Source organism: Caballeronia sp. LZ033 (assembly GCF_031451265.1).
GTDB lineage: Bacteria > Pseudomonadota > Gammaproteobacteria > Burkholderiales > Burkholderiaceae > Caballeronia.
Map to the genome: position 1 here is coordinate 2,063,784 of NZ_JARUXQ010000001.1, position 57,671 is coordinate 2,121,454.

50 protein-coding genes (1 of these 50 only partly in view) are annotated in these 57,671 nt (G+C 62.8%); 21 read left to right on the forward strand and 29 right to left on the reverse strand.

Translation table 11 applies throughout. The features are described from left to right. The first annotated feature begins 243 nt into the window (after positions 1 to 243). Positions 244 to 3,210 carry a hypothetical protein gene (locus tag QCE62_RS09640; protein ID WP_309917037.1) on the forward strand — a complete coding sequence of 989 codons (2,967 nt, stop codon included), beginning with the start codon at positions 244 to 246 and terminating at the stop codon, positions 3,208 to 3,210. A 25-nt stretch (positions 3,211 to 3,235) separates the two neighbouring features. Here the strand turns inward: QCE62_RS09640 and QCE62_RS09645 are convergent, their stop codons facing one another. After that, positions 3,236 to 4,267: a hypothetical protein gene (locus QCE62_RS09645; RefSeq protein WP_309917042.1), complete on the reverse strand. Its 1,032-nt coding sequence runs from the start codon at positions 4,265 to 4,267 to the stop codon at positions 3,236 to 3,238. 742 nt (positions 4,268 to 5,009) lie between these two features. On the opposite strand from QCE62_RS09645, the gene QCE62_RS09650 reads away from it, so the two are divergent. Further along, complete coding sequence (locus QCE62_RS09650) at positions 5,010 to 5,348, forward strand: hypothetical protein (RefSeq protein ID WP_309917043.1); 339 nt, start codon at positions 5,010 to 5,012, stop codon at positions 5,346 to 5,348. Between the two features lie 127 nt (positions 5,349 to 5,475). Further along, positions 5,476 to 5,928: a hypothetical protein gene (locus tag QCE62_RS09655; RefSeq protein WP_309917046.1), complete on the forward strand. Its 453-nt coding sequence runs from the start codon at positions 5,476 to 5,478 to the stop codon at positions 5,926 to 5,928. 346 nt (positions 5,929 to 6,274) lie between these two features. On the opposite strand, the gene QCE62_RS09660 is transcribed toward QCE62_RS09655, so the two are convergent. After that, positions 6,275 to 7,474: a hypothetical protein gene (locus QCE62_RS09660; protein ID WP_309917049.1), complete on the reverse strand. Its 1,200-nt coding sequence runs from the start codon at positions 7,472 to 7,474 to the stop codon at positions 6,275 to 6,277. A 209-nt stretch (positions 7,475 to 7,683) separates the two neighbouring features. Here QCE62_RS09660 and trfA point away from each other — a divergent pair, with 209 nt between their 5' ends. Next, positions 7,684 to 9,177 (forward strand): plasmid replication initiator TrfA, encoded by a 1,494-nt coding sequence (gene trfA / locus QCE62_RS09665; RefSeq protein WP_309917052.1) that lies wholly within the window; start codon positions 7,684 to 7,686, stop codon positions 9,175 to 9,177. An 823-nt stretch (positions 9,178 to 10,000) separates the two neighbouring features. Then, positions 10,001 to 10,423 (forward strand): M15 family metallopeptidase, encoded by a 423-nt coding sequence (locus QCE62_RS09670; protein ID WP_309917055.1) that lies wholly within the window; start codon positions 10,001 to 10,003, stop codon positions 10,421 to 10,423. A 30-nt stretch (positions 10,424 to 10,453) separates the two neighbouring features. Here the strand turns inward: QCE62_RS09670 and QCE62_RS09675 are convergent, their stop codons facing one another. Further along, complete coding sequence (locus QCE62_RS09675; protein ID WP_309917057.1) at positions 10,454 to 11,371, reverse strand: replication-relaxation family protein; 918 nt, start codon at positions 11,369 to 11,371, stop codon at positions 10,454 to 10,456. A 678-nt stretch (positions 11,372 to 12,049) separates the two neighbouring features. On the opposite strand from QCE62_RS09675, the gene QCE62_RS09680 reads away from it, so the two are divergent. Beyond that, complete coding sequence (locus QCE62_RS09680; protein WP_309917060.1) at positions 12,050 to 12,241, forward strand: hypothetical protein; 192 nt, start codon at positions 12,050 to 12,052, stop codon at positions 12,239 to 12,241. Positions 12,242 to 13,209: 968 nt separating this feature from the next. Further along, positions 13,210 to 13,533 (forward strand): hypothetical protein, encoded by a 324-nt coding sequence (locus QCE62_RS09685; protein WP_309917063.1) that lies wholly within the window; start codon positions 13,210 to 13,212, stop codon positions 13,531 to 13,533. Positions 13,534 to 13,591: 58 nt separating this feature from the next. Here the strand turns inward: QCE62_RS09685 and QCE62_RS09690 are convergent, their stop codons facing one another. After that, positions 13,592 to 15,028 carry a tyrosine-type recombinase/integrase gene (locus QCE62_RS09690; protein WP_309917066.1) on the reverse strand — a complete coding sequence of 479 codons (1,437 nt, stop codon included), beginning with the start codon at positions 15,026 to 15,028 and terminating at the stop codon, positions 13,592 to 13,594. Between the two features lie 107 nt (positions 15,029 to 15,135). Here QCE62_RS09690 and mutS point away from each other — a divergent pair, with 107 nt between their 5' ends. Together mutS and QCE62_RS09700 are read left to right on the forward strand one after the other, a co-directional pair. After that, positions 15,136 to 17,823 (forward strand): DNA mismatch repair protein MutS, encoded by a 2,688-nt coding sequence (gene mutS, locus QCE62_RS09695; protein WP_309917068.1) that lies wholly within the window; start codon positions 15,136 to 15,138, stop codon positions 17,821 to 17,823. Continuing rightward, a complete protein-coding gene (locus tag QCE62_RS09700; RefSeq protein WP_309917071.1) occupies positions 17,810 to 19,120 on the forward strand; it encodes a hypothetical protein in 1,311 nt (436 codons plus the stop codon). Before mutS ends, QCE62_RS09700 begins: the two co-directional genes overlap by 14 nt. Positions 19,121 to 19,177: 57 nt before the next feature. On the opposite strand, the gene QCE62_RS09705 is transcribed toward QCE62_RS09700, so the two are convergent. Further along, positions 19,178 to 19,729, reverse strand: coding sequence for a peptidylprolyl isomerase (locus tag QCE62_RS09705; RefSeq protein WP_309808810.1), 552 nt, complete (start codon positions 19,727 to 19,729; stop codon positions 19,178 to 19,180). Between the two features lie 33 nt (positions 19,730 to 19,762). On the opposite strand from QCE62_RS09705, the gene QCE62_RS09710 reads away from it, so the two are divergent. Both QCE62_RS09710 and QCE62_RS09715 read left to right on the forward strand, forming a co-directional pair. Then, entirely contained in the window at positions 19,763 to 21,001 is a 1,239-nt protein-coding gene (locus tag QCE62_RS09710) for a cupin domain-containing protein (RefSeq protein WP_309917072.1), read from the forward strand. Positions 21,002 to 21,281: 280 nt separating this feature from the next. Beyond that, the gene (locus QCE62_RS09715; RefSeq protein ID WP_244825575.1) at positions 21,282 to 21,536 is read left to right on the forward strand and encodes a hypothetical protein; all 255 of its coding nucleotides are present in this window, start codon (positions 21,282 to 21,284) and stop codon (positions 21,534 to 21,536) included. A 119-nt stretch (positions 21,537 to 21,655) separates the two neighbouring features. Here the strand turns inward: QCE62_RS09715 and QCE62_RS09720 are convergent, their stop codons facing one another. From QCE62_RS09720 to QCE62_RS09765, 10 genes are all read right to left on the reverse strand, one after another. After that, on the reverse strand, positions 21,656 to 22,429 hold the full coding sequence (locus QCE62_RS09720) for an MBL fold metallo-hydrolase (protein WP_309917075.1): 774 nt from the start codon (positions 22,427 to 22,429) through the stop codon (positions 21,656 to 21,658). 37 nt (positions 22,430 to 22,466) lie between these two features. Continuing rightward, a complete protein-coding gene (bamC, locus tag QCE62_RS09725) occupies positions 22,467 to 23,609 on the reverse strand; it encodes an outer membrane protein assembly factor BamC (protein ID WP_309808819.1) in 1,143 nt (380 codons plus the stop codon). A 188-nt stretch (positions 23,610 to 23,797) separates the two neighbouring features. Beyond that, on the reverse strand, positions 23,798 to 24,724 hold the full coding sequence (dapA, locus tag QCE62_RS09730; RefSeq protein ID WP_309917078.1) for a 4-hydroxy-tetrahydrodipicolinate synthase: 927 nt from the start codon (positions 24,722 to 24,724) through the stop codon (positions 23,798 to 23,800). Positions 24,725 to 24,787: 63 nt separating this feature from the next. Next, positions 24,788 to 25,360, reverse strand: coding sequence for a class I SAM-dependent methyltransferase (locus tag QCE62_RS09735; protein WP_309917082.1), 573 nt, complete (start codon positions 25,358 to 25,360; stop codon positions 24,788 to 24,790). Further along, entirely contained in the window at positions 25,360 to 26,562 is a 1,203-nt protein-coding gene (locus tag QCE62_RS09740; protein ID WP_309808826.1) for a tryptophan--tRNA ligase, read from the reverse strand. The genes QCE62_RS09735 and QCE62_RS09740 overlap by 1 nt, the downstream gene beginning before the upstream one ends. 4 nt (positions 26,563 to 26,566) lie before the next feature. Beyond that, positions 26,567 to 27,232, reverse strand: coding sequence for a site-2 protease family protein (locus QCE62_RS09745; RefSeq protein ID WP_309808827.1), 666 nt, complete (start codon positions 27,230 to 27,232; stop codon positions 26,567 to 26,569). Between the two features lie 142 nt (positions 27,233 to 27,374). Continuing rightward, positions 27,375 to 28,004: an L-threonylcarbamoyladenylate synthase gene (locus QCE62_RS09750; RefSeq protein ID WP_309808829.1), complete on the reverse strand. Its 630-nt coding sequence runs from the start codon at positions 28,002 to 28,004 to the stop codon at positions 27,375 to 27,377. Positions 28,005 to 28,193: 189 nt separating this feature from the next. Then, the gene (locus QCE62_RS09755; protein WP_309808832.1) at positions 28,194 to 29,024 is read right to left on the reverse strand and encodes a 3',5'-nucleoside bisphosphate phosphatase; all 831 of its coding nucleotides are present in this window, start codon (positions 29,022 to 29,024) and stop codon (positions 28,194 to 28,196) included. An 84-nt stretch (positions 29,025 to 29,108) separates the two neighbouring features. Further along, entirely contained in the window at positions 29,109 to 29,993 is an 885-nt protein-coding gene (locus tag QCE62_RS09760) for an alpha/beta hydrolase (protein ID WP_309917084.1), read from the reverse strand. A gap of 40 nt (positions 29,994 to 30,033) precedes the next feature. Further along, on the reverse strand, positions 30,034 to 30,876 hold the full coding sequence (locus QCE62_RS09765; RefSeq protein ID WP_309917086.1) for a ferritin-like domain-containing protein: 843 nt from the start codon (positions 30,874 to 30,876) through the stop codon (positions 30,034 to 30,036). 213 nt (positions 30,877 to 31,089) lie between these two features. Here QCE62_RS09765 and QCE62_RS09770 point away from each other — a divergent pair, with 213 nt between their 5' ends. The 3 genes from QCE62_RS09770 (at position 31,090) to QCE62_RS09780 (ending at position 33,088) form a co-directional block, all read left to right on the forward strand. Then, positions 31,090 to 31,614, forward strand: a complete 525-nt coding sequence (locus QCE62_RS09770; RefSeq protein ID WP_309808838.1) for a gamma carbonic anhydrase family protein — start codon at positions 31,090 to 31,092, stop codon at positions 31,612 to 31,614. A 42-nt stretch (positions 31,615 to 31,656) separates the two neighbouring features. Next, positions 31,657 to 32,607: an Hsp33 family molecular chaperone HslO gene (gene hslO, locus QCE62_RS09775; RefSeq protein ID WP_309808840.1), complete on the forward strand. Its 951-nt coding sequence runs from the start codon at positions 31,657 to 31,659 to the stop codon at positions 32,605 to 32,607. A gap of 112 nt (positions 32,608 to 32,719) precedes the next feature. Further along, positions 32,720 to 33,088: a hypothetical protein gene (locus QCE62_RS09780; protein ID WP_309917089.1), complete on the forward strand. Its 369-nt coding sequence runs from the start codon at positions 32,720 to 32,722 to the stop codon at positions 33,086 to 33,088. Between the two features lie 93 nt (positions 33,089 to 33,181). Here the strand turns inward: QCE62_RS09780 and ftsB are convergent, their stop codons facing one another. The 9 genes from ftsB to QCE62_RS09825 form a co-directional block, all read right to left on the reverse strand. Further along, a complete protein-coding gene (ftsB, locus tag QCE62_RS09785) occupies positions 33,182 to 33,643 on the reverse strand; it encodes a cell division protein FtsB (protein WP_309917091.1) in 462 nt (153 codons plus the stop codon). A gap of 106 nt (positions 33,644 to 33,749) precedes the next feature. After that, a complete protein-coding gene (eno, locus tag QCE62_RS09790) occupies positions 33,750 to 35,033 on the reverse strand; it encodes a phosphopyruvate hydratase (RefSeq protein ID WP_309917094.1) in 1,284 nt (427 codons plus the stop codon). Between the two features lie 442 nt (positions 35,034 to 35,475). Then, positions 35,476 to 36,330: a 3-deoxy-8-phosphooctulonate synthase gene (gene kdsA / locus QCE62_RS09795; protein ID WP_309917097.1), complete on the reverse strand. Its 855-nt coding sequence runs from the start codon at positions 36,328 to 36,330 to the stop codon at positions 35,476 to 35,478. Continuing rightward, positions 36,327 to 38,015 (reverse strand): CTP synthase, encoded by a 1,689-nt coding sequence (locus QCE62_RS09800; protein ID WP_309917099.1) that lies wholly within the window; start codon positions 38,013 to 38,015, stop codon positions 36,327 to 36,329. Before QCE62_RS09800 ends, kdsA begins: the two co-directional genes overlap by 4 nt. A 173-nt stretch (positions 38,016 to 38,188) precedes the next feature. After that, complete coding sequence (locus tag QCE62_RS09805; RefSeq protein WP_309917102.1) at positions 38,189 to 39,010, reverse strand: alpha/beta hydrolase; 822 nt, start codon at positions 39,008 to 39,010, stop codon at positions 38,189 to 38,191. Between the two features lie 65 nt (positions 39,011 to 39,075). Further along, the gene (locus QCE62_RS09810; protein ID WP_309919764.1) at positions 39,076 to 41,583 is read right to left on the reverse strand and encodes a ComEC/Rec2 family competence protein; all 2,508 of its coding nucleotides are present in this window, start codon (positions 41,581 to 41,583) and stop codon (positions 39,076 to 39,078) included. 58 nt (positions 41,584 to 41,641) lie between these two features. Further along, the gene (locus tag QCE62_RS09815) at positions 41,642 to 42,430 is read right to left on the reverse strand and encodes a TatD family hydrolase (RefSeq protein ID WP_309917104.1); all 789 of its coding nucleotides are present in this window, start codon (positions 42,428 to 42,430) and stop codon (positions 41,642 to 41,644) included. Between the two features lie 24 nt (positions 42,431 to 42,454). Then, positions 42,455 to 43,168, reverse strand: a complete 714-nt coding sequence (gene lolD, locus QCE62_RS09820) for a lipoprotein-releasing ABC transporter ATP-binding protein LolD (protein WP_309808859.1) — start codon at positions 43,166 to 43,168, stop codon at positions 42,455 to 42,457. Next, positions 43,161 to 44,414 (reverse strand): lipoprotein-releasing ABC transporter permease subunit, encoded by a 1,254-nt coding sequence (locus tag QCE62_RS09825; RefSeq protein WP_309917108.1) that lies wholly within the window; start codon positions 44,412 to 44,414, stop codon positions 43,161 to 43,163. Before QCE62_RS09825 ends, lolD begins: the two co-directional genes overlap by 8 nt. A 261-nt stretch (positions 44,415 to 44,675) precedes the next feature. Between QCE62_RS09825 and QCE62_RS09830 the strand changes: the two genes are divergently transcribed. From QCE62_RS09830 to QCE62_RS09850, 5 genes are all read left to right on the forward strand, one after another. Beyond that, the gene (locus QCE62_RS09830) at positions 44,676 to 45,785 is read left to right on the forward strand and encodes a regulator (RefSeq protein ID WP_309917110.1); all 1,110 of its coding nucleotides are present in this window, start codon (positions 44,676 to 44,678) and stop codon (positions 45,783 to 45,785) included. Positions 45,786 to 45,796: 11 nt separating this feature from the next. Beyond that, positions 45,797 to 47,503: a single-stranded-DNA-specific exonuclease RecJ gene (gene recJ, locus QCE62_RS09835; protein WP_309917112.1), complete on the forward strand. Its 1,707-nt coding sequence runs from the start codon at positions 45,797 to 45,799 to the stop codon at positions 47,501 to 47,503. Between the two features lie 84 nt (positions 47,504 to 47,587). Next, positions 47,588 to 48,692, forward strand: a protein-coding gene (gene prfB / locus QCE62_RS09840; protein ID WP_309917114.1) for a peptide chain release factor 2 whose coding sequence is annotated in 2 segments (ribosomal slippage) — positions 47,588 to 47,659 and positions 47,661 to 48,692 — 1,104 coding nt in all. Because the reading frame shifts where the segments join, the coding sequence is not laid out codon by codon here. An 80-nt stretch (positions 48,693 to 48,772) separates the two neighbouring features. Continuing rightward, a complete protein-coding gene (gene lysS / locus QCE62_RS09845) occupies positions 48,773 to 50,299 on the forward strand; it encodes a lysine--tRNA ligase (RefSeq protein ID WP_309917116.1) in 1,527 nt (508 codons plus the stop codon). A 281-nt stretch (positions 50,300 to 50,580) separates the two neighbouring features. Beyond that, positions 50,581 to 51,324 (forward strand): glycine zipper 2TM domain-containing protein, encoded by a 744-nt coding sequence (locus tag QCE62_RS09850; protein ID WP_309919767.1) that lies wholly within the window; start codon positions 50,581 to 50,583, stop codon positions 51,322 to 51,324. Between the two features lie 90 nt (positions 51,325 to 51,414). Here the strand turns inward: QCE62_RS09850 and pssA are convergent, their stop codons facing one another. From pssA to QCE62_RS09875, 5 genes are all read right to left on the reverse strand, one after another. Continuing rightward, positions 51,415 to 52,281, reverse strand: a complete 867-nt coding sequence (pssA, locus tag QCE62_RS09855; protein ID WP_309808874.1) for a CDP-diacylglycerol--serine O-phosphatidyltransferase — start codon at positions 52,279 to 52,281, stop codon at positions 51,415 to 51,417. A 12-nt stretch (positions 52,282 to 52,293) separates the two neighbouring features. Next, entirely contained in the window at positions 52,294 to 52,938 is a 645-nt protein-coding gene (locus QCE62_RS09860) for a phosphatidylserine decarboxylase (RefSeq protein WP_309808878.1), read from the reverse strand. Positions 52,939 to 53,044: 106 nt separating this feature from the next. Beyond that, a complete protein-coding gene (ilvC, locus tag QCE62_RS09865) occupies positions 53,045 to 54,061 on the reverse strand; it encodes a ketol-acid reductoisomerase (protein WP_309808880.1) in 1,017 nt (338 codons plus the stop codon). A gap of 87 nt (positions 54,062 to 54,148) precedes the next feature. After that, positions 54,149 to 54,640: an acetolactate synthase small subunit gene (ilvN, locus tag QCE62_RS09870; protein ID WP_008341906.1), complete on the reverse strand. Its 492-nt coding sequence runs from the start codon at positions 54,638 to 54,640 to the stop codon at positions 54,149 to 54,151. 110 nt (positions 54,641 to 54,750) lie between these two features. After that, positions 54,751 to 56,514, reverse strand: a complete 1,764-nt coding sequence (locus tag QCE62_RS09875) for an acetolactate synthase 3 catalytic subunit (RefSeq protein ID WP_309917120.1) — start codon at positions 56,512 to 56,514, stop codon at positions 54,751 to 54,753. A gap of 437 nt (positions 56,515 to 56,951) precedes the next feature. Between QCE62_RS09875 and QCE62_RS09880 the strand changes: the two genes are divergently transcribed. Next, a complete protein-coding gene (locus tag QCE62_RS09880; protein ID WP_309901837.1) occupies positions 56,952 to 57,515 on the forward strand; it encodes an RNA polymerase sigma factor in 564 nt (187 codons plus the stop codon). Then, positions 57,512 to 57,671: the start of a DUF3619 family protein gene (locus QCE62_RS09885; protein ID WP_309917123.1), read on the forward strand. It continues 293 nt past the right edge of the window; the window shows 160 of its 453 coding nt (coding positions 1–160); the start codon lies at positions 57,512 to 57,514; the stop codon falls past the right edge of the window. The genes QCE62_RS09880 and QCE62_RS09885 overlap by 4 nt, the downstream gene beginning before the upstream one ends.

Genomic DNA, 57,671 nt, shown 5'->3' on the forward strand with positions numbered 1-57,671 from the left:
AGAACTCTGACAAAGTGGTGTCCATCAATCGAAAGTGATGGACATCATTGTGCTGCGTACTGAGGTCACCCCCTACAACGGTCGAGACGAGCCGCTTACTTCGAGAATGCGATTGCTGACGCAGGTCCCGTCGATGCTGACCTACCTATACCGACAGTTGGTGCCCGATTGCACTTTAGCGCTGGCACCATTTGCGCCATCGCCTTCAAGTGCCCATTGTCGAAGGTCCTAAAGACCTTTGACGTGCTCATTGACAGCGATTTCGCGACCATTGTGGTCGAAAACGTCCGAGCCGCCAAGGAACGCAATGGGGCAAAAAAAGTAGTCAACGACCTTCGAGCACACATTGCGAAGCAGCTTCTGAGTGCAAAATACAAAGGAGTGGAAGTCCACGCACGGCGGGCCAAGCGGGACAAAACATCATCCGACATCAACCCAATCCAGCTTCGGGGGTTGTTTGAGTTTCTGCAAAGTGAACCTGTAAGCAATGGAGTGTTCGCTTGCGATGACAGATTTGTTACTGGGTACCCGAGCTTCGGCAGCGCCCCTGTGGTCGGAATATACGAACTGCTACGCGCTCTAAGAATCTCGCATGCGCTGTCAGATGAAGGCTACTTCGAGAAATTGCTTCAACTTCGAAGCGCCAACGTGATGTTCCTGCCGGTTGAAGCGGACGAAGTTCTTTTTCATCTCAAGCGCGCGCCTATCGTCGAAGAAGAGGTAGTCGAGACGCAAGCTTTGGCAGTCCTACGACGTTACCTTGCTCGCGTTGGGCTCCAAGAGCGGCGCCTGAAGGTTGGTGAATTCCCGGCAATCAAAAGCGACCGTCCAGACGAAATCAATGTTTTTATCTCGACGCGGCGCCTCACGGACGAATGTCTCACGAAGGTGTGGTCGTCAAAGTCGCACAGCGAGGAGCAAAGCGTCGCTTGGGCTACTTGGATTTGGTCGCAGCTGCGGATGGAGCGTCCGATGGGCGAACACCCCTCAATCAAAAGAGACCATGATTCTCTGGCGACTTTCACTGCAGTTACCTTCAGTGCCGCGTTGAGCATAATCGTAAATCTTGCTGTCGGACATTCAGACGCGCGAAGGGATGCTTACGCCAAATGGCTTGGCGACCGAGTAATAAAAAACAGATTCCACGCCGACCACCTGCTGGCAGAACATCTCGTAGCACAGTTCGCCATGCTTCTGGATGGCGTTGTTGCTCCTGAAGCGCCTCGACGCGACGAGCAATACTCCAATGATATCGTTGCCGCTTATTTGGTCGAAGCTCTCGACCTCGTTCCTGCAGACCTGCGTGAACGACTTTTTCAAGACTCCAAGTTGCGGCTGAGCTTGGTGAATAGGGTCATCCAGGTTATCGAAATAGGGGGAATCCAGCTACCCCGAGACCGTTTTATCCCCGCAATTTCACGCGCCATTCAACGTGGAACATCACGTGTCAATGCACGCGATTCAATTGCTACCGTCTCGTTCCGGCGTATTGCGCCCGCTGGGTCAATTGAAATCAAGCACAAGGGAAAATCCGCTCAAATCCACGACCGTGCCTTCTTGCTCTTTGAATGTGAAACAGAAGGTGAGTCGCGTCAGTTCTTAAACGACCAGGCCGAATGGTTCGACTGCAGCCAGACCGAACGAGAATCCTGCATAGAATCGATTGTTGCGCTCAAATCGGAAACTGAACGGTACGAGGCGGTTGACGAAGTCAGACGGCAAACCCTTCCCTTCCGATTTCAGGACATCGAGAATCAACTTGATTCGAAACATAGCGTGCCGCTTGAACAGTGCACCCCCGCCACGCCAGAGCAAGTTTTCAGACACCTGCGGCTCGACGCTGGGAGCAGTCCATTTTCTGAAAGATGGGACCGTGCAGCAGAGGCGTTGTTGACGGAGTATGACTTAAGTGAAACGTTCCTTCGTTTGGGCGGACTTCCCGTACCGCTGCCGCGGGTTTTTGTAGACCAATTTCTCGCAAGTCCACCAGAAGTCCAGCGAACGCTTTACGCGCGATTTGCAGAACTTGGAGCGCGCTCGCCCCTACACTTTCTTCATGCACTCTCGCTAGTGAAATCCGAGAAGCTGCCGTCGTACATTAGAGAGCTTGGCATGCGTATGACGGACGACGTGTTATCGCGGTGGAACGGGCTTGCCGACTCACTGGGCACGTTGATGATGTGGTCTGATTCTCACGCTCACGAGTTGGAGAATTGGCGAGATAATACGTTTGAAGAACAGTTGGTTACAAACTGGTACCACGCTTCGCGCCTGATGTGCACCCTCAACCGCAATCTAGGCATGGAAACTCAAATTCGCGAGCATTTTGCGAAAGCGCGCGGCGTCACGCCAGCGGACGCAGGATTCGGCGGACTAACACGCTCCATGGATTGTGCGGCCCCGAGCAATTTTGTAGGTGTAGTGCTGCTGTACAGCGGCATGACATACGCGCTTCGAGGTCCAGAAGGCAAGTCCTTGCTTTCCGCGGCGCAACAAGACCAAGTCACAGCCCTCACCAAGGTCAATAATCAAGTCAATCCATGGCTCTTTGCATCACGGGAACTGGCTCCGAATTGCCTTGATTCATTTCTGCGTGTCGATTCAGCTCTCGAACCAGGACCTATCTCCCTGCCCCTCACCCTTTCGAACGACTTCGAAATTGAGTTAATTCAAGCATTTGAGGTCGACCCAGATAATCCGATGTTGTGGGTTCACCTTCACACATTAGCTCGGATGGGCCTGAGTGCGGCCAATCATCAACGCTTCACCGAGATTGTGTCGAAGGCACGCATCACTTCACTTGTGGGTATTGGGACAGAGGTAATTATGGCCTGGCGCTGCATTGCGGGTTGCGTGAGGCTTTTTGGTGACGCCGATAATCAAAAGTCTTTCCGCGAGCAACTGCTACAACTTGCTGGGGCACTTAATGACCGTTACAAAACAAAGGAGACGCCCATCAACTTAGACAAGGAAGACGAACGAGCAATTAGGCTCAACGAATTGCTGGTGACATGCATGACTATCAGCCGTAGTGACGATGTCGCCCAAGCGTTTAGCGATGTAACGGACCTGTTTGTTGAGGTGGCGGTGGCTTGGAGGGCAGCCAGGACAACGATTTTCAAGACACTTGAAGCCGTCTATGAGCAGTCGCGAATTATCGACAGCGGAGCGGCATGGAACGCGTTGGTAAAGCTTCGGTCGATGATTTAGGCATCGGCCAGTCAAAAATTTCTGCCTATCTCAGGTGGGCACTCATCTGACGGCTGGTATTGCGCTCCTCCTTGGAGCGTTCGACTGCTTCTTCCACCTGCTGGTCGATAACCCCGGCTGCGTCCATCATGAAAGAGTCGTAGAAAGCAATTTCATCGTAGAGGCGGTCGTACGAGCCGAGGGCTTTGCGGCCGTCTTTCTCTTGTCGCATGCGTTGCGTACGTTTCCGCCACCCCGGGATAGGGATTGCATCGTATTTCGGCCGCCACTCCGCGGACATTTTCGAATGCTTTTCGCTCAGATGCTGGGACAGCGGCTCGCCGTGTTCGATATGCGGCGGAATGTTAGTGAAGAGGTCTTTCCACCACTGCGCCTCGGCCAAAACTCGCTCGACAGGCTTACCGAAGCCGCTGACCGTGTAGTTGGTGACCCTCTCGAGGTGCGCAATCCACTCATCAAGCGCGTCGGCGTAACTTTCTCCGGGCAGCCTTGACAGTTCGGGCCGGGCTGCATTCAACGATGCGGCAATTGGCGCCGTGTCGAACAAGTCGATATGGCGCTTCCCTTCGCTCCACGATGGCGGTGCATGTTTCGCGACTCTCTCCGGGACAATGATTTCTGCATCGTGGGCCCGCATCTTGGTGTCAAGCCGCAAAAACAGCTCACATGTGAGTTGGTGATAGAGCCACGAAACCGGAAGAAGCACGTTCTCTCGTGAAAGACCGAGGTGGTACGCTTCATTCCGGTATTTGTGACAAAGACCGATGAAGTTCGCTTCCACTTCCGACAGTTGGTCCTCAGCCTTCACAAACTTCAACTTTTCATCAAAGCGAGTGCCAAGCACGCGCGCCTTTGCCAAGCCGTTGTACCGCGGGTCTTTTTGATTGAGCGAAAACGCATTCGCGCTCTTGAAACGACTTTCGCACCAGCGATGCAGCATTAGCTCGACGACGTTGTCGACAAGAATCAGTGCGAGCCGGTTGCCCACATCGGTACCCCCGCGCAGCTCCTCGGCGGCACGGTCTAGTTGCTCGATATAGGTTGTCAGCGTTTTCATGACGCGGGCGGTTTCTCGAAGATGGCGATATGGTACTCGGACTGCACTCCCGAAAACTCCTTCTTTCGAGGAAGTCCAAGGCGCTTGATTCGACCGCCGATGCGGCGGCCGTCTCTCAATGCTCTACACGTCGGAAACGGAGGTGCTCATGCAAGACATCTTTTTTCCGCCCGACGACGCCGGCCCCCTATCACTGAATGCACACTCGGCTCTGTTTGTTGCCGGCTTTGTGTTGTGCGCGCGGGTATTGGTCTTTGCAGGTAGCTCGCGACCTGCGCATCGGCGGCAGGATAAAGTGAGGCTGCTATATGAAGTGCTTGTAAACGTCAAACCAGCCTCGTATACTTATGGCCATGACTTTCGCCCTCACCTTCGCTTTCATCGTCGGCCTCCTTTCTCTTGTGTTCCCGGAGACTTTCGGCAACGGCCACGAGCAAGCATAGAACCCCGCAGCAGCCCAAAAGCTGCGCACAAGGCCTCGCCTTCGGCGAGGCTTTTTGTCGTCCATCTTTCGCCAGTGCTAGCAGCGTGCACGCTAATGAAAGATAAATTTAAGCAGTCGAGGCTGATTGCTCGCAATAGGGTCATTGACAGCCACCCTGCTTAATTGCCCTCTCTAAACGCTGTATGAGGCAACAACCTAGCCTCATCGTGTGACGACACGTAACTCACCCTGTGGCCTCCGCTCTCGGTCACAGCCCGAAGGTGGAAAGTCGCCAAGACATTCTCGAGAGTGAAAAACATGCTGAATCTGGAACCCCTCACTGCTGCAATTGCTGCACTTTATCCTGCCGTCCAAGTCGCTCTGCTGCTTGCTGTCATCTTCATTGTGCGCAACGCAACTGAGCACACGCTCCGGCTGCATCGCGAGGGTTACCTGCGAGCAGTTCCCACCGTAGCAGTCTTGTTGGGCGGAGCCGTTGCGGGCTACTTTGTCGGCGGCGAAGTCATCGCACTTGCTACCGTGATTTCAACTGCAAACGTCCTCATCGTGTTTGCGGGCTTGCGCAAAGGTCTGAAAGCATATGCTCGAGCGAAGCAGCGCCTGGATGCAGCACGTAAGAGTCTGGCCAACCTGTAACCCCTGAATTCTTGATTTCAACGCCCTCATCGAGGGCGTTTTTCTTTGGCAGCGGCCCTAAAGATATTCTGACGACTGACGTTAACCGAAAAGCTGGACCCTTTCACATTGCATTGAAGAGTCATTGATGTCATCTGTACTGGAATTCAAGCGCAAATCCGCACCGCTGCATAGCAGCGTCGATGCCCTAGCTCGCGAAGAGTCCTCCCTCGATTTCATGCCTGAAGCCTGGAGCGTCGATGAGCACGGCTTTTACGTAGCCTCGGACGATGACTGGACGGCAATGGAGGCTCACTTTGCACGCTATGGCTTTCGAATCAATCGGAGCGCCCCACTCGACAGCTATCAAGAAGGCCTGAAGTATCTGAGCGGCTTGCTTTCAAACGTAGGCTACCTGCGCGAGTATCCCGACCACTATCGTCTCTTCACGAAAGATTGGACAGATGAAGAGCACGCTTACCTTCGAGCGGTATCTGACGGCGGCATCGAGAGCGTGTTCGAGTTGGTGTCAAAAACTCGTTTTCTTGCGGAAATCGGCAGGAAGATGCGACTGCCGGCGGGTTGCGCGCTGACAAACTAAGCTGTTTCCAAAGCCCACCGCAGTAGGCTTTTCTTTATTATGGTGGCTCCGTTCCTTTCGTAGAGGCCGATATGAATATTCCTGCAGGGGCGCAACCACAGGTTGACAAAGTCGCACGCTTTCACGCTCAGGGGTTTTTGGTGGCCAAGTGACCGCGTCGCAGAAACGATTGTGCGATAACTACGCGCATAATGCATTTCGAGACCACTATCATAAACATGGGAAGCTACCCTGCTGACAGCGGGACCGTGCACGCGTTTTGGTAACCGAAAACGGCTGTCGCCAAAGGGGCCCTATTGACGCGTCGCGTGACGCGGGCCGGACCAAACAGTCCCGCCTCTATCGGCTATTTTTCCCAGCCCGCTCTAGTGCCGCAATATGCGTTCGCAAGTCCCTGCCGATGGTCTGCAGACATAGTTCCTTCTAACTCGTCGAACCATGTCATCAGTTCGTCCCAGTTCGACAGGCTGAAGACCTTGATACCAAAGCGGCGCTCGAGGTCGACGCCGGGATGCGAGACCAACTCGTGCATCGGCCTGTCCAGAATGAACGCATCGACGTACGGGGCATACGTCGATATATGTGAAATATCGTAAAACACGCCCGACAGCTTCCCGAGCGCCCTTTCCTTGTTCTGGTATGCACCGGCCTTCACCAGGGCCTTGAGTGTCGCGTACATATGTGCCTGAAGCCACTGGTGTGGCGCCTCTTTGAAGTGGTCTGAGCCAAGAAAATGGGCGCACTGCCGCAGTTGCTCGTCCGGCGGCATGTCCTCGGGAAGCATGCTGAGCATGCTTTGCACGACCATTGACATTACAGGTGAGTCGAGCAGTGCGTCCATGTCGCCTTGCCCAATGCGCACCATGTACTCGAGGTACGATTTCATGTATCCGTGTCCTGCGGCGTTGTATTCGGCAGCGACATCCTGCTCAAAGCTGTTGGTCGACTTCCGCCAGTCCGGAAACAGGTCCACCAGGCCCTCTACGGACAATGCCTTGAGATAAGCAATCAGCTTCGGGTCGCCGAGGTAGCGACCGACCTCGATTCGAAAATATCCATCCCAGCGGTCGATGTACTCGGTCTTTAGCGCATCTCGTGCCTCAAGCACATGGTCTGCGGGTTCGCCGGCTTGCCATTTGCCGAACGCGCGCAGGATTTGCATGCGGTCGACTTCCGAGGCCTGTGCGAATTCGGCGCCGCGACTTGCGGACTTGATAAATGGGTACAACTCCGCGAAACGCGGCCATAGGTGCGTCTCGTCTTCGTGAATCGATGAAAACGGCGCAACTAGGAGCTGGTCAGCGGCCAGTTGCTTGATGCGCTCGGCCGCCTGAACGAAACGGTCGTCTCCACCGCGGAAAGCGCCTGAAAAGAAGAATTGGTCGAGGTAGATGACCTTCTTGCTAATCGGCGGCAGATAAACACGTTCCGAGTACTTGCAGTGCTTGCATCCGCGCAACACATGGGTGCCGTAAACGTCCACATTGCCGAAGCACTGTGCTTTTTTGCAGCCGGGGCAGTCGCCCAAGACATAAGTTACCCACATGACCCGGACCTTGTCGAGATTATCTACAGATGATACTTCGACAAAAGGCTAACACGGCGGCACTATGGTTCGAGTAGCTGCCGGCTTTTAGACCTGAGGGTGATTTTTTCGAGGGTGCTACACGCGTTATCGACACAGTCCGCGAAGCAAGCGATAACCGATATAGCTCGCCGCGCTACACGTCCCACACTCTCACGAAAGCACCTGCAATGAACACGAATCGCCCGATTCTCGTCCACAAGTCCGAATTCACTTGTCTCGCCACGCGGGAGTTGCGCGAAGTGCTGGACCTCGACCCCGAATTTGCCTTCGCGTGGACGCCAGAAGACGTACGCGACCTCGGCTTCGAGCGAAATGCCACTGCCGATTTGCTTGCCGAGATGTTCTCCACGGCCGCGGATGAAGCCGACAGTGCAAGGCTGTATACGTTCTCGGGCTTCGTGCGCCCGATGACCGATGCCGAGTGGTTCACTCGTATGGCTCGAATTGCGGATGGCGCTCGCCGCTACCGGAAGGTGATTGACGACAATGAGGAAGGCTACGTCGACGAGGAAGCCGCTCGCGCAGCACGCGCTGAGAAAATCGCGAAGATGGTAACGGCTGCCCAGACAAAAATTGACGCCATCCGTGCGAAACAGGCTGCGGCCGAGGTCGTAGAAGTAGGCGAAGCACCGACCGTGCGTCAGCCCGTAGCGGCAGCGCAGTGGGAAGAATTCTCAGAGGAAGACTTTGACCTCGACACCGATGAACTGGTGGATGAAGGCGACGAACACCTGAGCGCACAAGTTGAAGGCGTAGAGCGCGACCTGTACCTGCCGTCTATCCGCCCCGGCTTCATGCATCTGCCCAATATGATTGTCGGCAGCGGTATCGTGAAAATTGGTACGAAGAACAAGGCACGTCAGCGTTGGAATGAGCAGCAACCGAAAGTCATCGGCAGAGTGTCTGGCTACAAAGCAGGCGAGGTCGTCATTTCCTACTCAGGCGAAGAGCTGCACCCTGGCGACATCGAGACTTGGTCCAAGCTGTTGATTGCAGCTGTGCACCACCCCCTCGGTACCGACGTGCATATCGCCAAGCGCGAGCTTCTCACGAGCCTGCAAGGCCGCGGCACAGGCGGCACCGCGTATGACAAGCTGCGCGAGGAAGTAACCCGCTTACAGGCCGCGATGCTGCACATCCGCGCCGCTGACGCTGACTTCATTGCTCAGATGGCTGAATTGTTCCCGGATGACCCGTCGGTCAAGAAGGCCAAGAAGACTGGTTTTGTCGAAATCCGCGTTCAGTTGCTGGGCGCTAGCACGACCAACGGCTCGACTTGGACTATCGAAGTGCCCCGGAAGATTCGAACGCTCTTCGGCAAAAAGCTGAGCAGCTGGTTTGACGAGGGGATGTACTACTCGCTCAAAAGCGACACCGCGCGGCGTCTGTATCTGCTGTACGGCTCGCACGTCAACTGCTGGCCCTTGAAACTGGCGGAGCTGCGCGAGTACATCGGCTCGAGCATGGCGCAGGACAGCAAGTTCCGGGACTTGCTCGACTTCGCTCATGACGAGCTGAAGGCCAAGGGCGCTATCAAAGGCTGGCGTTTCGAGCAGTCGCACCGTCGACTCGACACGCTGTGCTATGTCATCGACCGGAAGGTCAAGCCACGCCGCAAGGTCGACAGCAAGACCGTGCATCGCGCTGTCGCCGCTGTATAAAAAGCCTCGTTCGGTCCTCTTGAACCTGTAGCCCGTCTCGCGCGGGCATTTTCCCGCACGCGTCGTTTGGTCCTTTCGGGCGAAATACATCGCGTCCGTTGGTCCGCCAACAGCGCCACAGTTGCGCTGAACTCGCGCCGAACTCCGCGTCATTTGGTCCCGCCCAAATCGCTGTGAGCCTTACCCAGCAAGGCTTTGCCGAACCCCATATCTAGTACCTAGTAGCTTATAGCTGCGCGGGGCATCCCCCGCGCTCAAGCAGCGCTACGCGCTGCCATCTCTCCCCTTTCACCAAAGACGTTCTTCTCCAGTTCATCAAATAAGCCCTTTGCGTAGCACCTGGAGAGTTCAGACCGCTCCGCGGTCCCTGCAGCAGGGGAGCGCATAGCGCTCCTGGAAGAGGGTGTTCATCAAAAGCACTTGCCTAGGGGAAGGGTAGGCAGGGAGCGCGATGCGCTCCCGGGCCGGGGCGGGAGCCCCGGCTGTTGTCAGCAGCGCAGCCTCGTCGGGCTGCGTCAGCTGCCTCGTGCCCCGGGTCAGTTTTCGCTGCCCCCCCGGAAGCGCGGCGTTTGGTCTTTTCACGCGGAGAAACGCACACAAATCCGGGAACGCTCAAGTCGCTTCCGACGACCTACAACGCAACCAGTGGCAGCTTCTCGATTACCGATACGCTACCCGCCGGGCGACTGGTGATTCAAGTCAGCTAGCAGGTCGTATCGCCGACTGGAGGCTCTGCGTTCTACTCGTTCGCGTGGGTGCGACCGGCATCGACCACCTGACGCGGCATTCGATGGCTGGACATAGGACACCCTACGGAGCGCATATGCCCAGCCGTCAAATCTCGGACTGTCATCCAGCTCTTCAACCGCTCGCCACACAGTTCCTTGCTCAATGCAAGGCCGCCGGCCTCGACGTCATTCTGACCTGCACGTACCGCTCGGGCGCTGAGCAGAACGCGCTCTGCGCTCAAGGACGCGCTGCCTCGGAACACATCGTGACCAACGCAAAAGCAGGTCAGAGCCGCCACAACACGACGCTCAACGGCAAGCCAGCGTCGACCGCATTTGACTTCGTGCCGCTCGACGCTGCGGGGCAATGCATCTGGAATGCCAGCAACGCGGATTTCAAAAAGGCCGTCGCAATCGGCAAATCACTTGGGCTCGAATGGGCCGGAGACTGGCGCTCGTTCGTCGAGTACGTCCATTTTTCACTGCCCACGCTGCCTGCCAGCGTGAGTGCCAGCTAAAGAAAAGCCCCGGTCTCCCGGGGCCTCTTCTTATGCTCGCTTGACCAGTTGCCTGTCGTAGGCCACGAGTCCCGGCATTCGTGTGACGAGGTCCTCGATAGCTTCCACGGTGCCGTCGGGTCGCCAGACGACGACATGCTTCCGGATATATGCAGTGTCGTAGTCGTTCATGACTGAGGGTTTTCGCAGAAAAGCAAGAAGGGTCCGAGCCAAGCGCTCCTCGTGCCCAACTGTCGGACAGACGACGAATGCTTCGACGACAGTGTAGGTCCGCACGATGCCGTCTCGCCCTCTCCGGCGCTCGGTCATTTGAGTACCATACCGCCCAAGAATATAAGCCAGCTCCGCTACCATGTGCTCCTGCTTGCCGAGATTCTTATGACCGCATTCAGCTTCTACCCACACCGACCAGTAGTCGGAATCGGGCACGCCGGCAGGAACTGGCACGTGCAATAGCGCATCTGGAATCTTGCCGCTGGCGCTCGCAAAATGTGCGTCCTTGGAATTTATGGTCGCTTTTCGCCTCTGGATTTCATGCTCGGTATCGACAAAGCCACCCCGATGCCGTTGCTGTGTGAGCCACCAAATCGCAATGTCGTTCGCGAGGCATCGATGCTGATACTGACGCTCAATGTAGCGGAGCGGCTCGCGGCTGATTAGAGCGGTTTCGCCGTAAACGCGCTCGACCCTACGAGCGCCAGCGGCAGACAGTGCATAGACGGTGGCACCATCCGCTCCCTTCTTCCACAACACCTCCCCGGCGTCGCGAAGGCGGCTGAGCGTACGCTGCGCGACACGCGGCGAGGCTGCATCAGGCCAGACGAGCGCGGCTAGCTGTCGCGTCGCCAACCAGCTGAACTGGTACACAGCGATAAGAACGGCTTCTTCATTCTCGACAGCAAGTAGCCGTCCGTCGAGGGGTTTCTTTTGATTTGTGTCGAGGGACATTCGCGGTCTCCGCAAGCTCTATGGAATAACGCGTATAGCGCTCTCCTACAAACAGCCCGCGTCGTTTGGTCCTCTTCACTAATCGCCGCTTTCCTGCACCCCGGTACGTCTCCCTCGGCGCGCGTCGTTTGGTCCTTTTCTGTACGGGCCCTTGCCTTCTCGACCTTGCTCAGCTTCGGTTTCATAGGCTTCTGCCCGCGCTTCGCGACGTCAGGCTAAACCGGAGTTCTTCGCACGACGAAGGATATAGCACGACCTCTCTACACGAGGCCTAAACCGCATCCGCCGAGGCAGTTGAAACGTCGGCGCTATACGAGTTATCAGCGGCCCAAGCATCCGCTGCTGCGCCCAATTGCCCGCATGACGTTACACCGACCGAGACACACCATGACGCCCTTGAATGTCACCGAATCCGCACAGCTCAACACGCAAGTGCGACTTCCTGTTGTTACAAAAGAAGGACACAAGACTTCTGTGTCTATCCCGCGCTCACTGCTTGTCACTCTTGTGACGCAGTTCGGCTCCCGCAAAGTCTTTCGCAAGCACTTGAACGCTGCTGTCAAAGCTGTTGAGCCTGTGCCGGGTTACTCACGCTCACAGCGCGTTCGCATGCACCTCGAGCGACAACTCGCTTCAGGTCTCCGCGCCTAACAAAACCCACAACAGGACTCTCTCACAATGAACACGAAACCGACCTACATCGACCTGCTAACAGTCAAAGTCGGCAAACGCGCCGGTGTGTACCTCGAAGGGCAAGTCAAGGGCGACAAGGTGTACATGCCGCTCACGCCAGACGGCGCTCGCCAGATTGCGGCCGACCTCGAACGCGCAGCACAAGCACTGGACGCCGAGAAACAAGTTACACACTAACGCGCTCACGCGCTTTGAACATGGCCCGCTCTTCGAGCGGGTTTTTGTTTGCAGCGAGCAGGGCTCGCTGTGGATTGCGGCGGGTGGATATGCGCAGGCGGAGTGCGCGGCGACGCCGCAAACCGCCGCTCGCCATTCGGATAGCCCACGAGTCCCCGAAAACTCGTTTTACGTACCCCGTCGCGACGTATCCCGCCGGGATGCGGGCACAAGTCAAGAGCCTTTGACGCGCAGGCTTCCGTTCAAAACCGACCCAACACCTTGCGAAAGTCTCTGACGCGCAGGCTTTCGTCGAGCACCCCCGCTTGAGCCCCGGCACTCCCTCAGGTGTTCACCATTCTTGCAATCAAAAGGTTGGCAAAACTCTCGCCTGCGCACGCGGGACTTACTTCTCCTTGCTCACAAACTTATTGATATCAAGACCTGGGGCTGAGCCTTGCCTGCGCACGGAGGACTCTGTTGCTTCGCGCCTAAAGCGCTTCGCTGTGAACAGATGCGGCGCACGTCTAGTGCGCAGTCAAGAGTCTTGCGAGAGCGTGGAGACGCAGGCTAAGTGGCTGCTCATTGCATGCAAGTTTGTTGTCTTGAAACGCGCTGGCATGCCTCGGTCAAAAGCTGCCAGATGAACGCGGCCGGTGGGCCGCCCATGATAACAGATGGAAACCCGGCACTCCCGCGCTAGCCGCGCGCTCGCGCCCCAAGCTGTGAAACAGCTCGAACCTGCCCTAGACGATGGGATGCAATGAAATGCGTGGAGCGTGTGCAGGTCGAGAGCAAAGTCTATGTGGACCCTGAACGACGAGCGCGCAGAATTTGATTTAGAGCCATCCCTCTAAAGAGCACTGAAAAGGCTCGATTCCGCTCAAACCGCCGGGGGCAGTTTTTTCGAGGTGCTTATACGTTGTACACCCGAAGCGAACAACGAACGTCGTGAGGGTGACAACCAAAACACTCTCACGGAGGCCTCGATGCCTGCTCTCAAGAAATTCACTGTTGTCGACCCCAAAGAACGCCTGAACCTGCCGCTCCGCTTGTCGACGCTCACTGCTGTTGAACAGTACCGCGTCTTCTACAGCCAAAACTATGAGACGCCGGTGGACCGCAATGAACTGATTGAAGAAGTGCTTCGCACCTTTTTCGACGCAGATGCTGACTTCGCGAAGTTTCAAAAACGGATGACGCCGGCGGACAAAGCCGCGGTCGACAAAGCGCTCGGAAGTGACGCGGGCAACTTCACGTCGCGTCGCTTGCCCGGCGGCATCAGCGACACGCTCATCGAAGAGCACGTGTAAGCCGAGTCCTTCACATACCGAACAGCCCCGCCGCCCGGCGGGGTTTGTCTTTTACTCTTCAACTGACTTCGTCGACAGCCTTCGACTCTCGGATTTTGAGCAACTCCGTGTTACGGGCCACACGCTGCTTGCGATACGCGACAGCTTCCGCCTTGCGCTTCTCTTTTTCCCGCTCGTGACGGGAAAGCGGTCGGTCGGCCGACGGTCTGTCCACAGGCTGCGTAGCGTGCTTAAGGATGACAGCAGCGGTCCGATTCATGTCCTCGCGGAGCTGCTCGTCGGTCGTGCTGATGTACCCCGAGGTTACTGCGAAATCTTCAACAGCTGCCGCAGTGTTATGTGCAAGAAGTCGAGCAACACGCAAAACGCTGCCGCATGCTGCTTCAGCTGCCGTACCAAACGTTCGCCGATAATCGTGCGGCGAAGTCTGAATGCCTGTGTGTGCAGCCATCGTCAACAGACTCCCCTTGACGCTACGCAGCGGCTCACCTTCGCGCTTCGTGCTCGGGATGACCCATGGCGAATCGTCCGCACGTGCAGCCCAACGAGGGCGGAAAACGTGTTCCATCAGGTAGTCCGGAATCGGCACAACCAAGTCTGTTTTGGCTTTATTTCCCGGTTCGTCGTCAGGCAGAAACAAAGTTGCATGCACAAGGTCCACGTTGTCCCAGCGCAGGCGCTGCACCACGCTATCGCGCAGGCCCATAAACAACTCGACCAACATGAAGTCGCGCACCGCCGTGTGCGCTCGTGTGTGCATCCACTGCCAAACCTCCGGGAGGTCGCTCGGCAGGATAGCGGTCATCTTTGGCTTCGGACGCTTTGAGATGCCGAGTTTGTTCAGCGCAACGACCGGATTACGTGTCAACACCCCGTTGTCCACAAGTCTCGCATAGACAAACTTGATGATGACGCAGACTCGATTTGCCATCACCGGGCCATAGCCCTCCCGGATGCGTATGTGTATTTGCTCCCAAAACTCAGAGTCGAGTTCATCTACGCGCAAGTCAGCAACTGAGATGTCTCTCGGACCGTGTGTTAAAGACGCCAGCCTCTTCATCTTGTTTTTGTAATCAAGCTTCGTCATCGGCGAGTGCCTGGTCGCTCGCGCCTTCATATAGTCGTCGAAAGCTTCCTGCACGGTCGGCTTGCGCTTTGTACCAGGTCCATCGCGCTTCGCTTCTGCACGCTTTTCGCGTACTTGGTCCCACGCTTCGTCGAACGCCAGTTCGCCGACGAGCCCCAGATTGTCCTTGTCTTTCTCAGAACCCTCGGGAAGTCGGACGATGTACGTTCGCTTCACTGCGCCCGTGCGAAAATGCGCTTTTGCGACACGGACTCCGAACCCCTTCTGTGTTTCATGCCAATACTCGACGGTCGGCTTCTCAGTCGGTACGGGCAATCGAGTGATATCGGACTCAGTCCGAAACGTGGGTTTAACTGTCTTTGACATTCGCAGACCTTTGCCGGAAAATTTCCAGAGATTTTCCAGCAATGATACTGGAAACTGGAAATTTTCCAGCAAATTTGCCAGATAAACTCACTCCCTAGCGCAGCGCCAAATCAAGGGAACACGGTGCAAGTAATTGATTTAAAAAGACAATGAGCCTTAACATGGACGTTACAGAGGAGTTGTCTAAGCACACTCCCATGATGCAGCAGTATCTGCGCATCAAGGCGCAGCATCCCGGCACGCTGGTGTTCTACCGCATGGGCGACTTCTACGAGCTGTTCTTCGAGGACGCCGAGAAGGCCGCGCGCCTGCTCGATCTCACGCTCACCCAGCGCGGCGCGTCCGGCGGCAACCCCATTCGCATGGCGGGCGTGCCGCATCACGCGTGCGAGCAGTATCTCGCCAAGCTCGTGAAGCTCGGCGAGTCGGTGGCGATCTGCGAACAGATCGGCGATCCGGCTACCTCGAAAGGGCCCGTCGAACGCAAGGTCATGCGCGTGGTCACGCCGGGCACGCTGACCGACGCCGCCCTGCTCTCCGACAAAAGCGACGTCTACCTGCTCGCGCTCTGCCCCATCCATAACCGGCGCGGCGTGGTCACGAGCGTCGGGCTCGCGTGGCTCAATCTGGCGAGCGGCGCGCTGCGCCTCGCGGAAGTCGCCCCCGCTCAAGTGGGCGCGGCGCTGGAACGCATCCGCCCCGCGGAAACGCTGGTCGCGGATTCGATCACGGACCTGCAAAGCTCGCTCGGCGTGACGAATCTCGGCGCGAATCACGTCGCCATCACCCGGGTGCCAGCCTGGCATTTCGATGTCGGCTCGGGCACGCAACGCCTGCGCGAGCAACTGGATGTCGCGAGCCTCGACGGCTTCGGCGCGCAGACCCTCACCTGCGCGTGCGGGGCGGCGGGCGCGTTGCTGCTCTATGCGGCCGCGACCCAGGGCCAGCAGTTGCGCCACGTGCGCAGCCTGAAGGTGGAATACGAGTCGGAATACATCGGGCTGGATCCGGCCACGCGGCGCAATCTCGAACTGACCGAGACGCTGCGCGGCACCGAATCGCCCACCCTGTTCTCCCTGCTCGACACCTGCTGCACGACCATGGGCAGCCGTCTGCTGCGCCACTGGCTGCATCATCCGCCGCGCGATGCCGCCATCGCGCAGGCACGCCAGCAGGCCATCGGCGCACTCCTCGAAGCGCCCGCCGCCAGCAGCCTGGACACGTTGCGCACGGCGCTGCGCCGGGTGTCGGACATCGAACGTATTACCGGGCGCCTCGCGCTGCTCTCGGCACGACCGCGAGACCTGTCGAGCCTGCGCGACACCTTCGCCGCGCTGCCGGAACTGCGCGCGCAGGTGGCGGGCGTATCGGCGCATGCGAGCGCGCTGGAACGCGTCTCCGCCGCGCTCGAACCGCCGCACGAATGTCTCGACCTGCTGACCAGCGCCATCGCGCCCGAACCGGCCGCGCTGATCCGCGACGGCGGCGTCATCGCGCGCGGCTACGACCCCGATCTCGACGAACTGCGCGACATCTCGGAGAACTGCGACCAGTTCCTGATTGATCTGGAAGCACGCGAGCGCGAGCGCACCGGCATTGCCAATCTGCGGGTCGAATACAACAAGGTGCATGGCTTCTATATCGAAGTGACGCGCGGCCAGACGGACAAGGTGCCGGACGACTATCGCCGCCGCCAGACGTTGAAGAACGCCGAGCGCTATATCACGCCCGAGCTGAAGACCTTCGAGGACAAGGCGCTGTCCGCGCAGGAACGCGCGCTCGCCCGCGAACGCGCGTTATACGATGCGTTGCTGCAGAACCTCCTGCCCTTCATCGCGGACTGCCAGCGCGTGGCCGGCGCGCTCGCCGAGCTGGACCTGCTGTGTGCGTTTGCCGAACGCGCCCGTGCGCTCGACTGGGTCGCGCCGCAGTTTTCAGCGGAAGCGGGCATCGATATCGAACAGGGACGGCACCCGGTGGTCGAGGCGCAGGTCGAGCAGTTCATTGCCAATGATTGCTGCCTGAGCCAGGATCGCAAGCTCCTGCTGATCACCGGGCCGAACATGGGCGGCAAGTCCACGTTCATGCGCCAGACCGCGCTGATCGCGCTGATGGCCTATGTAGGCAGCTACGTGCCCGCGAAACGCGCGCGCTTCGGCGCGCTGGACCGCATCTTCACGCGCATCGGCGCCGCCGACGACCTCGCCGGCGGCCGCTCCACCTTCATGGTCGAGATGACCGAAGCCGCCGCGATCCTCAACGATGCCAGCGCATCGAGTCTCGTGCTGATGGACGAGATCGGCCGCGGCACCTCGACCTTCGACGGTCTCGCGCTGGCGTGGGCCATCGCGCGGCATCTGCTCACGCACAACGCCTGCTACACGCTGTTCGCCACGCACTACTTCGAACTCACGCAACTGCCGAGCGAATTCGCGCAGGCGGCGAACGTCCATCTCTCGGCGGTCGAGCACGACCACGGCATCGTGTTCCTGCATGCCGTCAGCGAAGGACCGGCCAACCAGAGTTACGGCCTGCAGGTGGCGCAACTCGCGGGCGTACCGTCGGCGGTGATCCGCGCGGCGCGCAAGCATCTGGTGCTGCTCGAACAGCAGTCCATCAACCAGCCCACCCCACAGTTCGATCTCTTCGCGAGCCAGCCCTATGCGCCGTATGAAGACGAAGCAGACGCGCCGCCGGAACCCGTCGAAGCCCCCGAGCATCCGGTGATCGCGAAGCTGCGCGGATTCGATCCGAACGACCTGCGTCCGCGCGACGCGCTCGATCTGCTCTACGAACTGCACGAGCTGGCGAATGCGCCGCCGGATGACGCGCGTTGAGCGTGCCGGATTCTCGCGCCTCTCTCACGCGCCTCGTCTGACCGGCGCGGCCGTGCTGCTGGCCGCGCTCATGTGGAGCGTCGGCGGGCATGCGCAGGCCAGTGGGCCGCTCGGTTTCGCGGTGCTCGCCGACGCCCTCTCGCGCCCCGCCGACGAAGCCCCGGTGCGCCGCATGCTCGATGTCATCGGGCGCGACAGCAACATCGCGTTCATCGTCTACGACGGCAACTTCAAGGGCAGCGCCGAAGCGTGCCGCGACAGCATCTACCAGTCGCGCCATGATCTGCTGGATGCGTCGCACACGCCGGTGATCGTCCTGCTGGGCCAGCACGACTGGGCCGATTGCGGTCAGGCTCACGCGGGCGGCTATGACCCCGTCGAACGGCTGGACTTCGTGCGCCAGCTGTTCTTCGCCGATGCCAACGCGCTCGGCCAGACACCGCTCACGCTGTCGCGCCAAAGCGATGTCGCGCGCTTTCGCACCTTCCGGGAGATCGTGCGCTGGCAGTCGCAGGGCGTCGCGTTCATCGGCCTGAATGTGCCGAGTCCGAACAATCACTATCTGACCGCGGGCGGACGCAACGGCGAGTTCGAAGACCGCGCCGTCGCCACCAGCTTCTGGCTCGAACACGCGGCGGAGACCGCCCGGCGCACGGACATGCGTGCGCTCGTCATCCTGCTGCAGGGCGATCCGGATTTCTCGCGCTATGAACGGCGTGAACGTTTTGCATGGCTGCGCTTTTCGCGTGCGAACCAGCCGCGCGACGGCTTCCTCGAACTCAAGCGCAGTCTCGTCAAGGCCGCCGAAACGTTTCGCGGGCCGGTCATCGTGATCCACACTAAGGATGCGTCCGAGCCTACCGGCTTTCATATCGACCAGCCGCTGCGCAACGACAAAGGGCTGATCGTCACGAATCTGACGCGCGTGGCCATTGCGTTCGCCAGGCCGCAATCGCAATGGCTCGACGTGCAGACCGATGCGCAATGGCATCCGCCGTTCCGTCTGCGCATGCGTACCGTGAACGGTGCGGCCAACGCGGAGACCGGTGCGCCATCGGGCCCGTCGGATCTGGCGTATCCAGCGCCGCCATCGCAACTACAACCACAACCGACGCTGCCCGCGCTGCCGCGCGACGACTTGCCCGAAGCCCTGCCCGCGCCGCCGACCATGCCCTTGCCCGCTTCCGATCTTCCACCCATCCTGACGTCGCCGCAGTCGCTGCCGCCCATCTATCCGATGCCGGCTTCGAACGTCCAGAACGGCACGGCGCCGACCTCGCCAACGCCGAACAAATAAAAAAAGCGCAGCCGAAGCTGCGCTTTCTTCATCAATGAGTGGTCTGGCGCGGCGCGCTCAATGCAGCGTCGGGCCCGCGTCCTTGCGCGGTTCGTTATCGTCTTCTTCGTCGTCTTCATCGACGACTTGCAGTCCATCCGCGCCATGCGCGTGCTGATGCTCGATCTCGTCATCCGTGGCGTCGCGCACTTCCTGCACCGACAGTGCAAAACGCAAGGCCATGCCCGCGAGCGGATGATTGCCGTCCAGCACGACCTTGTCTTCGGCGACGTCGGTGACGGTATAGATCAGCGAGTCCAGTTCGTCGTCTGCATCCTCCGGCGTGCCTTCGAACTGCATGCCCACTTCCAGCGGCTCGGGAAAGCGGCTGCGCTCCTCGATCTTCACGAGCTCGGGATCGTACTCTCCGAATGCATCCTGCGGCTCGAGCTGGATGAGCGTTTCGAAGCCGGCTTCATGCCCGGCCAGCGCTTCCTCGATCTTGGGGAACGTGCCATCATAGCCGCCGTGCAGATAGACCATCGGCTCGTCGCTTTCCTCGATCAGATTGCCTTGCGCATCCGATAGCTTGTACGCGACCGAAACGACTTTGTCTTTCGCAATTTTCATTGGATCCTCCAAGATACAAGACTCGATTATACGATGCCCAAGCGGCCCCACCACGCCAGTCCATCCCCCCGTTCCACCCCGCCCGGGCACACCCGTGCGCCCTTGCCGGACGAGCTCACACCCCTGTTGGGCAACCGCACGCCGCGGCAGTTCATGCGTCGCTACTGGCAGAAAAAGCCGCTGCTGATCCGCCAGGCGTTCCCCGGTCTTGCCGCTCCGCTGCCGCGCGGCGAACTGTTCGCCCTCGCCGATCTCGACGACGTCGAGTCACGTCTCATCACCCATTTTCGCGACAAATGGGACATGGAGCATGGGCCGTTCGCGCCTGACGAACTGCCATCGGTGAAAAAGCGTGAATGGACGCTGCTCGTGCAAGGCGCGAACCTGCACGACGACCGCGCCCATGCCCTGATGAATCAGTTCCGTTTCATTCCGGACGCGCGTCTGGATGATCTGATGATCTCTTACGCCACCGATGGCGGCGGTGTCGGTCCTCACTTCGACTCCTACGATGTGTTCCTGTTGCAAGTGCATGGCAAGCGCCGCTGGCGCATCGGCAAACAGCGCGATCTTTCGCTAAAACCCGGACTGCCGTTGAAAGTTTTACAGCACTTCGAGCCTGAGGAGGAATGGCTGCTGGAGCCCGGCGACATGCTCTATCTGCCGCCGCACGTCGCGCACGATGGCATTGCGGAAGGCGAATGCATGACGGCGTCCATCGGCTTTCGCGCGCCTTCGGAGCATGAGCTCACGGCGCAGTTCCTCTATCACTTGGCTGAACGTGCAGGCGAAGCAGCCGAAGGCGCCCGCGCGAGCGCACGTTATCGCGACCCTGCTCAAGAGCCCGTGGCGAACCCGGCCGCGCTGCCTGGACTGTTGAAGGAGCGTGTAGGCGCGATCCTTGCGAACATCGACTGGAATGAAAAGGACATCGCTGCGTTTCTGGGCACTTATTTGAGCGAGCCGAAGGCGAATGTCGTGTTCGATTCGCCGGAACGCGCGTTGAATGAAGAACGCTTTGTTGAACGCGCAAAAAAGACGGGCGTAAAGCTGGATAGAAAGGCCATTTTGCTCTATGACCAGAAGTCATATTTCGTAAATGGCGAGGCGGCATCGTTATCGTCGAAGCTGAAAAAGTGGCTCCCTGAATTGGCTGATTCGAGGCATCTGGAGGCGAAACGCTTTGTAACACTTACAGACGATTCGACAATGACAGCGTTGCTGCACGAATGGTATCGTGCGGGCTGGATTCAACTAGGCGCTTGGGCTTGACAGGCTTGGCTCGACGAGGCTTCCAAACACGCTGTGAAACACGCTGCGAATGCTAGAATACGGCGTTCCGCAATATGAAAGTTTGTATGAGAAAGACAACGTATCGGCCCCCGATTTATCGACGGTCGTTGCGAAAGTGCCTATAATTTCCGGCCAAGCCGTAGGAAGTCTCACACCAAAAAAGAATTGTGAGTCTCCACAGCGGCCCAGGTCGGTGTTGGAGCACACATTACCGGTACTTTGCGCTGTTGCTTACCTTTAACCATAAAAGGACGTGATCATGAAGAAATCCCTCCTCGTAGCATCCCTGTTGGCTGCTGTTGCTCTTGCTGCATGCAACAAGTCTAGCGATTCGGCTGCTCCGAGCGCTGCAAGCGATACGTCGGCTGCTTCGGCACCGGCTGCTGCCGCTTCGGACGCAAACGCTGCAGCATCGAGCGCTTCGGCCGCTGCAAGCGACGCAGCTTCGGCTGCTGGCGCTGCTTCGGACGCTGCGGCTTCGTCGGCTGCTCCGGCATCGGGCGCAAGCCAGTAAGGCTTCAGGCGCTATGCCCCCGCAGGTCGCTCGATGCGGCCTGCAAACGAAAAAACCGGCTTTCGAGCCGGTTTTTTTATGCTTGCTTCATGCGTATGTATTGCCAATCTCGACGCGACCTATAACGTCAACCAGTCAAAGCCTTCCGTCTGCGTGGCCACCACCACCTCGAGCGCCGACGCTCCCAGCACCGCGGCAAGCGCCGCCTGCGCCAGATGCGGCTGATTGTTCTGCTGACTCAAATGAGCAGCCACGAGATGACGCAGCTTCGATCGATCCAGCGAAGCGAGAATGGCCGCGGCCGCGTCGTTATTCAGGTGTCCGTGCGTTCCGCCGATGCGCGCCTTCAGCGAAGGCGGATAACGGCTCGCCGCGAGCATCGCGAGATCGTGATTGGATTCGAGCACGAGTGCGTCGCACCCGCTCAGCATGTTCGTGATATGCGGCGTTGAAACGCCCACGTCGGTGAGCACGCCCAGGCGGCTGGCGCCATCGGAGAATACGTATTGCAGCGGCTCGCGGGCATCGTGCGGCACGGTGTACGGCAACACGCTCAGATCGCCGATGGTCACCCGCTCGTCGCCCCACAGCACGTTCAGCTCGACCTTGCCTTCATCGGCGCCGATCGCGCGCGCCGTGCCCCAGCTCATGTGCAACGGAATGGAGAACTTGCGCGCCAGCGTCATCGCGCTGCCGATGTGATCCGTATGCTCGTGCGTGATGACGATGGCATCGAGATCTTCGGCGCGGCAATCGAGCCGCGCGAGACGCCGCTCGATCTCCTTCGCGGAGAAGCCGCAGTCGAGCAGCACGCGCGTCGTCGTGGTGCCGCACGACGCCTCGACAAGCAATGCATTGCCTTCGCTGCCGCTGCCCAGACTGGCGAATCTCACGATGCAACCTTGATCAACTGAAGTCCTGCACGTATGGCTAGTTCAACTGTGCGTGAAGCAGCGAGACGATGCGCTGCGCATCGGACGATGTGTCCGGCTGCCCGTTCGCATCGACGACGCCAATCTGCGTGACCGCGTCCGCCTTCGGCTTCACGTTGACGAGGAACTGGCGCGTCGGCTTCGGCGTGTTGCTCGAGAAGAACTTGCCGAACAGGCCGTCTTTCTTGAGCTCGGCCATCGAGTCCGAGTAATGCACGTAGTAGATGCCCTTTTCGCGATCGCGATTGTCGACCGTGAAGTTCGTGCGATCGAGTGCCAGGCCCACGCGCAGCCACGCGCGATCGAAGGGCTCGGCGAGATCGAGCGACGTGCCGCCCGCGCCCGGATCCACGGCCACCTTCGCGCCGGCCGGCCGTGCATCGGCAATCAGCTGCTTCGACTGGTCTTCGGTGAGACCGAACTTCTGCATCAGCTTCGTGAGGACCGCCGCTTCGAGCGCCGGATTGCGCGGACGCGTTTCCCAGCGCGAGCCGGTCTTGTCCTGGCCCGTCAGGACTTCTTCCATCGCACTGTGCGTGATGGAGATGTCCGTGGAGCCGTCCTGCGCGCGGTCCACCTGGGTGCGGAACATGTCGCGCGTGCCCGACGAATACGCGAAGTCGATCAGCTTGCCCACGCTGTTCCTGAACCAGTCGTTCGGAATGTTGGCGCGATTCTCGGCCCAGTCGGTGGCCATGATGCCGGTGGCGGGCGCGTCGGTCTTGAGCGTGAAGCCGTTCTCCTGCCAGAACTCCTTGAGCGGGTCCCAGATCTGGTCGGGCGAGCGGCCGTCGACGACGAGCCAGCGGCGATCGCCGTCCTTCTCGACGTGCATGCCGTACGGATCCTGCGTGTTCGGCACGCCGAGCGTCGCGTTGCCGGCCGGCGTGACCGAACGCTCGGCGGCGCCGCCCAGCGCGTTGATCTTCGGCGGCGCGGCATAGCGCTGGCTGATGTTGGCCGTGGTCAGGTCCGAGGGCACGTTGAGCGACGGCGCGGTTTCAGCAGCCTTGTAGTTGACGCGATCCGGCGCGAGCCAGTCGTTGAGCGTATCGCAACCGGCGAGGGCAAACACGGCGCTGGCGCCAAGCGACAGCACGCTCAGGCGTTTGGCATGAACAAGAAGAGCGGAACGTTTCATGAGGTCCTTCGTTGCTGCTGATGACGCTTGGGTCCTGGCGCCGATCCCGCTCGGGCCGAGCGGTTCATCGGGACCGGCCGATGAGGCCAAGGAGCGTGGGTTGATGACGGAGGCAGTGCTTCATGTCGATCGACTGCGGCGGCGTGGCGATCACGTGAGTGTGACCCTGGCGCGCCGCCGCATTGCGATCAGCCGAGCAGCCCGGAGTCGCGCAGCGCGTCGCGCACGACGTCGTGGAAGCGCGCATCGAGCGGCGTGAGCGGCAGACGGATGCCATGCTGCATGTGACCCAGTTCGGCGAGCGCCCACTTGGCCGGAATCGGATTCGATTCGCAGAAGAGCTGCTTGTGCAGCGACAGCAACTGCATGTGGATGCGGCGCGCAGTGACCGCGTCGCCTTCGAGCGCCGCGCGGCACAGCTGGCTCATGGCCTTCGGCGCAACGTTGGCCGTCACCGAGATGTTGCCGTGGCCGCCCAGCAGCATCAGCGCGATGGCTGTGGGGTCGTCGCCGCTGTAGATGCCGAAGTGCGCCGGCGCGTGCTTGATCAGCTGCGCGGCGCGGTCGATGTTGCCCGTCGCTTCCTTCACGCCGATGATGCCCGGCACTTGCGCCGCGCGCAGGATGGTTTCGTTGCTCATGTCCGCGACCGTGCGGCCGGGGACGTTGTAGAGGATCACGGGCAGGTCGACGGCTTCCGCGATCGCCTTGAAATGGCGATAGATGCCTTCCTGCGTCGGCTTGTTGTAATACGGGACGACTTGCAGCGTGGCGTCGGCGCCGACCTTCTTCGCGTGCTTCGAGAGTTCGATGGCTTCGGCGGTGGAGTTGCCGCCCGCGCCCGCGATGATCGGAAACCGCTTGGCCGCATGCTCGACGGCCGTCTGGATCATCAGGATGTGTTCCTCGACCGACAGCGTGGCGGATTCGCCGCTCGTGCCCACCACGACGAGACCGTTCGAACCTTGTTCGACATGCCAGTCCACCAGTTTTCGGAACGCCGGCAGGTCGAGACTACCGTCCTCGTGCATCGGGGTAACGATGGCAGGAATGCTGCCGCGGATCTGAAGGCCGCCCTGGTTGGTGCCGCTTGTGCCGCTTGTGCCGTTTGTCATGAAACTCTATGAATTTAATCGTGAATTTAGCCGCGAAACGCGATCTCTCGCGATTGTAGCGGATTAGCCGTGCAACGCGTAACGCGGCGGACCCGGGGGTGTGTTACCAATCGTGAGCCAATCTGCCTCGCGTACCGCGCAAATCCGCTGCACATACGCTGGCCGCGGTTGGTCGAGAAAGCCGTCCTCGTAACCGATGACGCGCAACTTTCCGCGCACGGCCTCGAGCAGTTCACCGGGCGCGAGCAGGAATGCCGGATTGGACGGCTTGCCCACGCTCGCATTGCCCGCTGCGAACGTTTCGTAAAGCAGCACGCCGCCCGGCGCAAGCGACGCCACCAGCGCGCCGAACAACGGCCGGTGCAGATAGTTCGTGACGACGACTGCATCGAACGTTCGGCCGGAAAGCGGCCACGGCGAGCCGTCCTCGAGATCGGCGCTTAACGTCTCGATGCCGCGCTCCGACGCCATCGACTCGAGCGCCTGCGCATCGCGATCGACCGCCAGCACGCGATGCCCACGCGCCGCCAGCCAGCGCGCATGGCGCCCGCTGCCCGAGGCGACATCGAGCACCGTGCCGCCGGCCGCGAGCAGATGCGCCCAGCGCGTGACCCAGGCGCTCGCCACGCTCTCCATCAGTTGTAGGACAGGCCCATGGCCTCGCGTACGTCGCGCATCGTCTCGGTGGCGAACTTGCGGGCCTTGTCGCAGCCGTCCGCGACGATCGCGCGCAGCAGCGACGGATCGTCCATGTATTTCTGCGCGCGTTCGAGCATCGGCTGCTGTTCGCGCAGGATGCCTTCGATGACCGGCTGCTTGCACTCCAGGCAACCGATGCCCGCACTGCGGCAGCCCTTCTGCACCCACGCGTGGACCGTCTCGTCGGTGTAGACCTCGTGCAGCTTCCAGACCGGACACTTGTCCGGATCGCCCGGATCGGTGCGGCGCACGCGCGCCGGGTCGGTCGGCATGCGGCGCACCTTCTGTTCGATGGTCGCCGCGTCCTCGCGCAAGCCGATGGTATTGCCATACGACTTCGACATCTTCTGGCCGTCGAGGCCCGGCATGCGCGACGCCTCCGTCAGCAGCACCTGCGGCTCGACCAGGATGATCTTGCGCGAGCCTTCGAGATAGCCGAACAGGCGCTCGCGGTCGCTCATCGAAAGACTCTGCGATTCCTGCAGCATCGCGCGCGCTTGTTCGAGCGCTTCGTCGTCGCCTTCCTGCTGATATGCGACGCGCAACTCGTGATACAGCTTCGAACGCTTGCCGCCGAGCTTCTTCGCGGCTTCCAGCGCCTTCTCTTCGAAGCCGGGTTCGCGGCCGTAGAGATAGTTGAAGCGGCGCGCGATTTCACGCGTCATCTCGACGTGCGGCACCTGGTCCTCGCCCACCGGCACGAGCGACGCGCGATACAGCAGGATGTCCGCCGCCATCAGCACCGGATAGCCGAGGAAGCCGTAGGTATCGAGATCCTTTTCCTTCAGCTTCTCGATCTGCTCCTTGTAGGTCGGCACGCGTTCGAGCCAGCCGAGCGGCGTGCCCATGCCGAGCAGCAGCGACAGCTCGGCGTGCTCGGGCACGCGGCTCTGGATGAACAGCGTGGCCTGCGCCGGATCGATGCCTGACGCCAGCCAGTCGATCAGCACCTCCCAGACGTTTTTCTCGATGACCTCGGGCGTCTCGTAGTGCGTGGTGAGCGCATGCCAGTCCACGACCGCGAAGAAGCACGGGTATTCGGACTGCAACCGCACCCAGTTTTTCAGCACGCCGTGATAGTGGCCGAGATGCAGCGACCCAGTGGGGCGCATGCCGGAGAAAATACGGTCAGGGAACATGATGTTATGGAAAGAGTGAAGCGAGGGGATTCAGGATGGCCGATACCGCCGCGTAGCCGACGCTCACGAGCGGCCCGAGCCAGAAGCGCGTCAGCACGCCGGTGACGACGAGCGCCATCACGATGAAGAAACCGTAAGGTTCGAGCTTCGAGAACGCGATGGACGCGCGCACCGGCAGGAGCGCCATCAGCACGCGTCCGCCATCGAGCGGCGGGAGCGGAAAGAGGTTGAGCACGCCGAGCACGAGATTCACGCCGACGCCGGCTGCCGCCATGCGCGTGAAGAACGGTTCGTCGACGTGAAAGACCATGAGCAGCACCGCGATCACGCCCCACACGAGCGCCTGCACGAAATTGCTGCCGGGACCGGCGGCGGCTACCCAGAGGCTGCCCCAGCGCGGATTGCGCAGATTGCCGAACGCGACCGGCACCGGTTTGGCATAGCCGAACATGAACGCGCCGCTCGTCACGAAATACAGCACGATGGGGATCACGATCGTGCCGATGGGATCGATATGGCGCATCGGATTCATGGAAACGCGGCCGAGCACGTAGGCCGTGTTGTCGCCGAGCAGGCGCGCGGCGTAACCGTGCGCGGCCTCGTGCAGCGTGATCGCGAAGATCACCGGGAGCGCGTAGACCGCGATGGTCTGTATCAGGGAAGAATCCATAGGGCGGTATTGTATCAAGCAGGCAGGCAGGTTCCGGCGCGCGCTGTGTGGCCGCGCGCGCACGCTCTTGGCCACATCGTGAAGCATGAGACTTAATCGGGACTTATGCGGGACTTGTGCTCGTGTGCGTCACTGCACGGCGCTAGGCCGTGAGCCCGAACGGTTCGAGGGCGCCTCTCCCCGCGCGCACGAGCACCGGCTCCCCCCCGGACAGGTCGATCACCGTGGAAGGCTCCGCCGGACACGCGCCCGCGTCGATCACCAGCTCGATCTGCTTTTCCAGACGCTCGCGGATCTCCTCGGGATCGTTGAGCGGTTCGGTGTCGGGCGGCAGGATCAGCGTGGAGGCGAGCAGCGGCTCGCCGAGCGCTTCGAGCAGATCGAGCGTGATCGTGTGATCCGGCACCCGCAGGCCGATGGTCTTGCGCGACGGATGCGACAGCCGGCGCGGCACTTCCTTGGTGGCCTGCAGAACGAACACATAGGGCCCCGGCGTCACCGACTTGATAAGACGGTATTGCCGGTTGTCGACCTGGGCGAAATTGGACAGCTCGGACAGGTCGCGCACGAGCAGCGACAGCAGTTGCTTGTCGTCGATGCCGCGAATCCGTCGCAGGCGCTCGACGGCGTCCTTGTCGTCGAGATGGCAGGCGAGCGCGTAGCTCGAATCCGTCGGCAAGGCGACGAGCCCGCCGTCCTTGATGATCTGCACGGCCTGGTTGATGAGCCGCGGCTGCGGATTGTCCGGATGAATGCGAAAGAATTGGGACATGACGACGCCTTGTTGTTTCGATCGTTTGCGTATGCGTATGCGTTTGCGCTGGCGCGTGGCCTGGGCGCGCACGGCAGCGGCGCAGGTGCAGCTCGCGCCTGGGCGAGCCGATACGCGGACTGCGTGCGGGAACAAGTCAATCAATGCAAGGACCATGCGCGCGGAACAGGAGCAGCGCGCGAAGGAGCGTTACAGCCAGCGCTCCCAGACAGGCGTGAGGTCGTCGGGCAGCGGCGGCAGCCGGCCGAGATCGACACGGCCTTCGCCCGCGCCGTGAAAGTCGGACCCGCGCGATGCCTCGAAGCCATAGCGCCGCGCGACGTCAGCGTACTCGCGATATTGATCCGGCGTGTGACTGCCAGTCACGACTTCGATGGCGCGGCCGCCCAGCTGGATGAACTCGTCGAACAGCGCGGCGAATTCCACTGGCGTGAAATCGTAGCGGCCGGGATGCGCGATGACCGGCTCGCCGCCCGCTTCCCGGATCCACTTCACGGCGTCGGCCAGCTTCGCCCAGCGATGCTCGACGAAGCCCGGCTTGCCGTCGCCGAGATAGCGCGAAAACACTTCGGACGTGGATTGCGCGTAGCCGGCATCGACCAGATAGCGCGCGAAGTGCGTGCGCGAGATCATGTCCGGGTCGTCGGTATAGCGCAGCGCGCCTTTCAGGCAGTCCGGAATGCCGATGGCCGCCAGCGCCTCGCCGATCGCTTCGCCGCGCGCCGCCCGGCCGTTGCGCGTGCATTCGAGGCCGCGTTGCAGCGCCTCGTTTTCGGCATCGACATTCATGCCGACGATATGCACCGTCCGCGCCGCCCACGTCACCGAGATCTCGACGCCCGCCAGATAGCCCATGCCGAGCGCCTCGGCCGCCGCGCGTGCTTCCCGCTGCCCGCCCAGTTGATCGTGATCCGTCAGCGACCACAGCGTCACGCCGTTCGCATGCGCCCGCGCCGCGACCTCGGCGGGCGCGAACTGGCCGTCGGACACGGTGGAGTGGCAATGCAGATCGGCGTTCATCATCGGTTCTCGCGGTTCACTGACATTCTAGTTTAATGGCATGACAGCCCGGGCATGCTGTCCCTTCGTCACGCGCGGGCGGCCTCACGCACAGAACGCCGCGATCAGCGCCGCGACCCGCTCCGGCTGGTCGTGATGGACCATGTGGCCGGCGTCGTCGATGACCTCTTCGCGCCAGTCGGCAAACGCCTCGAAGCGCTGCTTGAACTCGGCGACGGGCGTCTGGCCGGCAAAGCCCGCGAGGGTCTGCGAATCCTTCGCTTCGACGTGCAGCACCGGCGCCGTCACGCGCGCCCACGTTGCGCTGACCTCGTCCAGACGGTATAGGGTCGGTCCGCGCATCTTGTGTGCCGGATCGGCGAGCAGGTGAAACCGCCCGTCCGCTTCCTCGCGCGACCAGTACTGCGCCAGATGGCGCGCGCGAGCCGGCGCGAGGCGCGGATTGGTGCGGATCAGGCGCTCGGCCACTTCGTCGAGGCTCGCGTAGCTGCGCAGCGTGGGCGGCGCGCGCTGGTCGTCGAGCCATTGCGCCAGACGGCCGGGCGCCTGCGACGCGCGCGCCGCCGGCAAACCGAAGCCCTCCAGATCGACGACGCGCCGCACGCGCTCCGGCCGCACGCCCGCATACAGCAGCGCGAGATTCGCGCCCATGCTGTGACCGACGAGATTCGCCGGCGCGTCGGGCGTGTAGTGGTCGAGCAGCCGTTCGAGATCGGCGAGATAGTCCGGAAAATAGTAGTGACCGCCGCCGCTGCGGGCCACGGGCCAGTCCGACAGCCCGAAGCCGCGCGCATCCGGCGCGAGCACCTGCCAGTCGCCCGGGAGCGCGTCGACGACGAACTGGAACGATGCGCCGATATCCATCCAGCCGTGCAGCATGAAAAGCATCGGTGCGTCGGGCGGACCCCAGCGGCGCACATGCAGACGCACGCCGCACGCATCGACGAATTCGGAGCGCGATTCCTTCATGTTCCCGCCTTCTCAAGATAAAAAAAGGATGATCGTTCGATTATACCGGCGGCGGGCCGTCGTCGAGACCTGAGAGCGCACGCAGTTCGGCTTCGTCGAAACCCGCTTCGCGGCGCGCCTCGAAGTTGAACGGTCCGCGCAGCCGCGGCGCGTGATAGCGGGCGGCGAGGCTTTCGTAGGTCGCGTGGGGATCGAGTTGCCGGGCGTCGCAGAGAAAGCGGAACCAGCGGTTGCCGATCAGCACATGGCCGATTTCATCGCGCAGGATGATGTCCAGGATCGCTGCCGACGCGTGATCGCCCGCCTGCGCGAGCCGCTTGCGGATGGGCGGCGATGCGTCCAGCCCGCGCGCCTCCAGCGTGCGCGGCACCAGCGCCATGCGGCCGAGCACATCGCCGCGCGTGCGCTGCGCCATGTCCCACAGGCCGTCGTGCGCCGGGAAATCGCCGTAGGCATGGCCGAATTCGGCCAGCCGCGCGCTCAGCAGCGAGAAATGATGGGCCTCCTCGGCGGCTACCTTGAGCCAGTCGAGATAGAAATCTTCGGGCATGGCCGGGAAACGCCAGACGGCGTCGAGGGCCAGGTTGATCGCGTTGAACTCGATGTGCGCCAGCGCGTGCAGCAACACGGCGCGCCCCGCCTCCGACTGCATGCCGCGCCGCTTCAGCGCCGACGGCTCGACCAGCGCGGGCCGCGCCGGACGGCCGGGAAGATCGCCGGGATCGGCGGGAGCGCCCGCCGGATCGATCCGCGCGGCCTGCGCGCGCACCGCGTCCCACAACGCGCGCGTGCGCGACGCCTTCACGGCGGGATCGTGCTCGCGCAGGATCTCGAGCGCGAGCAGGCGGACATCGGTGTCGGAGGGCGTGGCGGTCTCGTGCATGGTGGCGGTCTGGAGAGAGGATGCCGGAAAATTCCCGATCGGCGGGCATCCAGTGCAAACGGCTAAAATGGACATCCCGGCGCACGCCCGCGCATCGCGCAACGACGTCGGCCGCCGTGCCGGCAGGCGCGCATTGTAGCGCCGCCGCCGGTCCCGCCCCCGGCCACGCCCCGTTCGCATCCATTCATACGAATCCACGCCTCAGGAGACAATGTGGCCATCTACAAACTCGGCGACGACGCCCCCACCATCCACGAAAGCGTGTTTCTCGCGGACACCGCGACCATCATCGGTCGCGTGACGCTCGCGGAAAACGCCAGCGTGTGGCCCGGCGCCGCCCTGCGCGGCGACAACGAGCCGATCGTCGTCGGGCGCGGCAGCAACGTGCAGGAAGGCGCGGTGCTGCACGCGGACCCAGGTTTTCCGCTGACGATTGAAAACGACGTCACCGTCGGCCATCAGGCGATGCTGCATGGTTGCACGGTCAAGGAAGGCTCGCTGATCGGGATTCAGGCGGTGGTCTTGAATGGCGCGGTGATCGGCCGCAACTGTCTGGTTGGCGCGGGCGCCGTGGTCACCGAAGGCAAGGTCTTTCCGGACAACATGCTGATTCTCGGCGCGCCGGCGAAGGCCATCCGGGAGATCGGCGAAGCGGACATCGCCCGCATGCGCGGGGCCACGGCAAGCTATGCCGACCGGCGCGAATATTACAAGGCGCAGCTCGTGCGCATCGGCTGAGACCCGGACATCCGGGCCAGTCTCAACACCCAAGGAAGAGTTGTGAACGACCAGTTGCAGAAATTCATGTTCAACGCGGCGCCCGTGCGCGGCGAGATCGTCTCGCTGCGCCATACGTGGCAGGAAGTGCTCGCGCGCCGCCAGTATCCGGTGGCCGTGCGCAACGTGCTCGGCGAGATGATGGCGGCGTGCGCGCTGCTGTCGGCCAATCTCAAGTTCGACGGCACGCTCGTCATGCAGATCTACGGCGACGGCCCCGTGAAGATGCTGGTCGTGCAGTGCCATTCGAACCTGTCGCTGCGCGCCACCGCCAAGCTGGCCGACGGCGCGGAAAGCGAGCTGAAGGACGAGATGTCGCTCAGCGAGCTGCTGAACCAGCATGGCCGCGGCCGCTGCGTGATTACGCTCGATCCGTCCGACAAGAAGCCGGGCCAGCAGCCGTACCAGGGCATCGTGCCGCTGTCGGGCGAGCATGGCCCGCTGGCGTCGATGGCCGAGGTGCTCGAACACTACATGCACCACTCCGAGCAGCTCGACACGCGCCTGTGGCTCGCCGCCGATACCGATCGCGCGGTCGGCATGCTGCTGCAGAAGCTGCCCGGCGACGGCGGCATCGTTCCGCATCCGGGCGAGCACGACGCCGATACGTGGCAGCGCGTCTGCCATCTCGGCAGCACGCTGTCCAACGAGGAACTGCTGAAGGAAGAGCCGGACACCGTGTTCAAGCGGCTTTTCTGGCAGGAGAACGTCCAGCATTTCGATCCCGCGCCGGCGCGCTTCCAGTGCAGCTGCTCGCGCGAGAAAGTGGGCGGCATGCTGAAGATGCTGGGCCGTGAGGAAGTGGACAGCGTCATTGAAGAGCGCGGCGGCGTCGAGGTGCACTGCGAGTTCTGCAACCAGCGCTATGACTTCGACCCGGTGGACGTCGCGCAACTTTTCGTCGCTAAAGAGCTCTCACAAGGCGTGAGCCCGGCGTCGGACCGGCGTCATTGAGCGTCGGCGCAACAAGGCTTGAGAGCGTCGCTTGCGGTGCGGTTCACGGAAAGCCCGCCGCAGCTTCAGTTTGATTTTCCGTTCAGATGTCCGGCCCGCTGGAGGTCGCAAGATGAAAACCGCACTGCCCGACTGTAAACGGCTGACGGGGTCGTTCGCACTTGTCGCGGGGTTCGCGCTCGTCGCGGGCTGCGCGATGGAACCGCCCGGCCCGTCACCCATCTATAGCCGTCTGCCCGATACCGCGCCCGCGCCGCAACAGGCGCTGACGCCGCAGCAGCAGATGGCGCGCTACAACGCCATCGACAAACAGGCGCTCAACGAATCGCAGCAGGCCGCCACGGCCAGCGAAGCCGCGCGGACGATGTCGCAGTTCTACGCACCGGCGCCCGCGCCAGTTTCGGTGTACGGCGGCTATTCGAGCGGCGGCTGGGGCGGACCGTACTGGGGCACGGGCGTGGGTATCGGCACCTGGTGGTGAGCGCGGCAACCCACGGCTCCTGAAAACAAAAATGGCGCGGTCACTCGAAGTGACCGCGCCATTTTTTTCGCCTGTCTGAACCGCGCCGCAGTGCTACTGCGCGCCGCCCTTCTTCTTCGCTTCAGCCGCCTTGTCCTTCTGCGCCTTGCGGTCGAGATCGCGCAGCTCCTGCTTCGAGCGCGACACCGGATTCGGCACGACGCGCAACGGCGCCGACGACACCTGACCACGCGTCGACCCGCTCATGCCCGGCACGTTGGCCGAGTTGACGGGCGCGGTAGAGTTCGGCGAGACGAACTGCACGAAGACCTCGCTGTCCTTCACCATGCCCATCTCGTAGCGCGCACGTTCCTCGACCGCCGACGTGCCGTTCTGCAGATCCTGAACCTCGCCCTGCACCCGCTCGTTGCGCAGGCGCAGATTGGCGTTCTTGTCCGTCTGCTGCCCAAGCTGCTGCTGCAGTTCATGCACGCGCAGCCAGCCGCCGTGGCCCCACCAAAGCGGGTACTGGATCAGCGCCAGCAACAGAATCAGAACGACAGTGACGAGCCGCATTCAAGTAGCCGAAAGAAGCGTCGCCCGGCGGCAAAAGACGAAAGGCCGAGGGCGACGGGCTGGAAATAAGACTGACGAACCCTTATCGACTAAAGCGGCGAAAGCTTTAGCGCAGGTTGTAGAACGCCGACTTGCCCGGGTAGCTCGCGATATCGCCGAGATCTTCCTCGATGCGCAGCAGCTGGTTGTACTTCGAGATGCGGTCGCTGCGCGACAGCGAGCCGGTCTTGATCTGGCCGGCGTTCAGGCCCACCGCGATGTCCGCGATGGTCGAATCTTCCGTCTCGCCCGAACGATGCGAAATGACGGCCGTGTAGCCCGCGCGCTTGGCCATTTCGATGGCCGCGAAGGTTTCCGTCAGCGTGCCAATCTGGTTGATCTTGATGAGGATCGAGTTGGCGATGCCCTTCTCGATGCCTTCCTTCAGGATGCGCGTGTTGGTCACGAAGAGATCGTCGCCGACCAGCTGGATCTTCTTGCCGAGCTTTTCCGTCAGGATCCGCCAGCCTTCCCAGTCGCCTTCGTGCATGCCGTCCTCGATCGAGACGATCGGGAACTTGTCGGCCAGCGTGGCGAGGTAGTCGGCGAACTCGCTCGACGACAGTTGCAGGCCTTCGCCCGCGAGCTGGTACTTGCCGTCGTGATAGAACTCGCTCGCCGCGCAGTCGAGCGCGAGCAGCACGTCTTCACCGGCGCGATAACCCGCCTTCTCGATGGCTTGCAGGATCGTCGAGAGGCACTCGTCATTGCTGCCGAAGTTCGGCGCGAAGCCGCCTTCGTCGCCCACGGCGGTGCTCATGCCGCGCTCGGCCAGGATCTTCTTCAGCGCGTGGAACACTTCGGCGCCGCAGCGCAGCGCTTCGCGGAAGGTCGGCTGGCTCACCGGCACGATCATGAATTCCTGGATGTCCAGGCTGTTGTTGGCGTGCGCGCCGCCGTTGACGATGTTCATCATCGGCACCGGCAGCTGCATGGCGCCCGAGCCACCGAAATAGCGGTACAGCGGCAGGCCGGCTTCTTCAGCGGCGGCCTTTGCGACGGCCATCGACACGGCCAGCATCGCGTTCGCGCCGAGACGCGACTTGTTGTCCGTGCCGTCGAGTTCGAGCAGGGTCTTGTCGAGGAAGGCTTGTTCCGAGGCGTCGAGGCCCATGATGGCTTCGGAAATCTCGGTGTTGATGTGTTCGACGGCTTTCAGCACGCCCTTGCCGTTGTAGCGGCCGGCTTCGTCGTCGCGCAGTTCGATGGCTTCGCGCGAACCGGTGGACGCACCCGACGGCACCGCGGCGCGGCCCATCGTGCCCGATTCGAGCAACACGTCGCATTCGACGGTCGGATTGCCTCGCGAATCGAGAATCTCGCGGCCGATGATATCTACGATAGCACTCATGGTTTCCTCAAGAAATGACGATGAATTCTGTCAGGCGTTACGACGCGGCGCGGCCGGACTGGCCGTGGCGCTCGCGCCTGCTGCGCTTCGCCCGGACCCTTTATGCACGACCCCTGATTCAGTGGCGCGGCAGCGTTGCGCGACGCGTAACAAGCTCGTCACAAGCGCGGCCGACGCTGCGGTGAACTGAATCCGTCAGGCTGATGCGGGACCGGCACATGCGGTCACGATACTGCCTGCGTGACCGCTGAATGCTGCAAGTTCGGCTTCAAGTTCGGCTTCAGGTTCGTCATGACGGCCATGCCTTCGAACACATCAGGCACGGCCCGCTCCTCCTGCACGGCCACGTCACGTGACCGCTGCTCTGCATGCGGGCGCCGACACGGGCGCCCGCTATCGTACTTCTTCACCGCGAAACTGCAATGGCGGTTGCCGCTCAGTTTCAGTTGAAATCACTTTCGAGGAACGGGCCGCTCTTGACGGCGCGATCGATCGTGATGAGCGTTTCCAGCAGCGCTTCCATGCGATGCAGCGGCACCGCGTTCGGACCGTCCGACTTCGCGCAGGCCGGGTCCGGATGCGTCTCCATGAACACGCCCGCGACACCCGTGGCGATGGCCGCGCGCGCCAGCACCGGCACGAACTCGCGCTGGCCGCCGGAACTGGTGCCCTGCCCGCCCGGCAACTGCACCGAGTGGGTGGCGTCGAACACGACCGGTGCATTCGTCTCGCGCATGATCGCGAGCGAGCGCATGTCGGAGACGAGGTTGTTATAGCCGAACGACACGCCGCGCTCGCACGCCATGAAGCGGTCTTCCGACAAGCCCGCTTCACGCGCGGCGTCACGTGCCTTGTCGATCACGTTCTTCATGTCGTGCGGTGCGAGAAACTGGCCTTTCTTGATGTTGACCGGCTTGCCCGAACGCGCGCACGCGTGGATGAAGTCCGTCTGGCGGCACAGGAACGCGGGCGTCTGCAGTACGTCCACGACCGACGCCACGGCTTCGATTTCCTCTTCGGCATGCACGTCGGTCAAGACGGGCACGCCCAGTTGCTTCTTCACTTCGCCCAGGATGCGCAGGCCTTCGTCCATGCCCGGACCGCGATACGACTTGCCCGAGCTGCGGTTCGCCTTGTCGAACGACGACTTGTAGATGAACGGGATGCCGAGCTTCGCGGTGATTTCCTTCAGCCGTCCGGCGACGTCGATGGTCATCTGCTCCGACTCGACCACGCAGGTTCCCGCGATCAGGAAGAACGGCTGGTCGAGACCGGCTTCGAAGTGACACAGCTTCATGCTTGCGCTCCAGCGGTGGCCTTGGCCTGCGACGTCGCGCCCGCGCCTTGCGCATGCGCGCGCGCGGCGTCGACGAACGCCTTGAAGAGCGGATGCCCGTCGCGCGGCGTCGAGGTGAACTCGGGGTGGAACTGCACGCCGACAAACCACGGATGCAGCGCTTGCGGCAGTTCCATCATTTCGGGCAGGTCTTCGCTCGGGGTACGGGCGCTGATGATAAGCCCGCCTGCTTCGAGCTGGGGCACGAAACGGTTATTGACTTCATAACGGTGACGATGACGCTCGTTCACATCCGTGCCGTAGATGCGCTCGGCCATGGTGCCCGGCTTGATCGGGCACTTCTGCGAACCGAGGCGCATGGTGCCGCCCAGATCCGATTCCTCGCTGCGCTTCTCGACGCGGCCCGCGCGGTCGTACCACTCGGTGATGAGCGCGACGACCGGGTTCTTCGTGTCCTGATCGAACTCGGTGGAGTTCGCGTCCGCGAGACCGGCGACGTCGCGCGCGAACTCGATGACCGCGAGCTGCATGCCGAGACAGATGCCGAGATACGGCGTCTTCGATTCGCGTGCGTAGCGGATGGCCTTGATCTTGCCTTCCGTACCGCGCCGGCCGAAGCCGCCCGGCACCAGCACGGCGTCGAGATGCTTGAGGGCGTCCGTGCCTTCGGCGTCGATCTGCTCGGAATCGATGTATTCGATGTTGACCTTGGTCGACGTATGGATGGCCGCGTGGCGCAGCGCCTCGATCAGCGACTTGTACGACTCCGTGAGCTCGACATACTTGCCGACCATGCCGATGGTCACTTCGCTCTTCGGATGCTCGAGCTTCTGCACGAGGTCCGCCCACATCGCGAGATCCGCCGGCGGCGGCGCGAGCTTGAGCTCCTCGCAGATGATGTCGTCGAGATGCTGGTCGTTGAGCATCTGCGGAATCTTGTAGATGCTGTCCGCGTCCCATACGGAGATCACCGCGTCTTCCGGCACGTTCGAGAACATCGAGATCTTCGAGCGCTCGTCGTCGGGAATCGGGCGGTCGGCGCGGCACAGCAGCACGTTCGGATAGATACCGATCTCGCGCAGCTTCTGCACGCTGTGCTGCGTGGGCTTGGTCTTCAGTTCGCCCGCGGTGGCGATGAACGGCACGAGCGTCAGGTGCACGAAGCACGCGCTGTTGCGGCCCATGCGCAGGCTCATCTGGCGCGCGGCTTCGAGGAACGGCAGCGATTCGATGTCGCCCACCGTGCCGCCGATCTCGACGATCGCGACATCCGGCTGGCCGCAGGTGGCCGCCGCCGCGCCGCGCTCGACGAACGCCTGGATTTCGTTGGTGATGTGCGGAATGACCTGCACCGTCTTGCCGAGGTACTCGCCGCGGCGTTCCTTGCGGATCACCGATTCGTAGATCTGGCCGGTGGTGAAATTGTTGGCCTTGCGCATCTTCGTGCTGATGAAGCGCTCGTAGTGGCCGAGGTCGAGATCGGTTTCCGCGCCGTCTTCCGTCACGAACACTTCGCCGTGCTGAAACGGGGACATCGTGCCGGGGTCGACGTTGATGTAGGGATCGAGCTTGAGGAGGGTGACTTTCAGACCGCGCGATTCGAGGATCGCGGCGAGGGAGGCGGCGGCAATACCCTTGCCGAGGGAAGACACTACGCCGCCGGTGACGAATACATATTTGGTCATCGCTAGATGCTCGCGGGAAAAACGGATTATACCGTAAAGGCCGCGCCCCACGAAGCGTGCCTGGACGCTGGAGGGGCTCAGAATGCGCGCGTTTTCACCGGCCTGACCCGGGATCATTTCGCCGCGCGGCACGTGCGCCTCGTGCCCTTTTTCATGCCCTGTCGGGCGTCGCGTCAGACGCCGGCGCGCATCGCCGTGATCATGCGCTGCACGGCGCGCGCGGTATCGATCGGGCGTTCCATCGGAAACAGATGGCTGCCGTCCAGCCATTCGAGCCGCTCGCCGACGATCCGCCGCGTCATGCCGAGCCCCACGTGGCGCACCTCGCGCGAACGCGTCCCCGCGATGAAGCCCGCCGGCACCGGCGCGCCGTGCGCGAGCCGCGCGCCGAGCGTGTGCGGCAAGGTGCGATAGATCAGATATTCGACCTGCCGGTCGAACGCCAGCGTGCGTCCGCCTTCAGGGTGCGCTTCACGCATGCCGCGGTCGATGTAGTCGGCCAGCATGCGCTCGTCCCAGCGCGCGAAGGCGGGCTTGGCGTGGAAATGCCGCCATGCCTCGTCGCGGCTTGCCCAGTGCGTGCGCCGCTTGCGCGTGGCGGCGGCGGGCGACAGCCGCTCGTCCAGTCCGGTCCACTGCGTGATGCGCAACAAACCGCTCTTCCAGCCCGCGATCACCGGCGAATCGAGCATCACGACGCCCTTCACCCAGTTCGGCCGCTTCAGCGCCGCCAGCAGCGAGAGATAGCCGCCCAGCGAATGCCCGACGAGCCAGACCTTCGCGGGTTCGCCGTCGGTGCTGCCGCGCTGGCGGTTCATGTCGTCGATGAGCTGCTCCGCCAGATGCGGCCAGTCCTGCGTGACCGGAAAGCGCGGATCGTGACCAATGCATTCGATGCCGCGAATCTCGAATTCGTCGGCCAGTTCGGCGAACATCGTGCGATAGGTCGATGCGGGAAAGCCGTTCGCATGCGAAAACTGGATGATGTCTTTCACGCGTGCACGCCTCCGTTGCCGTTGCGCTTGTTCTGTTGATCTTCTTCTGTCTGCTCTTGTTCTGATCAGCGCCCCATCCAGTAGCGGGCGTGCGTCTGTCTGAAGCGTTCGAGCACGAGATCCGCGCCGATCTCGACGCGCGCCGCGCCGTCTTCGTCGCTGCGTGACAGCGGCATGGCGCGCAGGCCGTAGCGCGCGAACACGCTGGCATTCGGGTGATGAAAACGGTTGCGATAGCCTACCTGAAATAGCGCGGCGCGCGGCTCGACGGCATCGAGGAAAGGCTCGGTCGACGACGTGCGGCTGCCGTGATGCGGTGCGATCAGCAGGTCGGCGCGCAGGACGTCGCGGGCGCGCGAGAGCAGCTCGCGTTCGACGTCGGCCTCGATGTCCGCCGTGAAGAGCGCCGCCCGCCCCGCCGCGCTCGTCACCTTGAGCACGCACGATTGCCGGTTCGGCTTGCCCGTGAGCGGCGCGGGCTCCGGCCACAGCACGCGGAATCCGACGCCGTCCCATTGCCAGCGCTGGCCCGCCGCGCAGCGCAGCGTCTCGATGCCGCGCGCGCGGGCGGATGCCCAGAGCGCGTCCTGCGCGGGCAGCGAGGCGAGCAGTTGCCGCACGGCGACCGTCCGCAGCACGGCGGGCGCGCCGCCCGCGTGATCCGAATCGGAATGACTGATGACGAGCGCATCGAGCGTAGTTACGCCGGTGGCGAGCAAATACGGCGCGACGATGCGCTCGCCCGCATGGGTCGATTCCGGACCGGGGCCGGCGTCGAACAGCAGCGCATGATGCGCGGTTTCGATGACGAGCGCCGAGCCTTGGCCGATATCCAGCGCGGTCACGCGGAACGCGCCCGGCGGCGCCGGATGCGGCGCGGGCGCGAGCAGCGGCAGCCAGGTCAGCGGTGCGGCCCAGCGCAGCGGCCAGCCCTGCGGCGCCAATGCCCATAGAACGCCGATGCACGCCGCCGCCAGCGCGAACGGCTCCGGCCGGGGCAACTGCCAGAGCGACGCGGGCGCTGCGGCGGCGAGGCGCGCCAGCAGGTCGCACAGCACGGTGAGCGCGGCGTGTGCCATATGCAGCAAGGGCGCGTCGAAGGGCGCGGGCAGCAGCAGGCCGGCGAGCGTCGCGGGCGTGACGAGCACGCTGATCCATGGGATGGCGAAGATGTTCGCGAGCGGTCCAAGCAAGGGGATCTGTGAGAACCACCAGACGGTGAGCGGCGCGAGCGCGAGTGTCACCGCGTACTGAACGCGCACGCCGGCCGCCATCCGCTCCCGCACGCGGCGCGCGCAGCGGCGCATGAAGTGGAGCACGCGTGCGACGGTGCGCCGCGCGCCGGGAGACGGCGCGGGCCGCTGGCCCACTTCGCTCGGATCGACGCGGTCCCATTGGTCGATGTCGTCGTCATCCGGCGTCATCCGCCGGGAGGCGGCGCGGCCCGCCGAAGCGAGCGCGAACAGTATCGCGCCCACGGCCCCGAACGACAGCCAGAACCCCGGCGACGTCACCGCCCAAGGATCGGCGGTCAGCACGCATGCGAGCGCCCAAAGCAGCACCAGTGACGACGCCGGCCGCCGCCCGCTGAACAGCGCACAGGCGGCGATCAGCAGCATCCACAGCGCGCGTTGCGCGGGCACGTTGAAGCCGGCCAGCGCGGCATAAAACGCGGCGCACGCGACTGCGCCAAGCATTGCCGCCTTCGGAGCCGCTGCGATCAACGGCGCCGGGACGCCGCGCAGCCTCACGCGCTTCCAGACGAAGCCGCACAGCAGACCCGCCAGTCCCGCAACGAAGCCGATGTGCAAGCCGGAGATCGCGACTAGATGACTCGTGCCGGTGGCGCGCATCACGCGCCAGTCCTCCTCGCTGACGGCGTTCTGTGCGCCGACCGCCAGCGCGACGACGATGCCGCGATGCGGCGCATCGTCAAGCACGCTGTCGATGCGCTCACGCAACCGTGTACGCAAGCGGTCGAGCGCAAGCAGCGGCCCGCTGGCGTCCGGCTTCAAACGCTGCGGCGCGGGCGTGGCAGAGATGACGCCCGTCGCGCGGATATTGCGTTCCAGCAAGCTCGCTTCGCCATCCCGAAGCGCGAAGTTCGCCTCAGTGTGCGGACGCTTCAGGCGCACGGTCAGGCGCCAGCGCTCACCCGCGTACAAGGTTGGCAGCAGCGCGCCCTCCTTCGGCATCCACAGCAAGCGCACGACGCGTGGAAAGTCCTCGAGCCGCGCGCCATTCGATTCGATTTCGAAGAGCAAACGCGTGCCGTCGGCGCGTGGGTCGGGCATGCCGCGCACGAAGCCGCTCAGTTCGATATCCCTTTGCTCGTAAGCAAGCGGCAACTGCCGCTGCAAGCGCACTTCGGCCCGCCATGCCGCAAACGCAAAGCCCGCGATGCAAGCAGCAATCGTGAAGCTCGCCACGCGCAGCCGCGGCTTCGCGATGCCCAGTCCGATTGCCACCAAGAAGCCGGCACAGCAAACGAGCCACCCGAAGCCGCCCGGCAAGTGCGCCTGCTGCTGAAGCCATCCGATGCCCAACGCATATCCCAGCAGAATCGCCCGCACCGCTTCCTCGTCCTCATTGCCGTCGCGAACGCAAACCACCTTGCATCCGACGAAACGATTATGAGGAAGCGAGCGCGAGCCGTGGCAGCGCCGCGTGTGCGCTGGCCGTTGTGCCTAGGGAAAGCGTGGTTTCATCGATGCCGCGCAGCTGCGCCAGCACCTGCGCGATGCGCGCCACCTGATCCGGCGTGTTGCGCTGCTTGTAGCGCCATGCGGGCGCGATGTCGGGCGCGTCGGTTTCGAGCACGATCGCGTCGAGCGGCAGATCGGTGGCGAGCCGCCGGATCTGCAGCGCGCGCTCGAACGTCAGGTTGCCGCCGAAACCGAGCCGCATGCCCTGCGCGATGAACGCCTCCGCCTGCTGGAAACTGCCGTTGAACGCATGCGCGATGCCCTGATGAATGTCGTGCACGCGCAGGCCTTTCAGCACCTTGTCCTGCGACTTGCGCACGTGGCAGATCACCGGCAGGCCGAACTCGTGCGCCAGCTTCAGTTGGGCGTGGAAGAAGAACTGCTGGCGGGCATCGTCGAGCGTCGGCACGAAGTAGTCGAGCCCGATTTCGCCGATACCCACGAAGCGCGGATCGTCCATGCTCGCCGCGATTTGTTCGCGCAGCACGCGCAGGTCGTCGTCGGTGGCGCCGGGCGTGTACAGCGGATGAATGCCGAGCGCATACGCCCCGCCCGCGATCCGATGCGCCAGCTCGCGCACCGCGTCGAAGTTGAAGCGCCCCACGCCCGGAATCACGATGCGCGCGACCTTTGCCGCGTGCGCGGCCCCGGCGACGGCGTCACGATCGGCGTCGAATTCGCCGGCATCGAGATGACAGTGCGTATCGATCCACATGACGCCCTCCGCGCAGACCCAGGATCAGACCGGCACCACCGGCTCTTCGTGCAGCACGCCGTCGCGCAGGCGCATGATGCGGTCGCAGCGCGCGGCCAGATCCGTGTCGTGCGTGACGATCACGAAGCTCGTCTCCAGCGTCTGCGACAACTCCAGCATCAGGTTGAACACGGTGTCCGCGGTGCCGCTGTCGAGGTTGCCGGTGGGCTCGTCGGCGAGCACGCAGGCGGGCCGCGTGACGAGCGCGCGGGCAATCGCCACGCGCTGCCGCTCGCCGCCCGACAGCTCGCCCGGCCGATGCTTCGCCCGATGCCCCACGCCCACCCGTTCCAGCATCTCCTGCGCCTGCTTGCGCGACGCTTCCTCGGTCATGCGGCGGATGCGCAGCGGCATCGCGACGTTGTCGAGCGCGGTGAATTCCGGCAACAGATGATGAAACTGATAGACGAAGCCGAGCGCGCGATTGCGCAGCTCGTTGCGCTCCTTCTCCTTCAGCTCGGTGAACGGCTTGCCGAGCAGCGACACCTTGCCGGCGCTCGGTTCGTCGAGGCCGCCGAGCACGTGCAGCAGCGTGCTCTTGCCCGAACCGGACGCACCGACGATCGCCAGCTTCTCGCCCTTCATCACCTGCAACTGGGCGTTGTTGAGCACGGGCACGTTGAAGCCGCCCTGCACGAAGGCCTTCGAAATGGCCGAGGCGTTCAGCACCACATTGTCGGCGGGAATCAGATCACTCATAGCGCAGCGCCTCCGCCGGACGAATCTTCGCGCCGCGCCAGCTCGGATAGAGCGTCGCGAGCGACGACAACAGGAACGCGATGACGCCGATCTTCGCGACATCGCCGGGCACGAGCTCGGACGGCAGCTCGCTGATGAAATACACCGAGGACGGCAGGAACTGCACGTTGAACAGATGCTCGATCATGGGCACCAGCCACGGAATGCTCCACGCGATCAGGCAGCCGAAGGTCACGCCGAGCGCCGTGCCGATGAAGCCAATCGTCACACCCTGCACGACGAAGATCTTCATGATCGAGCCCGGCTGCGCGCCGAGCGTGCGCAGGATGGCGATGTCGGCCTGCTTGTCGGTGACGGTCATCACCAGCGACGACACCAGGTTGAACGCCGCCACCGCGATGATCAGCGTAAGGATGATGAACATCATGCGCTTCTCGATCTGCACGGCCGAGAACCAGGTCTTGTTCTGCTGCGTCCAGTCGCGAATGTAGAGATCGCCGGACAGCGTCTTCGCCAGCTCGCGCGCCACCTGCGGCGCGCGCTGCATGTCCTTCAGACGCAGCCGCACGCCGGTGGGCGCTGGCAGGCGGAACAGCGCTTCCGCGTCCTTGATCTCGATCAGCGCCAGCGTGGAGTCGTACTCGTAGTGGCCGGACTCGAAGATGCCCACCACCGTGAACTGCTTGAGGCGCGGCATCATCCCGGCGGGCGTGATGGTGCCTTCGGGTGCGACCAGCGTGATCTTGTCGCCGGTCATCACGCCCAGGTTCATCGCGAGATCCTTGCCCAGCACGATGCCGAAGCCGCCCGGCACGAGATCCGTCAGCTTGCCCGCGCGCATCTCCTTGCCGATGTCCGAGACTTCCGGCTCCAGCGAAGGCTCCACGCCGCGCAGCGCGACGCCGCTGACCGCGCCCTGGCGCGTGAGCAGCGCCTGCGCTTCGACATAAGGCGCCGCGCCGATCACTTCCGGATTGCGGCGCGCTTCCTGCGCGGTGAGTTGCCAGTTGGGCATGGAACCGGTCGGCGAGAAGATCTCGACGTGCGCGAGCACGGACAGCATGCGGTCGCGCACTTCCTTCTGGAAGCCGTTCATCACGGAGAGCACGACGATCAGCGCGGCGACGCCGAGCGCGATGCCCGCCATCGAAACGAGCGCGATGAACGAGATGAAGCCGTTGCCTGTGGTGCGTTTGCTGGCGCGCGTGTAGCGCCAGCCGATCTGCCATTCGTACGGAAGTTTCAAGCGAGTCCTTTTTTGCTGCTGGTCAAGCGTTGCGGCGCCCCGATGACACCGTGTGAATACGCCCGGGCGGCCGTGGTGAATGCATGACGGCCAGCGCGTCTCCGGCCTGCAAGACCCCGATGCCGCCGCCCCCGCGCGTGAAATTTGCGAAAGTTTGCCATATATGAAGAAAGCCACGCACGAACCTGCGTTGCGGGCGAGTCCTGCGGGCGAGTCGAAATCACGCCGCGCGCGGCATCGGCAAAAGCGCTTTGCCCTACAATGCCGGGCATCATGCCCGCTCACGCACTCCCTGCACTTCATCTCCTGCTGCCCTTCGCGCTGCCCTCGGCCGCCGATGCCGCCACCGCCCTGCATGGCCTGGAGGGCGCGGCGCTCGACAAACTGCTGGCCCGCGCCACGCTCGAAGAACGCGTGATCGGCGAAGACTTTCAGCGCACGCTGCCGCACGAACGCTGGGTTGCGCGACGCTTCGGCGCGGTCACGCCCGCCGACCAGCGCCATGCCGACGATGCCCCGCTCGCCCCCTTCATGCTGCTCGCCGACGGCGGCACGCCCGGCGATGCCTCGTGGGCCTGCATCGAACCGGTGCATGTGCGGATCGCCCACGATCATCTGGTGCTGATCGATCCGGATACGCTCGGCGTGCATACCGAGGAAGCCCGCGTGCTGCTCGAACTCGCGCGCCCGCTGATCGAGGATCAGGGCCTGACGTTGCAGGCGCCGACGCCCTTGCGCTGGTACGTGTCGGGCGCGGCGCTGGGCACGCTCGCCGGCGCGGCGCCGCTGCGCGCGACGGGCCGCAACATCGAAATCTGGCTGCCGCACGAAGCCCGCACCGGCGAGCGTTCGCGCGCCTGGATGAAGCTGCAGAACGAAGTGCAGATGGCATGGTTCGAACAGCCGCTGAATCTCGAACGCGAGTCGCGCGGCCTGCCTGCCATCAACTCGATCTGGCTGCACGCGCAAGGCGCGCTGCGTCCGGTGACGAGCCCGTTCGCGCGCGTGCTGTCGGAGGCCGCGGCCACGCGCGGACTGGCGCTGGCGGCGGGCATCGAGCCGTCGCGGCCGCCGGAGTCGTTCGCGGCGCTGCCGGCGGATACGTCCGGCAAGTCCGGCACGACGCTCGTCGAACTCGATCCGTTCTCGGCGCCCTTCATCGAACAGGACTGGGCGCGCTGGAATGCCGCACTCAGGACGCTCGAAGAGACGTGGTTCGCGCCGGCGCTGCAGGCGCTCACCGACGGCTCGCTCGGCCGCTTCGAACTGACGCTGTGCGGCGACACGGGTTCGGTCACGCTCGGCGTCACGCGCGGCGACCTGCGCAAATTCTGGCGGCGCCGGCCGGTCGCGGCGCTGCTCATCGAATAAGGCTTTTCCGAATGACGCGAATCGTTACCCGTGCCGCCTCCCCCGCCGATGCCGAAGCGCTCGCGCGCCACGGGCTGCATCCCGTCATCGCCCGGCTGTACGCGGCGCGCGGCGTGCGCACGCCCGACGAAGTGGAAACCGAGTTCAAGCGCCTGCATCCGCCCGCCGGCCTCAAGGGTTGCGACGACGCGGCCGTCGTGCTCGCCGACGCGCTCGAAGCGGGCAAGCGCATGCTGGTCGTCGCCGACTACGACTGCGACGGCGCCACCGCCTGCGCCGTGGCCGTGCGCGGCCTGCGCATGTTCGGCGCGAACGTCGACTATCTGGTGCCGAACCGCTTCGAGTATGGCTACGGGCTGACGCCGGAAATCGTCGACCTGGCGGCGCGCTCGGCGTCCGGCCTGCCCGAACTGCTGATCACGGTCGACAACGGCATTGCCAGCGTGGACGGCGTCGCGGCCGCGAACGCGCTCGGCATCGACGTGCTCGTGACCGATCATCACCTGCCCGGCGACGAACTTCCCGCCGCGCGCGCGATCGTCAATCCGAACCAGCCGGGCTGCGTGTTTCCGAGCAAGTGCCTGGCGGGCGTCGGCGTGATGTTCTACGTGCTGCTTGCGTTGCGCGCCGAACTGCGCCGCCGCGGTACGTATCAGAATCAGGATGTGCCCGAACCGCGCCTCGACGGCCTGCTCGATCTGGTCGCGCTCGGCACCGTCGCCGATGTCGTGAAGCTCGACTGCAACAATCGCATCCTGGTCGCGCAAGGCCTCAAGCGGATCCGCTCGGGGCGCATGCAGCCGGGCATCGCGGCGCTGTTCCGCGCCGCCGCCCGCGACGCGCGCACCGCCTCGGGCTTCGATCTCGGCTTCGCGCTCGGGCCGCGCCTGAATGCGGCGGGCCGGTTGTCGGACATGTCGCTCGGCATCGAATGCCTGACCACCGACGACATCGGCCGCGCCTGGGAACTCGCGCAGCAACTCGACGGCATGAACCGCGAACGCCGGGAAATCGAAGCCGGCATGCAGCAGCAGGCGCTGGCCGAACTGCAGACCCTCGATTGCGGCGAGCGCGCGACGCTCACGCTCTACGACGCGAGCTGGCATCAGGGCGTGATCGGGATCGTCGCGGGGCGGCTGAAGGAACGCTTTCACCGGCCGTCGTTCACGTTCGCCCACGCCGACGACAGCGGCGTGCTCTGCAAGGGCTCCGGCCGTTCGATCCCGGGGTTTCATCTGCGCGATGCCGTGGATCTCATCAGCAAGCGCGAGCCTGGCCTGATCCACAAGTTCGGCGGCCACGCGATGGCCGCGGGCCTCACGCTCGCCACCGCCGACATCCCGCGCTTCACCGCCGCGTTCGAAGCAGTCGGCCGTGAATGGCTGACCGCGGACGCGCTCGCGCGCACCGTCGAAACCGACGGCGAACTGGAGGACGCTTACTTCACGCCGCAGTTCGTCGAAATGCTCGACGCCGCCGTGTGGGGCCAGGGCTTTCCGGCGCCCACTTTCTCCGGCGAATTCGAAGTCGCCTCGCAGGCGCTCGTGAAGGACAAGCACCTGAAGCTCTCGCTGCTGCGCGGCCGCCAGCGTTTCAACGCGATCTGGTTCAACCACGTCGATCCGCTGCCGCCGCGCGCGACCGTCGCGTACCGGCTCGTCAGCGATTCGTGGAATGGCGTCGCGCGGGTGCAATTGATTGTCGAGCACGCGGGCTGAAAACGGCCTCCACGGCCGGTCCCGCACGGGAAAACGCGGTCGATCGGCTATAATTTGCTCTTTTTACAAAGCCGAAGATCGACAATGGAAGCGGAACGTCTCAACGCGATCGAAAGCCTTCTGGCCGACCTGCGCCGTCGCGCGGGCGAGCTACGGGGGTATCTTTGACTACGACGCCAAGTCCGCGCGTCTAGCCGAAGTCAACAAGGAACTCGAAGATCCGAACGTCTGGAACGACTCGAAGAACGCCCAGGCGCTCGGTCGTGAAAAGAAGCTGCTCGACGGCGTCGTCTCGACGCTCACCGCGCTCGACAGCGATCTGAGCGACGCCAACGAACTCTTCGAGATGGCGCGCGAGGAAGAGGACGAGGACACGCTGGTCGCGTCCGAAGCCGATGCCGACGCCCTGCGGGTGCGCGTCGAGGACATGGAATTCCGCCGGATGTTCTCCAACCCGGCCGACCCGAACAACTGCTTCATCGACATCCAGGCCGGCGCCGGCGGCACCGAGGCCTGCGACTGGGCGTCCATGCTGCTGCGCCAGTACCTGCGCTACTGCGAGCGCAAGGGCTTCAAGACCGAAGTGCTGGAAGAATCCGAAGGCGACGTCGCCGGCATCAAGAGCGCGACCATCAAGGTCGAGGGCGAGTACGCCTACGGCTATCTGCGCACGGAAACCGGCATTCACCGGCTGGTGCGCAAGTCGCCGTTCGATTCGTCGGGCGGACGGCATACGTCGTTCTCGTCGGTGTTCGTGTATCCGGAAATCGACGATTCCATCGAGATCGAGATCAATCCCGCCGACATCCGCACGGACACGTATCGCGCGTCGGGCGCGGGCGGCCAGCACATCAACAAGACCGACTCCGCCGTGCGTCTCACGCATGCGCCGACCGGCATCGTCGTGCAGTGCCAGAACGACCGCTCGCAGCACCGCAACCGCGCGGAAGCCATGCAGATGCTGAAGGCGCGTCTCTATGAATTCGAGATGCGCAAGCGCCAGGCCGAACAGGACAAGCTCGAATCGAGCAAGACCGACGTGGGCTGGGGCCATCAGATCCGCTCCTACGTGCTCGACCAGAGCCGCGTGAAGGACCTGCGCACGAGCGTCGAAATGAGCAACACGCGCGCCGTGCTCGACGGCGACCTCGACGACTTCATCAGCGCGAGCCTGAAACAGGGCGTCTGACCTGCCCCAAGCGGCGCGGCTTTGCGGCCGCGCCGCGTTCGTTTCGCTGCGCCTTTGCCTCATATTCAAGCCACACCATCATGACCGAACCGACTCAACCGGGCGCCGCTCCCGAACTGGAAGAAAACCAGATCATGGCCGAGCGGCGCGAGAAACTGCGCGCGCTACGCGAGCAGGGCGTCGCCTATCCGAACGACTTCCGTCCGACGCACCAGGCCGCCGCGCTGCAAGCCGGCTATGCCGACACCGACAAGGACGCGCTCGAGGCGAATCCCCTGCCCGTCGCGCTGGCCGGACGGATGATGCTCAAGCGCGTGATGGGCAAGGCGAGCTTCGCCACGGTTCAGGACGGCAGCGGCCAGATCCAGTTCTTCATCACGCCCGCCGATGTCGGCGCCGAAACCTACGACGCCTTCAAGAAGTGGGACCTGGGCGACATCATCGCCGCGCAGGGCGTGCTGTTCCGTACCAACAAGGGCGAATTGTCGGTGCGCTGCACGGAGTTGCGCTTGCTGTCGAAAGCGCTGCGTCCGCTGCCGGACAAGTTCCATGGCCTCGCCGACCAGGAAACGCGCTATCGCCAGCGTTATGTGGATCTGATCGTCACGCCGGAATCGCGCCAGACCTTCATGGCGCGCACCAAGGCCGTCACGTCGATCCGCAACTTCATGGCGCAGGCCAACTTCATGGAAGTCGAAACGCCGATGCTGCACCCGATTCCGGGCGGCGCGGCGGCCAAGCCCTTCGTCACGCATCACAATGCGCTCGACATGCAAATGTTCCTGCGCATCGCGCCGGAGCTGTATCTGAAGCGGCTGATCGTCGGCGGCTTCGAGCGCGTGTTCGAGATCAACCGTAACTTCCGGAACGAAGGCGTGTCGCCGCGTCACAACCCGGAATTCACGATGATGGAGTTTTACGCGGCCTTCACGGATTACCGCTGGCTGATGGACTTTACCGAACAGCTGATCCGCCAGGCAGCCATCGATGCGCTCGGCACCGCGACCATCACGTATCAAGGGCGCGAACTGGATCTGGCGAAGCCGTTCCATCGGCTGACGATCAATCAGGCCATCCAGAAGTACGCGCCGCAGTACACCGACGCGCAACTGACGGACGGCGCATTCCTGCGCACGGAACTGAAGAAGTTCGGCGTCGATACTTCGCAGCCGGCCTTTTTGAATGCCGGAGTCGGTTCGCTGCAACTGGCGCTGTTCGAAGAGACGGCGGAATCGCAGTTGTGGGAGCCGACCTATATCGTCGATTACCCGATCGAAGTGTCGCCGCTCGCGCGCGCGTCGGATTCGGTTGCGGGCATCACCGAGCGTTTCGAGCTGTTCATCACGGGCCGTGAAATCGCCAATGGCTTCTCGGAGCTGAACGATCCGGAAGACCAGGCCGCGCGCTTCCAGAAGCAGGTCGACCAGAAGGACGCCGGCGACGAGGAAGCCATGTATTTCGACGCCGACTACATCCGCGCGCTCGAATACGGCATGCCGCCGACAGGCGGCTGCGGGATCGGCATCGATCGTCTGGTCATGCTGCTCACCGACAGCCCCAGCATTCGTGACGTCATCCTGTTCCCGCATCTGCGTCGCGAAGACTGATTCTTCTTGCTTTTTGCGGCCTCGAAGCGCGCCCCGTCCGGGCGCGCTTTTTTTTCGTCTGAACGCTTTTTCTGTTACTGCGGGTAAAAGTTTCAAGCCGTCCTCCAAAGCCGTCCCTTTCCTGGAGGCCTTTCAGGCTGGCATCCGTTGTGCTTTTCCTTCTGCCGTGCGATTCCGCGAAATTGTTACAACCCGAAAAAGCGAAGAATCCGGGTTTGCCCGACAATGACCGTGACAGTCGGCCCTGCCGCAACACATTGCCTCGAGAGGAGGTTCAAAAGATGGATAACGGGACCAATAAATTCAGCACCTCGCCCGCTTCGAGCGGCGCGCAGCCGCCGCAGCGGCGTCTGCATCCGCTCATCGCGACAGCGGCGGGCGCGGTGATCGTCGCCAGCCTCGTGGCCACGGCGGCCATGACCGGACTCTTCCCGAAGGCAACCAGCAACTCGGCGCAGAATCCGCAGACGCAATCGGCTGCGGTCGCTCAGCAGCCTGTGGTCGACTCGGCAGCGCCTAGCCCGACGCAGCAATCGGCCGCGGCGCAGCAACAGGCTGCCGAGCAACAGGCCGCGCAGCAACAAGCCGCACAACAAGCAGCGCAGCAGCGAGCCGCTCAACAAGCCGCCCAGCAACAACCGCAGCCAGCTCAACCGTCCTACGCACAGCAACCGCCGCAACACCCGGCCTATTGCTCGACGTGTGGCACCGTCGAAGCCATCTCCGCCGTCAAGCGCGAAGGCCATGGCACGGGGATTGGCGCGGTCGGCGGCGCGGTGGCGGGCGGTGTCGTCGGCAACCAGTTCGGGCGCGGCGGCGGCCGCACTGCGATGACCCTGCTCGGCGCGCTCGGCGGCGGTCTGGCCGGCAACTCGGTCGAGAAGCACGTTCGCAGCGAAACCGATTATTCGGTCCGCGTGCGCATGGAGAACGGCCACACGCGCTATTTCACCTATAAGAACGCGCCGCCGTTTGGCCAGGGTCAGCGCGTGCGAGTCGAGAACGGCACGCTGGTCGCAGGTTGACCGCAGTGAATTGACCGAGCCAGCACCGGAAATGCAAAAAGGCGGCACACCTCACGGTTGCCGCCTTTTCGCATGAAGACGCAGAAGGTTCTAATGATCCCGCTGCGAACTGCGCGCCGGATTCTGCCGCCCGCGCATCGCGAGATAGCCCCACCAGATATAGCCCGAAAAGCCATACAGCACGAACAGGCAGAACAGCATCACCGGCGGATCCGACGACACCAGCACGAACGCCACCACCACCAGCAGCACGCCTGCAAACGGCACGCGATAGCGCACGTCGAGCGCCTTGCCGCTGTAGAACGGCGCATTCGACACCATCGTGACGCCTGCATAGATGGTGAGCGCGAACGCCACCCACGGCAGCCACACGAGTTTGAGCGGCACGCGGTTATCGGTGGCGAGCCACACGAAGCCGGCGATCAGCGCCGCCGCCGCCGGCGAAGGCAAACCCTGGAAGTAGCGCTTGTCGACCACGCCGACATTCGTATTGAAGCGCGCGAGCCGCAGCGCCGCGCCCGAGCAATACACGAATGCCGCAAGCCAGCCCCAGCGGCCGAGATCCTTCAGCACCCACTCGTACATCACGAGCGCCGGCGCGACGCCGAACGACACCATATCGGAAAGACTGTCGAACTGCTCGCCGAACGCACTCTGCGTGTGCGTCATGCGGGCGACGCGGCCGTCCATGCCGTCGAGCACCATCGCGACGAAAATGGCGATGGCCGCAATCTCGAAGCGCACGTTCATCGCCTGCACGACGGCGAAGAAGCCGCAGAACAGCGCGGCCGTGGTGAACGCGTTCGGCAGCAGATAAATGCCGCGCTTCTTGAGGAACTGCTGCCGCTTGGCGCGGCGCGTCTCGACGACGCCCACGTCCTGCACGGCCTTGTTGCGGCGGAACGCGCGCGGCGAAGCGCCGTTCACGCGGTTACGGCGCGGTTTGAATGCCGCCATGGAACCTCCGCGTTATTCCGCGAACTCGGCGAGGATCGTCGACGAGGCCGAAACCTTCTCGCCGATCGACACGCGCGGACGGCTTCCCACCGGCAGATAGACATCGACCCGCGAGCCGAAGCGGATGAAACCGTAGCGCTGACCGCGCGTGAGCGGTTCGCCGACATGCACGTAGCACAGGATGCGTCGCGCGATCAGACCGGCGATCTGCACCGACGTCACCGTATGACCGGCAGCCGTCTGCAGCACGACGGCATTGCGCTCGTTCTCGGTGGAAGCCTTGTCGACGGCCGCGTTCAGATATGCGCCCGGGAAGTACTGCACCTTGGTGATTGCGCCGTCCACCGGCGAGCGTTGCGAATGCACGTTGAACACGTTCATGAACACACTGATCTTGAGCGCCTCGCGGCCAGCATACGGATCATGCGTGGTTTCCACGGCGACGATGCGGCCGTCGGCCGGACACAGCACGGCGTTGGCCTGCGAGGGAATGGGACGCGCCGGATCGCGGAAGAACTGGACGACGAAAATCACGATCAGCCAGAAGATCCAGGCGAAGCCCAAGCCGCCCATCGCCTGCACGAGGATGGCGACGACAGCCGCAATGGCGATGAACGGCCAGCCTTCGCGGGCGATGATCGGATGAGGATAGTTCATGAACGGGTTCTGTATTTTTGAAAACCGTAGGATAACAAAAGCCGCCCGGCGCCAAGGGCGTCCGGACGGCTTTTGAGGCAGCAAGAAGCGTGACTGGCGAAAGACCTTAGTTCTTCGACTGGTCGACCAGCTTGTTCTTGGCGATCCACGGCATCATCGCGCGCAGCTTGGCGCCAACCTGTTCGATCTGGTGCTCGGCCGTGATGCGGCGGCGCGATTGCAGCGTCGGCGCGCCGGCGCGGTTCTCGATGATAAAGCTCTTCGCGTACTCGCCGGTCTGGATGTCCTTCAGGACTTCCTTCATCACCTTCTTCGTGTCTTCGGTGATGATGCGCGGACCCGTCACGTACTCGCCATATTCGGCGTTGTTCGAGATCGAGTAGTTCATGTTCGCGATGCCGCCTTCGTAGATCAGGTCGACGATCAGCTTCAGCTCGTGCAGGCACTCGAAGTACGCCATTTCCGGCGCGTAGCCCGCTTCCACCAGCGTTTCGAAACCGGCCTTGATCAGGTCGACCGTACCGCCGCACAGCACCGCCTGCTCGCCGAACAGGTCGGTTTCGGTTTCTTCACGGAAGTTCGTTTCGATGATGCCGGCACGGCCGCCGCCGTTGGCCGCCGCGTACGACAGCGCGACATCGCGTGCCGAACCCGACTTGTCCTGCGCCACGGCGATCAGGTGCGGCACGCCGCCGCCTTGCTGGTACGTGCCGCGCACGGTGTGGCCCGGGGCCTTCGGCGCGATCATGATGACGTCGAGGTCCGCGCGCGGGATCACCTGGCCGTAATGCACGTTGAAGCCGTGCGCGAAGGCCAGCGCCGCGCCTTCCTTGGCGTTGGCGTGCACTTCGTTCTTGTACACCTCGGCGATCTGCTCGTCGGGCAGGAGCATCATGACGACGTCCGCGCCCTTCACGGCTTCGCCCACTTCCTTCACCTTGAGGCCGGCGTTCTCGGCCTTGCTCCACGATGCGCCGCCCTTGCGCAGGCCGACCGTCACGTTCACGCCGCTTTCCTTCAGGTTCAGCGCGTGTGCATGGCCTTGCGAGCCATAACCGATGATGGTGACTTGCTTGCCCTTGATGAGGGAGAGGTCGGCGTCCTTGTCGTAGAAAACTTTCATGGTGGTTCCTTGAGTCCTGATGATGCGTTGAAATAGGTTGCGCTACGTGTGCTGCTGAAGAGATGAGCCGCGCCGTTATACCCGCCGTTACACCTTGAGGATGCGCTCGCCCCGGCCGATGCCGGAGCTGCCCGTGCGAACCGTTTCGAGGATCGCCGTGGCGTCGAGCGCCTGGATGAACGCGTCGAGCTTGTCGGACGCGCCGGTCAGTTCCATCGTGTAGGTCTTTTCGGTCACGTCGATGATGCGGCCGCGGAAAATGTCCGCCATGCGCTTCATCTCTTCGCGTTCCTTGCCGACCGCCCTGACCTTGATGAGCATCAGCTCGCGCTCGATGTGGGCGCCCTCTGTCAGGTCGACCACTTTCACCACCTCGATCAGGCGGTTCAGGTGCTTCGTGATTTGTTCGATCACGTCGTCCGAGCCAATCGAGACGATGGTCAGCCGCGACAGCGAGCTGTCTTCGGTCGGCGCCACCGTCAGCGTTTCGATGTTATAGCCGCGTGCCGAAAACAGTCCCACGACGCGCGATAACGCGCCCGGTTCGTTTTCCAGCAAAACGGAGATGATGTGTTTCATGTTCGTGTTTCCCGATGTGTTTCCAGAATGGCGCCTGCCCGAAAAACCCGCGCGCGGCGCATGTCCTTCGTGAAGACAGGCGCGCACGAGCCTCGCGAGGCAAACCCGCGTTAAAGATCCTCAGACCCGAGCAGCATTTCCGTGATGCCTTTGCCGGCTTGCACCATCGGAAATACGTTTTCGGTGGGATCGGTCTGGAAGTCGAGAAATACGGTGCGATCCTTGAGACGCAGCGCTTCCTTCAGCGCCGGCTCGACGTCCGCCGTCTTTTCGACACGGATGCCGACGTGGCCGAACGCTTCGGCCAGCTTCACGAAGTCAGGCAGCGCGTCCATGTACGAACTGGAGTAGCGCTTCTTGTATTCGATCTGCTGCCACTGGCGCACCATGCCGAGATAGCGGTTGTTCAGCGAGATGATCTTGACGGGCGTGTTGTACTGCTTGCACGTCGAGAGCTCCTGGATGCACATCTGGATGGAGCCTTCGCCGGTGATGCAGACCACTTCGTCGTCCGGATAGGCCATCTTCACGCCCATCGCCGCCGGCAGGCCGAAGCCCATGGTGCCCAAGCCGCCCGAGTTGATCCAGCGGCGCGGCTTGTTGAACGGGTAGAACTGCGCGGCCCACATCTGATGCTGGCCGACGTCCGAGCACACGAAGGCATTGCCGTCGGTGAGTTCCCAGAGCTTCTCGACCACGTACTGCGGCTTGATGATGTCGCTCTTGCGGTCGTAGGCGAGGCAGTCCTTCGCGCGCCAGCCTTCAATCTCGTCCCACCACGTCTTGAGCGCCGCCGTGTCCGGGCCGTGCTCGGCGTGCTGCAGCTGCTCGATGAGATCCTTCAGCACTTCCTTCACGTCGCCGACGATGGGAATGTCCACCTTCACGCGCTTGGAAATGGATGACGGATCGACGTCGATATGGATGATCTTGCGCGGCGAAGACGCGAAATGCTTCGGGTCGCCGATCACGCGGTCGTCGAAACGCGCGCCGATGGCGATCAGCACGTCGCAGTTCTGCATCGCCATGTTGGCTTCGTACGTGCCGTGCATGCCGAGCATGCCGAGGAACTTCTTGTCCGACGCACGATAGCCGCCGAGGCCCATCAGCGTGTTGGTGACGGGATAGCCGAGCAGGTCGGCGAACTGGTTCAGTTCGCGCGACGCGTCGGCCAGGATGATGCCGCCGCCGGTGTAGATGTACGGGCGCTTCGCCGACAGCAGCAATTGCACTGCCTTGCGAATCTGGCCCGAATGGCCCTTGGTGACCGGATTGTACGAACGCAGCGAGACGCTCTTGACCGGCTCGTACTTGCACGGCGCCTTCGACACGTCCTTCGGAATGTCGATCAGCACCGGGCCGGGACGGCCGGTACGGGCGATGTAGAACGCTTTCTTGACGGTTTCGGCCAGGTCGCGCACGTCCTTCACGAGGAAGTTGTGCTTCACGCACGGACGCGTGATGCCGACGGTGTCGCATTCCTGGAAAGCGTCGAGGCCGATGGCCGCGGTGGGCACCTGGCCGCTGATGACGACGAGCGGAATGGAATCCATGTAGGCCGTGGCGATGCCGGTGACGGCATTGGTGACGCCCGGGCCGGAGGTCACGAGGCACACGCCGACTTTGCCGGTGGAACGCGAATACGCGTCGGCGGCATGGACGGCGGCCTGCTCGTGGCGCACGAGGATGTGCTGGATCTGGTCCTGCTTGTACAGCTCGTCGTAGATGTAGAGTACCGAGCCGCCGGGATAGCCCCAGATGAATTCGACGTTTTCATCGGCCAGGGCGCGCATGAGCACGGTGCCGCCGATGGAGTCAGCTTCTGTGGAGGGGGTCGTATCCGACGTGGAGAATTCCGCGCTGGGCATGTTCATTCATCACCTTTCGAATTTTCGGCAAAAAATTGATCGGGTGCTCTCTACCGGGCTTGTGGCTCGGGTTCAAGCGGCGCGTCTAGGTTTGACAGGCGTGCTTCTTGGGCTCGCCTCAAAGCAGACATTTCACTGGATGATGCGAGTCAGAAAATGTAACAGCGGCGCAACGGGCGGGTCAAGTAAAAAGTTTCCGCTTCGGCCGCGCGCTTGCGAAAATCTTTCAAGCCGCTGCATGCAGCGGTCATCGCACACGATTGTTCCGGCCGCACGCGCAAACCACCGGTCGAGCGTCAGGAACCGCAACAAAACATCCCCAAAGCTCCGGATTCCACGAAAATTTGCTAGCATTCGCAGGTTTTCCCAGAACTCCACGATCCCTCACCGACGCAACCCGGACGCAACTGCAGACGCAGATTCGTTGCCCCGGGTCCCAACGGATGGCCTCAGACAAGGAACTCGCCGACTTCCTGGCGGGCGTCGAAAGACGCGCGTTCAAGCAGACCGTGTACACCGTTCGCGATGACGACGCGGCGCTGGACGTCGTCCAGGAGGCGATGATCAAGCTGGCCGAAAAGTACGGCGACCGGCCACCCTCCGAGCTTCCGCTTTTATTCCAGCGTATTCTCCAGAATGCGACGCACGATCATTTTCGTCGCCAGAAGGTGCGCAACACCTGGATCAGCCTGTTTTCGTCCTTCGGCAACGCCGACGACGACGAATTCGACCCGCTCGAAACCTTCGAATCCGGAGACGGCGCGGTCGGCAGCGAAAGCAGCGAGAACCAGCTGGAGCGCGAGCAGGTCCTCAATCTGATCGACGCCGAGATCCAGAAACTGCCCGCGCGTCAACGAGAAGCTTTTCTCATGCGTTACTGGGAGGACATGGATGTCGCCGAGACGGCCGCCGCGATGGGTTGCTCCGAGGGCAGCGTGAAGACACATTGCTCCCGCGCTACGCACGCTCTCGCTCAAGCCCTGAAAGCCAAAGGGATCACGCTATGAGTTCCGCACTTGAAACGAAGGAAAACGAGTTTGCGCTGAAGATCGCCCGCGCACTCGATGAAAACACCGCCGGTCTTCCCACTGCCACCGTCGACCGGCTGCGGGACGCCCGCCGCGCGGCGATCGCCCGCAAGAAGCCCGAGAAAGTGGCCGTGG

Bases quoted from the DNA above. Each gene is read 5' to 3' on its own strand.
- QCE62_RS09715 (WP_244825575.1), top strand. From the start codon at position 21,282: ATGAAGAAATCCCTCCTCGTAGCATCCCTGTTGGCTGCTGTTGCTCTT.
- QCE62_RS09710 (WP_309917072.1), top strand. From the start codon at position 19,763: ATGCCCAAGCGGCCCCACCACGCCAGTCCATCCCCCCGTTCCACCCCG.
- mutS (WP_309917068.1), top strand. From the start codon at position 15,136: ATGAGCCTTAACATGGACGTTACAGAGGAGTTGTCTAAGCACACTCCC.
- lysS (WP_309917116.1), top strand. From the start codon at position 48,773: ATGACCGAACCGACTCAACCGGGCGCCGCTCCCGAACTGGAAGAAAAC.
- QCE62_RS09800 (WP_309917099.1), bottom strand. From the start codon at position 38,015: ATGACCAAATATGTATTCGTCACCGGCGGCGTAGTGTCTTCCCTCGGC.
- QCE62_RS09755 (WP_309808832.1), bottom strand. From the start codon at position 29,024: ATGAACGCCGATCTGCATTGCCACTCCACCGTGTCCGACGGCCAGTTC.
- QCE62_RS09740 (WP_309808826.1), bottom strand. From the start codon at position 26,562: ATGTTCCCTGACCGTATTTTCTCCGGCATGCGCCCCACTGGGTCGCTG.
- QCE62_RS09880 (WP_309901837.1), top strand. From the start codon at position 56,952: ATGGCCTCAGACAAGGAACTCGCCGACTTCCTGGCGGGCGTCGAAAGA.
- QCE62_RS09675 (WP_309917057.1), bottom strand. From the start codon at position 11,371: ATGTCCCTCGACACAAATCAAAAGAAACCCCTCGACGGACGGCTACTT.
- pssA (WP_309808874.1), bottom strand. From the start codon at position 52,281: ATGGCGGCATTCAAACCGCGCCGTAACCGCGTGAACGGCGCTTCGCCG.
- QCE62_RS09745 (WP_309808827.1), bottom strand. From the start codon at position 27,232: ATGGATTCTTCCCTGATACAGACCATCGCGGTCTACGCGCTCCCGGTG.
- QCE62_RS09650 (WP_309917043.1), top strand. From the start codon at position 5,010: ATGCTGAATCTGGAACCCCTCACTGCTGCAATTGCTGCACTTTATCCT.
- QCE62_RS09700 (WP_309917071.1), top strand. From the start codon at position 17,810: ATGACGCGCGTTGAGCGTGCCGGATTCTCGCGCCTCTCTCACGCGCCT.
- dapA (WP_309917078.1), bottom strand. From the start codon at position 24,724: ATGACAAACGGCACAAGCGGCACAAGCGGCACCAACCAGGGCGGCCTT.
- QCE62_RS09660 (WP_309917049.1), bottom strand. From the start codon at position 7,474: ATGTGGGTAACTTATGTCTTGGGCGACTGCCCCGGCTGCAAAAAAGCA.
- ftsB (WP_309917091.1), bottom strand. From the start codon at position 33,643: ATGCGGCTCGTCACTGTCGTTCTGATTCTGTTGCTGGCGCTGATCCAG.
- QCE62_RS09815 (WP_309917104.1), bottom strand. From the start codon at position 42,430: ATGTGGATCGATACGCACTGTCATCTCGATGCCGGCGAATTCGACGCC.
- QCE62_RS09830 (WP_309917110.1), top strand. From the start codon at position 44,676: ATGCCGGGCATCATGCCCGCTCACGCACTCCCTGCACTTCATCTCCTG.
- QCE62_RS09765 (WP_309917086.1), bottom strand. From the start codon at position 30,876: ATGCACGAGACCGCCACGCCCTCCGACACCGATGTCCGCCTGCTCGCG.
- eno (WP_309917094.1), bottom strand. From the start codon at position 35,033: ATGAGTGCTATCGTAGATATCATCGGCCGCGAGATTCTCGATTCGCGA.
- QCE62_RS09705 (WP_309808810.1), bottom strand. From the start codon at position 19,729: ATGAAAATTGCGAAAGACAAAGTCGTTTCGGTCGCGTACAAGCTATCG.
- bamC (WP_309808819.1), bottom strand. From the start codon at position 23,609: ATGAAACGTTCCGCTCTTCTTGTTCATGCCAAACGCCTGAGCGTGCTG.
- trfA (WP_309917052.1), top strand. From the start codon at position 7,684: ATGAACACGAATCGCCCGATTCTCGTCCACAAGTCCGAATTCACTTGT.
- ilvC (WP_309808880.1), bottom strand. From the start codon at position 54,061: ATGAAAGTTTTCTACGACAAGGACGCCGACCTCTCCCTCATCAAGGGC.
- QCE62_RS09780 (WP_309917089.1), top strand. From the start codon at position 32,720: ATGAAAACCGCACTGCCCGACTGTAAACGGCTGACGGGGTCGTTCGCA.
- QCE62_RS09875 (WP_309917120.1), bottom strand. From the start codon at position 56,514: ATGAACATGCCCAGCGCGGAATTCTCCACGTCGGATACGACCCCCTCC.
- ilvN (WP_008341906.1), bottom strand. From the start codon at position 54,640: ATGAAACACATCATCTCCGTTTTGCTGGAAAACGAACCGGGCGCGTTA.
- QCE62_RS09685 (WP_309917063.1), top strand. From the start codon at position 13,210: ATGCCTGCTCTCAAGAAATTCACTGTTGTCGACCCCAAAGAACGCCTG.
- lolD (WP_309808859.1), bottom strand. From the start codon at position 43,168: ATGAGTGATCTGATTCCCGCCGACAATGTGGTGCTGAACGCCTCGGCC.
- QCE62_RS09670 (WP_309917055.1), top strand. From the start codon at position 10,001: ATGCCCAGCCGTCAAATCTCGGACTGTCATCCAGCTCTTCAACCGCTC.
- QCE62_RS09750 (WP_309808829.1), bottom strand. From the start codon at position 28,004: ATGTCCCAATTCTTTCGCATTCATCCGGACAATCCGCAGCCGCGGCTC.
- recJ (WP_309917112.1), top strand. From the start codon at position 45,797: ATGACGCGAATCGTTACCCGTGCCGCCTCCCCCGCCGATGCCGAAGCG.
- QCE62_RS09655 (WP_309917046.1), top strand. From the start codon at position 5,476: ATGTCATCTGTACTGGAATTCAAGCGCAAATCCGCACCGCTGCATAGC.
- QCE62_RS09645 (WP_309917042.1), bottom strand. From the start codon at position 4,267: ATGAAAACGCTGACAACCTATATCGAGCAACTAGACCGTGCCGCCGAG.
- kdsA (WP_309917097.1), bottom strand. From the start codon at position 36,330: ATGAAGCTGTGTCACTTCGAAGCCGGTCTCGACCAGCCGTTCTTCCTG.
- QCE62_RS09860 (WP_309808878.1), bottom strand. From the start codon at position 52,938: ATGAACTATCCTCATCCGATCATCGCCCGCGAAGGCTGGCCGTTCATC.
- QCE62_RS09850 (WP_309919767.1), top strand. From the start codon at position 50,581: ATGGATAACGGGACCAATAAATTCAGCACCTCGCCCGCTTCGAGCGGC.
- QCE62_RS09735 (WP_309917082.1), bottom strand. From the start codon at position 25,360: ATGGAGAGCGTGGCGAGCGCCTGGGTCACGCGCTGGGCGCATCTGCTC.
- QCE62_RS09680 (WP_309917060.1), top strand. From the start codon at position 12,050: ATGAACACGAAACCGACCTACATCGACCTGCTAACAGTCAAAGTCGGC.
- QCE62_RS09760 (WP_309917084.1), bottom strand. From the start codon at position 29,993: ATGAAGGAATCGCGCTCCGAATTCGTCGATGCGTGCGGCGTGCGTCTG.